General features: G+C 64.6%; 55 protein-coding genes and 1 tRNA gene. 33 read left to right on the top strand and 23 right to left on the bottom strand.

All coding sequences use genetic code 11. The features are described from left to right. Nucleotides 1-310: 310 nt before the first annotated feature. The 3 genes from RFN28_RS12210 to hrcA all read right to left on the bottom strand — a co-directional run bounded on the left by RFN28_RS12210 (nt 311) and on the right by hrcA (nt 3,065). A complete protein-coding gene (locus tag RFN28_RS12210; RefSeq protein ID WP_320287590.1) occupies nt 311-1,651 on the bottom strand; it encodes a PQQ-dependent sugar dehydrogenase in 1,341 nt (446 codons plus the stop codon). 105 nt (nt 1,652-1,756) lie between these two features. Then, the gene (locus RFN28_RS12205) at nt 1,757-1,951 is read right to left on the bottom strand and encodes a hypothetical protein (RefSeq protein WP_320287589.1); all 195 of its coding nucleotides are present in this window, start codon (nt 1,949-1,951) and stop codon (nt 1,757-1,759) included. Nucleotides 1,952-1,982: 31 nt separating this feature from the next. Then, the gene (gene hrcA / locus RFN28_RS12200; protein ID WP_320287588.1) at nt 1,983-3,065 is read right to left on the bottom strand and encodes a heat-inducible transcriptional repressor HrcA; all 1,083 of its coding nucleotides are present in this window, start codon (nt 3,063-3,065) and stop codon (nt 1,983-1,985) included. A 133-nt stretch (nt 3,066-3,198) separates the two neighbouring features. Here hrcA and rph point away from each other — a divergent pair, with 133 nt between their 5' ends. From rph to hemW, 4 genes are all read left to right on the top strand, one after another. Beyond that, nucleotides 3,199-3,915, top strand: coding sequence for a ribonuclease PH (gene rph, locus RFN28_RS12195; protein WP_320287587.1), 717 nt, complete (start codon nt 3,199-3,201; stop codon nt 3,913-3,915). Between the two features lie 184 nt (nt 3,916-4,099). Next, nucleotides 4,100-4,510 (top strand): VOC family protein, encoded by a 411-nt coding sequence (locus RFN28_RS12190; RefSeq protein ID WP_320287586.1) that lies wholly within the window; start codon nt 4,100-4,102, stop codon nt 4,508-4,510. Further along, nucleotides 4,510-5,172, top strand: a complete 663-nt coding sequence (gene rdgB, locus RFN28_RS12185; protein WP_320287585.1) for an RdgB/HAM1 family non-canonical purine NTP pyrophosphatase — start codon at nt 4,510-4,512, stop codon at nt 5,170-5,172. The genes RFN28_RS12190 and rdgB overlap by 1 nt, the downstream gene beginning before the upstream one ends. Then, complete coding sequence (hemW, locus tag RFN28_RS12180) at nt 5,169-6,347, top strand: radical SAM family heme chaperone HemW (RefSeq protein WP_320287584.1); 1,179 nt, start codon at nt 5,169-5,171, stop codon at nt 6,345-6,347. Before rdgB ends, hemW begins: the two co-directional genes overlap by 4 nt. A gap of 207 nt (nt 6,348-6,554) precedes the next feature. On the opposite strand, the gene RFN28_RS12175 is transcribed toward hemW, so the two are convergent. After that, nucleotides 6,555-6,743, bottom strand: a complete 189-nt coding sequence (locus RFN28_RS12175) for a hypothetical protein (RefSeq protein WP_320287583.1) — start codon at nt 6,741-6,743, stop codon at nt 6,555-6,557. A gap of 158 nt (nt 6,744-6,901) precedes the next feature. Between RFN28_RS12175 and rsmI the strand changes: the two genes are divergently transcribed. Both rsmI and RFN28_RS12165 read left to right on the top strand, forming a co-directional pair. Continuing rightward, a complete protein-coding gene (gene rsmI, locus RFN28_RS12170; RefSeq protein WP_320287582.1) occupies nt 6,902-7,798 on the top strand; it encodes a 16S rRNA (cytidine(1402)-2'-O)-methyltransferase in 897 nt (298 codons plus the stop codon). Continuing rightward, nucleotides 7,791-8,168: a YraN family protein gene (locus RFN28_RS12165; RefSeq protein ID WP_320287581.1), complete on the top strand. Its 378-nt coding sequence runs from the start codon at nt 7,791-7,793 to the stop codon at nt 8,166-8,168. Before rsmI ends, RFN28_RS12165 begins: the two co-directional genes overlap by 8 nt. 5 nt (nt 8,169-8,173) lie before the next feature. Here the strand turns inward: RFN28_RS12165 and RFN28_RS12160 are convergent, their stop codons facing one another. Then, on the bottom strand, nt 8,174-8,980 hold the full coding sequence (locus tag RFN28_RS12160; RefSeq protein WP_320287580.1) for an undecaprenyl-diphosphate phosphatase: 807 nt from the start codon (nt 8,978-8,980) through the stop codon (nt 8,174-8,176). Nucleotides 8,981-9,351: 371 nt separating this feature from the next. On the opposite strand from RFN28_RS12160, the gene RFN28_RS12155 reads away from it, so the two are divergent. The 11 genes from RFN28_RS12155 to RFN28_RS12105 all read left to right on the top strand — a co-directional run bounded on the left by RFN28_RS12155 (nt 9,352) and on the right by RFN28_RS12105 (nt 20,684). Beyond that, the gene (locus RFN28_RS12155; protein WP_040970268.1) at nt 9,352-10,044 is read left to right on the top strand and encodes a glutathione S-transferase family protein; all 693 of its coding nucleotides are present in this window, start codon (nt 9,352-9,354) and stop codon (nt 10,042-10,044) included. Continuing rightward, on the top strand, nt 10,025-11,182 hold the full coding sequence (gene queG / locus RFN28_RS12150) for a tRNA epoxyqueuosine(34) reductase QueG (protein WP_320287579.1): 1,158 nt from the start codon (nt 10,025-10,027) through the stop codon (nt 11,180-11,182). The genes RFN28_RS12155 and queG overlap by 20 nt, the downstream gene beginning before the upstream one ends. Beyond that, nucleotides 11,182-12,087, top strand: coding sequence for an SDR family oxidoreductase (locus RFN28_RS12145; protein WP_320287578.1), 906 nt, complete (start codon nt 11,182-11,184; stop codon nt 12,085-12,087). Before queG ends, RFN28_RS12145 begins: the two co-directional genes overlap by 1 nt. Before the next feature lie 84 nt (nt 12,088-12,171). Beyond that, nucleotides 12,172-13,254 (top strand): penicillin-insensitive murein endopeptidase, encoded by a 1,083-nt coding sequence (mepA, locus tag RFN28_RS12140; protein WP_320287577.1) that lies wholly within the window; start codon nt 12,172-12,174, stop codon nt 13,252-13,254. Between the two features lie 299 nt (nt 13,255-13,553). Continuing rightward, on the top strand, nt 13,554-14,573 hold the full coding sequence (locus RFN28_RS12135; RefSeq protein WP_320287576.1) for a glucokinase: 1,020 nt from the start codon (nt 13,554-13,556) through the stop codon (nt 14,571-14,573). Nucleotides 14,574-14,801: 228 nt separating this feature from the next. Beyond that, a complete protein-coding gene (locus tag RFN28_RS12130; protein WP_320287575.1) occupies nt 14,802-16,661 on the top strand; it encodes an ABC transporter ATP-binding protein in 1,860 nt (619 codons plus the stop codon). Beyond that, nucleotides 16,658-17,479, top strand: coding sequence for a 4-hydroxy-tetrahydrodipicolinate reductase (gene dapB / locus RFN28_RS12125; RefSeq protein WP_320287574.1), 822 nt, complete (start codon nt 16,658-16,660; stop codon nt 17,477-17,479). Before RFN28_RS12130 ends, dapB begins: the two co-directional genes overlap by 4 nt. A 32-nt stretch (nt 17,480-17,511) precedes the next feature. Continuing rightward, complete coding sequence (locus tag RFN28_RS12120; RefSeq protein WP_320287573.1) at nt 17,512-18,132, top strand: 2,3-bisphosphoglycerate-dependent phosphoglycerate mutase; 621 nt, start codon at nt 17,512-17,514, stop codon at nt 18,130-18,132. A gap of 312 nt (nt 18,133-18,444) precedes the next feature. After that, a tRNA-Leu gene (locus RFN28_RS12115) sits at nt 18,445-18,529 on the top strand. A 158-nt stretch (nt 18,530-18,687) separates the two neighbouring features. After that, on the top strand, nt 18,688-20,379 hold the full coding sequence (locus RFN28_RS12110; RefSeq protein WP_320287572.1) for an FAD-dependent oxidoreductase: 1,692 nt from the start codon (nt 18,688-18,690) through the stop codon (nt 20,377-20,379). Further along, nucleotides 20,379-20,684: a UBP-type zinc finger domain-containing protein gene (locus tag RFN28_RS12105; protein ID WP_320287571.1), complete on the top strand. Its 306-nt coding sequence runs from the start codon at nt 20,379-20,381 to the stop codon at nt 20,682-20,684. The genes RFN28_RS12110 and RFN28_RS12105 overlap by 1 nt, the downstream gene beginning before the upstream one ends. 83 nt (nt 20,685-20,767) lie before the next feature. Here RFN28_RS12105 and RFN28_RS12100 read toward each other — a convergent pair whose 3' ends face one another. After that, nucleotides 20,768-20,959: a Flp family type IVb pilin gene (locus tag RFN28_RS12100; protein WP_320287570.1), complete on the bottom strand. Its 192-nt coding sequence runs from the start codon at nt 20,957-20,959 to the stop codon at nt 20,768-20,770. A gap of 410 nt (nt 20,960-21,369) precedes the next feature. Here RFN28_RS12100 and RFN28_RS12095 point away from each other — a divergent pair, with 410 nt between their 5' ends. Together RFN28_RS12095 and RFN28_RS12090 are read left to right on the top strand one after the other, a co-directional pair. After that, on the top strand, nt 21,370-21,615 hold the full coding sequence (locus tag RFN28_RS12095) for a type II toxin-antitoxin system TacA family antitoxin (RefSeq protein WP_245464839.1): 246 nt from the start codon (nt 21,370-21,372) through the stop codon (nt 21,613-21,615). Continuing rightward, nucleotides 21,612-22,136 (top strand): GNAT family N-acetyltransferase, encoded by a 525-nt coding sequence (locus RFN28_RS12090; protein ID WP_320287569.1) that lies wholly within the window; start codon nt 21,612-21,614, stop codon nt 22,134-22,136. Before RFN28_RS12095 ends, RFN28_RS12090 begins: the two co-directional genes overlap by 4 nt. Nucleotides 22,137-22,163: 27 nt before the next feature. Here the strand turns inward: RFN28_RS12090 and RFN28_RS12085 are convergent, their stop codons facing one another. The 5 genes from RFN28_RS12085 to RFN28_RS12065 form a co-directional block, all read right to left on the bottom strand. Continuing rightward, on the bottom strand, nt 22,164-22,337 hold the full coding sequence (locus tag RFN28_RS12085) for a hypothetical protein (protein WP_320287568.1): 174 nt from the start codon (nt 22,335-22,337) through the stop codon (nt 22,164-22,166). A gap of 105 nt (nt 22,338-22,442) precedes the next feature. Then, a complete protein-coding gene (locus RFN28_RS12080; RefSeq protein ID WP_320287567.1) occupies nt 22,443-23,264 on the bottom strand; it encodes a maleate cis-trans isomerase family protein in 822 nt (273 codons plus the stop codon). Between the two features lie 43 nt (nt 23,265-23,307). Further along, on the bottom strand, nt 23,308-24,549 hold the full coding sequence (locus RFN28_RS12075) for a D-amino acid dehydrogenase (protein WP_320287566.1): 1,242 nt from the start codon (nt 24,547-24,549) through the stop codon (nt 23,308-23,310). Between the two features lie 75 nt (nt 24,550-24,624). After that, on the bottom strand, nt 24,625-25,794 hold the full coding sequence (locus RFN28_RS12070) for a cystathionine gamma-synthase (RefSeq protein WP_320287565.1): 1,170 nt from the start codon (nt 25,792-25,794) through the stop codon (nt 24,625-24,627). Further along, nucleotides 25,791-27,227 carry a pyridoxal-phosphate dependent enzyme gene (locus RFN28_RS12065; protein ID WP_320287564.1) on the bottom strand — a complete coding sequence of 479 codons (1,437 nt, stop codon included), beginning with the start codon at nt 27,225-27,227 and terminating at the stop codon, nt 25,791-25,793. The genes RFN28_RS12070 and RFN28_RS12065 overlap by 4 nt, the downstream gene beginning before the upstream one ends. A gap of 448 nt (nt 27,228-27,675) precedes the next feature. Between RFN28_RS12065 and RFN28_RS12060 the strand changes: the two genes are divergently transcribed. Beyond that, the gene (locus RFN28_RS12060; RefSeq protein ID WP_126097001.1) at nt 27,676-28,005 is read left to right on the top strand and encodes a hypothetical protein; all 330 of its coding nucleotides are present in this window, start codon (nt 27,676-27,678) and stop codon (nt 28,003-28,005) included. Next, nucleotides 28,002-28,649 carry a cysteine hydrolase family protein gene (locus RFN28_RS12055; protein ID WP_320287563.1) on the top strand — a complete coding sequence of 216 codons (648 nt, stop codon included), beginning with the start codon at nt 28,002-28,004 and terminating at the stop codon, nt 28,647-28,649. Before RFN28_RS12060 ends, RFN28_RS12055 begins: the two co-directional genes overlap by 4 nt. 110 nt (nt 28,650-28,759) lie before the next feature. Here RFN28_RS12055 and RFN28_RS12050 read toward each other — a convergent pair whose 3' ends face one another. Next, a complete protein-coding gene (locus RFN28_RS12050; protein ID WP_320287562.1) occupies nt 28,760-29,113 on the bottom strand; it encodes a winged helix-turn-helix transcriptional regulator in 354 nt (117 codons plus the stop codon). A 111-nt stretch (nt 29,114-29,224) separates the two neighbouring features. Here RFN28_RS12050 and RFN28_RS12045 point away from each other — a divergent pair, with 111 nt between their 5' ends. Further along, entirely contained in the window at nt 29,225-29,995 is a 771-nt protein-coding gene (locus RFN28_RS12045) for a type 1 glutamine amidotransferase domain-containing protein (protein ID WP_320287561.1), read from the top strand. A 119-nt stretch (nt 29,996-30,114) separates the two neighbouring features. Here RFN28_RS12045 and RFN28_RS12040 read toward each other — a convergent pair whose 3' ends face one another. Further along, nucleotides 30,115-31,455, bottom strand: a complete 1,341-nt coding sequence (locus RFN28_RS12040; RefSeq protein ID WP_320287560.1) for an FAD/NAD(P)-binding protein — start codon at nt 31,453-31,455, stop codon at nt 30,115-30,117. Between the two features lie 754 nt (nt 31,456-32,209). Between RFN28_RS12040 and tauA the strand changes: the two genes are divergently transcribed. The 5 genes from tauA to RFN28_RS12015 all read left to right on the top strand — a co-directional run bounded on the left by tauA (nt 32,210) and on the right by RFN28_RS12015 (nt 36,241). Then, nucleotides 32,210-33,223, top strand: a complete 1,014-nt coding sequence (gene tauA, locus RFN28_RS12035) for a taurine ABC transporter substrate-binding protein (RefSeq protein ID WP_320287559.1) — start codon at nt 32,210-32,212, stop codon at nt 33,221-33,223. Between the two features lie 197 nt (nt 33,224-33,420). Then, on the top strand, nt 33,421-34,194 hold the full coding sequence (locus RFN28_RS12030) for a taurine ABC transporter ATP-binding protein (protein ID WP_320287558.1): 774 nt from the start codon (nt 33,421-33,423) through the stop codon (nt 34,192-34,194). After that, a complete protein-coding gene (locus RFN28_RS12025) occupies nt 34,191-35,051 on the top strand; it encodes an ABC transporter permease subunit (RefSeq protein WP_320287557.1) in 861 nt (286 codons plus the stop codon). Before RFN28_RS12030 ends, RFN28_RS12025 begins: the two co-directional genes overlap by 4 nt. Before the next feature lie 21 nt (nt 35,052-35,072). Continuing rightward, nucleotides 35,073-35,261, top strand: coding sequence for a hypothetical protein (locus RFN28_RS12020; RefSeq protein WP_320287556.1), 189 nt, complete (start codon nt 35,073-35,075; stop codon nt 35,259-35,261). A 50-nt stretch (nt 35,262-35,311) separates the two neighbouring features. After that, nucleotides 35,312-36,241 carry a TauD/TfdA dioxygenase family protein gene (locus RFN28_RS12015; RefSeq protein WP_320287595.1) on the top strand — a complete coding sequence of 310 codons (930 nt, stop codon included), beginning with the start codon at nt 35,312-35,314 and terminating at the stop codon, nt 36,239-36,241. 55 nt (nt 36,242-36,296) lie between these two features. Here the strand turns inward: RFN28_RS12015 and RFN28_RS12010 are convergent, their stop codons facing one another. Then, nucleotides 36,297-36,482: a hypothetical protein gene (locus RFN28_RS12010; RefSeq protein ID WP_320287555.1), complete on the bottom strand. Its 186-nt coding sequence runs from the start codon at nt 36,480-36,482 to the stop codon at nt 36,297-36,299. 307 nt (nt 36,483-36,789) lie between these two features. Here RFN28_RS12010 and RFN28_RS12005 point away from each other — a divergent pair, with 307 nt between their 5' ends. From RFN28_RS12005 to RFN28_RS11995, 3 genes are all read left to right on the top strand, one after another. Further along, entirely contained in the window at nt 36,790-37,152 is a 363-nt protein-coding gene (locus RFN28_RS12005) for a septal ring lytic transglycosylase RlpA family protein (RefSeq protein WP_320287554.1), read from the top strand. 246 nt (nt 37,153-37,398) lie between these two features. Then, nucleotides 37,399-38,676, top strand: coding sequence for a polyhydroxyalkanoate depolymerase (locus RFN28_RS12000; protein WP_320287553.1), 1,278 nt, complete (start codon nt 37,399-37,401; stop codon nt 38,674-38,676). Between the two features lie 231 nt (nt 38,677-38,907). Then, nucleotides 38,908-39,525 (top strand): transglutaminase-like cysteine peptidase, encoded by a 618-nt coding sequence (locus tag RFN28_RS11995; RefSeq protein ID WP_320287552.1) that lies wholly within the window; start codon nt 38,908-38,910, stop codon nt 39,523-39,525. Between the two features lie 237 nt (nt 39,526-39,762). Here the strand turns inward: RFN28_RS11995 and RFN28_RS11990 are convergent, their stop codons facing one another. From RFN28_RS11990 to RFN28_RS11975, 4 genes are read right to left on the bottom strand one after another with little or no spacing between them, the layout of a single operon-like run. Continuing rightward, on the bottom strand, nt 39,763-40,125 hold the full coding sequence (locus RFN28_RS11990) for a helix-turn-helix domain-containing protein (RefSeq protein ID WP_320287551.1): 363 nt from the start codon (nt 40,123-40,125) through the stop codon (nt 39,763-39,765). 13 nt (nt 40,126-40,138) lie between these two features. Then, nucleotides 40,139-40,660, bottom strand: coding sequence for a Smr/MutS family protein (locus RFN28_RS11985; RefSeq protein ID WP_320287550.1), 522 nt, complete (start codon nt 40,658-40,660; stop codon nt 40,139-40,141). Next, nucleotides 40,657-41,763, bottom strand: coding sequence for a murein transglycosylase A (gene mltA, locus RFN28_RS11980; RefSeq protein WP_320287549.1), 1,107 nt, complete (start codon nt 41,761-41,763; stop codon nt 40,657-40,659). Before mltA ends, RFN28_RS11985 begins: the two co-directional genes overlap by 4 nt. A gap of 18 nt (nt 41,764-41,781) precedes the next feature. Beyond that, nucleotides 41,782-42,483 carry a Tim44/TimA family putative adaptor protein gene (locus RFN28_RS11975; RefSeq protein ID WP_320287548.1) on the bottom strand — a complete coding sequence of 234 codons (702 nt, stop codon included), beginning with the start codon at nt 42,481-42,483 and terminating at the stop codon, nt 41,782-41,784. A 202-nt stretch (nt 42,484-42,685) separates the two neighbouring features. Between RFN28_RS11975 and RFN28_RS11970 the strand changes: the two genes are divergently transcribed. From RFN28_RS11970 to secB, 3 genes are all read left to right on the top strand, one after another. After that, entirely contained in the window at nt 42,686-43,183 is a 498-nt protein-coding gene (locus RFN28_RS11970; protein ID WP_320287547.1) for an FxsA family protein, read from the top strand. Nucleotides 43,184-43,310: 127 nt separating this feature from the next. Then, nucleotides 43,311-43,760 (top strand): RidA family protein, encoded by a 450-nt coding sequence (locus tag RFN28_RS11965; protein ID WP_320287546.1) that lies wholly within the window; start codon nt 43,311-43,313, stop codon nt 43,758-43,760. Between the two features lie 95 nt (nt 43,761-43,855). Beyond that, nucleotides 43,856-44,356 (top strand): protein-export chaperone SecB, encoded by a 501-nt coding sequence (secB, locus tag RFN28_RS11960; RefSeq protein ID WP_320287545.1) that lies wholly within the window; start codon nt 43,856-43,858, stop codon nt 44,354-44,356. Between the two features lie 298 nt (nt 44,357-44,654). Here secB and dnaQ read toward each other — a convergent pair whose 3' ends face one another. From dnaQ to RFN28_RS11935, 5 genes are all read right to left on the bottom strand, one after another. Continuing rightward, a complete protein-coding gene (dnaQ, locus tag RFN28_RS11955) occupies nt 44,655-45,359 on the bottom strand; it encodes a DNA polymerase III subunit epsilon (protein ID WP_320287544.1) in 705 nt (234 codons plus the stop codon). A 74-nt stretch (nt 45,360-45,433) separates the two neighbouring features. Next, entirely contained in the window at nt 45,434-46,039 is a 606-nt protein-coding gene (gene coaE / locus RFN28_RS11950; protein ID WP_320287543.1) for a dephospho-CoA kinase, read from the bottom strand. A gap of 14 nt (nt 46,040-46,053) precedes the next feature. Further along, the gene (locus RFN28_RS11945) at nt 46,054-46,887 is read right to left on the bottom strand and encodes a shikimate dehydrogenase (protein WP_320287542.1); all 834 of its coding nucleotides are present in this window, start codon (nt 46,885-46,887) and stop codon (nt 46,054-46,056) included. After that, nucleotides 46,880-47,479 (bottom strand): Maf-like protein, encoded by a 600-nt coding sequence (locus RFN28_RS11940; protein WP_320287541.1) that lies wholly within the window; start codon nt 47,477-47,479, stop codon nt 46,880-46,882. The genes RFN28_RS11945 and RFN28_RS11940 overlap by 8 nt, the downstream gene beginning before the upstream one ends. Nucleotides 47,480-47,725: 246 nt before the next feature. Further along, nucleotides 47,726-48,547 (bottom strand): pyruvate, water dikinase regulatory protein, encoded by an 822-nt coding sequence (locus RFN28_RS11935; protein WP_320287540.1) that lies wholly within the window; start codon nt 48,545-48,547, stop codon nt 47,726-47,728. Nucleotides 48,548-48,746: the final 199 nt, after the last annotated feature.

The following is a 48,746-nucleotide window of genomic DNA, read 5'->3' as shown; positions in this document are numbered from 1 at the left end:
CCACCACCTGCCCGCTCGCATCCACGCCGTGCACCTGGAACACATTCTTGGCCAGATCGATTCCAAATCTGATAGCTTGCATGACGGACGGTCTCCTCCGCTGGGGTTTCATCACGACCAGCTTGGCACATTCGATGCCGCAAGGGGCCGTCCACCCATCATTCTAGGGCGGAGCAAGGAGCGGAGCGACGCGCACAGACCCTAGAATGACGAGGATGAGGGGCTTCCGCCAACCCCAGCGTTTGCGCCGATTTCGCAGAATGGACGTTTGCCCGCAACAAGCGGCAGCTTTCAGATTCCTGTCGAGCAGCTACCCACCATAACTGATGCGCCAGATGGTGCCGTTGCCGTCCTCGGTGAAAATCAGCGCGCCGTCCTTTGCCACCGCCACGCCCACCGGCCGGCCCCAGACCTCGTCGTCCGAGATGACGAAGCCGGTGGCGAAATCCTCATACTCGCCGGTCGGCTTGCCGTCCTTGAACTTCAGCCGCACCACCTTGTAGCCGCTGCGGACGTTGCGGTTCCATGAGCCGTGCAGGGCGACGAAGGCGTCGCCCTTGTACTCGGCCGGGAAGTTGCTTCCCTCGTAAAAAGCGATGTTGAGCGGCGCCGAATGCGCCTGCATCAGCACGTCGGGCACCGTGACCTTGCCGGCGAGATCGGGACGGGCGCCTTCGTGGCGCGGATCCTCGTTGGAGCCGATATAGTACCAGGGCCAGCCATAGAAGGCGCCGTCCTTGACGACCGTCGCATAATCGAAGGGCAGATTCTCGCCAAGCTCGTCGCGTTCGTTGACGACACACCAGAGCGCGCCCGTCGCCGGCTGCACGGTCATGCCCGAGCAGTTGCGCAGGCCCGTGGCGACAGTGCGCCCGTTCCTGCCGTCGGGGTCGAAGGCCAGCACGTCGGCGCGACCCGCCTCCGAGCCCCAAGCAGCGCCTAGCGGTTTCGACTTCATCCATTCCTCGAGACCGCCTTTGGGCCTGGGTCCTATATCCTCGGCGGTGTTCGAGCCCGAGCCGACCGACAGATAGAGCGTCCTGCCGTCGGGCGAGAAGGCGATGTCGCGGGTCCAATGATAACCGGCCGGGATTCCGGCGACGATGGTTTCCGGCTCGCCGGAAGCCTTGAGGTCGCCGTCGCGATAGGCAAAGCGCACGACGCTGTCGGTGTTGGCGACATAGACCCATTGCGGCTTGTCGCCCGGAGGGTAGAAGGCGATGCCGTAGGGCTGGCTGAGGCCGTCGGCGAAGATGGATTTTTCCGCGGGTTTCGCGCTGCCTGCGGCCAGGCGGTAGACGCGGATCCGGTTGGCCTGGCTGTCGGCGACGAAGAGGTCGCCATTCGGGGCGACGCGCACGACACGCGGGTTTTCTATGCCGGAGGCAACCAGTTCCGCGGAAAAGCCGGGCGGCAATGTCGGCTTCGCGCCCTGGGGGCGATCGGCCAGGCCAGGAGCATTCGATGCCAGCCTGCCGGTGCGCGGTGCCGGCAGGTCGTCCGGCTTGATCAGGCGGCGAACGCCCGGACGATCGGCCTTCCAGTCGCCGAAGGCCTTTTCGCCGGTCAGCAGCGGCTGATCGGCCTGCTGCGCGGAGGCGCTGGCGGCCAGGAGCAAGCCGAGGGCCGCAAGGCTGGTGATGCGGATCATGCTGTTCTCCATGGTTTGCCGCGCGTCATGCGCAGAAACAGCCAGGATCAACAGGCGTTCCATGAAGAACGGCTGGCGCATGTAGAATTGAGAAAGCCGAGCTTCTTAACCCTCGACGTCCAGATCCTCGTCGAGCTGCTTTTCCAGCGCGACCAGATCGGCCGGCAGCGGCAGGCCCATGGCGCGCATCTCCCTGAGCTTCTCGCGCAGCTGCTCCTGCACTTCGTGCTCGTCCTTGGGCTGGTTCACCATCTCCTCGAGCAGCAGGCTGATCTGGGCCTTGAACGATTCCAGCGCCATTTCCACCCTCCTTGCGGCGATTCCTACTCGCCTACCTCAGCATGCGTGAAATCAACTGGGCAGTATAGTCGACCATCGGCACGATACGGGCATAGTTCAATCGCGTCGGGCCGATGACGCCGAGCGCGCCGACGACGCGCGCGTCCTTGTCGCGATAGGGCGCGACCACGAGCGAAGAGCCGGACAGCGAGAACAACTTGTTCTCCGAGCCGATGAAGATGCGCACGCCGGGGCCTTCCTCGGCGAGGTCGAGCAACTGCAGCAGCCCGTCCTGCGTCTCCAGGTCCTCGAAAAGATGGCGCAGCAGCTCGAGGTCCGCCTGGGCGGTGACATTCTCCAAGAGGTTGGCGCGGCCGCGCACGATGAGACGCGCCGGCAGGCCGCTTTCGGCGCCGGCCCAGACCGCGAGGCCCTTCTCGACCAACTCCTGCGACAGCGTGTCGAGGGCAGCCCTCGTCTCGTCCTTGATGCGGGCGACCTCGATCCGCGCTTCGGCCAGCGTGCGGCCGCGGATGTGGGCGTTGAGGAAGTTTGAGGCCTCGTGCAGCTGCGAGACGGTTATGCCGGCCGGCAGGTCGATGACGCGGTTCTCGACGTCGCCGCTCTGCGACACCAGCACGGCGAGCGCCTTGGTGGGCTCGAGCTGGATGAACTCGATGTGCTTCAGCGCCACCTCGTTCTTGGCGGCAAGCACAAGTCCGGCGCCGCGGGACATGCCCGAAAGCATCTGGCTGGCCTCGGTCAGCATATGCTCCAGCGTGGCGCCCGAGCCCGAGGCGCGTACCTGCGCCTCGATGACACGGCGCTCCTCGTCCGAGAGGTCGCCGAGTTCCATGAAGGCGTCGACGAAGAAACGCAGGCCTATCTGGGTCGGCAGGCGGCCGGCCGAGACATGCGGCGCGTAGATCAGGCCAAGATGCTCGAGGTCGCTCATCACGTTGCGGATGGTGGCCGGGGAAAGGGATGAGGGCAGGATGCGCGACAGGCTGCGCGAGCCGACCGGCTCGCCGTCGCGCAGATAGGAATCGACGATCCGCCTGAAGATGTCGCGCGAGCGCATGTCGAGCGACTGAAGGACGGGCGGCTGCGAAGCGGGATCGACTGCCTTGTTCATTCCGGGCAAAACCTCCAACCGAAAAATATAAACCTGGCCGCTCCAGGTGCAACGGCCCATTTTCCTTTGCGCCATGCGCCGCATGCGTCTACAAGCCGCCGACGAATCCAAAAGAAGAACAGAAAGAGCCTCGATGCGCCCCTCCAAACGCCAAGCCGACGAAATGCGCGCCATCTCCTTCGAGCGCGGCGTCTCCAAGCATGCCGAAGGCTCGTGCCTGGTGAAGTTCGGCGACACGCATGTCCTGTGCACGGCGAGCCTGGAGGAAAAGGTGCCAGCCTGGATGCGCAATTCCGGCAAGGGGTGGGTGACGGCCGAATACGGCATGCTGCCGCGCTCGACCGGCGAGCGCATGCGACGCGAGGCCTCGGCCGGCAAGCAGGGCGGCCGCACGCTGGAGATCCAGCGGCTGATCGGCCGCAGCTTGCGCGCCGTGGTCGACCTGCAGGCGCTGGGCGAACAGCAGATTACCGTCGACTGCGATGTCATCCAGGCCGACGGCGGCACCCGCACGGCTTCGATCACCGGCGGCTGGGTGGCGCTCTATGACTGCCTGCGCTGGATGGAAGCCCGCCAGATGGTCAGCGTCTCCAAAGTGCTCAAGGACCATGTTGCGGCGATTTCCTGCGGCATCCATGACGGCCAGCCGGTCATCGATCTCGACTATTTGGAGGATTCGTCGGCCGGCACCGACGCCAATTTCGTCATGACCGGGAAGGGCGGCATCGTCGAAATCCAGGGCACCGCCGAAGGCGAGCCCTTCTCCGAGGAGCAGTTTTCCGCGCTGATGGCGCTCGCCAAGAAGGGTATTTCGCGGCTGGTGAGTTTGCAGCAAATGGCGGTGGCGTAGGGTTATTGATGAGGTTGGCGATCCTTCGCACCCCCCTCTGGCCTGCCGGCCATCTCCCCCGCAAGGGGGGAGATCGGGCGGCACTTCGGGTTTCGCCAACCACCAACGTTGAGACGATGTCGGCGGAGCTGCCAATCTCCCGCCTTGCGGGGGAGATGGCCGGCAGGCCAGAGGGGGGTGCCTCGTGACCCCCTCGGCGATTTTGGAATCAGCTCTCTATGTGACTGATCTGGCCGAGGCCGAAGCCTTCTACCGCGATGTGATCGGCCTCGAGACGGTTGGCAAAGTCGAAGGCCGCCACGTCTTCTTCCGATGCGGCGACGGCGTATTGCTTCTCTTCAATGCCGAGGCGACCAAAATACCGCCGGCGCCTGATGCCAGGGTGAAGGTGCCGCCGCACGGCACGGTCGGCGAGGGCCATCTTTGCTTCACCGCGACTGCGGCCGAGATCGCCGAATGGCGCAAACGCCTGGCGTCTAAGAACGTCACCATCGAAAGCGATTTCGAATGGCCGCAGGGCGGACATTCGATCTATATCCGCGACCCTTCGGGCAATTCGATCGAGTTCGCCGAGCCAAGGATCTGGGGCCTCTGATGCATTCTTTGAACGGACAGAAGATCGTCGTCGCCAGCCACAATGCAGGCAAGCTGCGCGAATTCGCCGACCTGATGGCGCCGTTCGGCTTCGAGGCGAAATCGGCCAAGGAGTACGGCCTGCCGGAACCTGACGAGACGGGCACGAGTTTCGAGGAGAACGCCTATATCAAGGCATATGCCGCGGCCAAGGCCACCGGCCTGCCGGCGCTATCGGATGATTCCGGGCTCTGCGTCGACGCGCTCGACGGTGCGCCGGGCATCTACACCGCCAACTGGGCCGAGACGGCGGACGGCACACGCGATTTCGGCATGGCCATGCAGCGCACTGAACTAGCCCTGCAGGAGGTCGGCGCGACCGAGCCGGCGCAACGCACCGGCCGCTTCGTCGCCGTCATCTGCCTCGCCTTTCCCGACGGCGATGCCGAATATTACCGGGGCGAGGCCGAAGGCACGCTGGTCTGGCCGCCGCGCGGCACGCTCGGTTTCGGCTACGACCCGGTGTTCCTGCCCAACGGCTTCGACAAAACTTTTGGCGAGATGAGCGCCGAGCAAAAGCATGGCTGGAAGCCCGGCCAGGCCACAGCGCTGTCGCATCGCGCCCACGCCTTCCAGAAGTTTGCGCAAGCCCGATTGGATTTGGCCAGGCTAGGTTCGGAATGATCGGCACCGGCCAAACCATGGCGCTCGACCGCAGCCCCGGTTTCGGGGTCTATATCCATTGGCCGTTTTGCGCGGCCAAATGCCCTTACTGCGACTTCAACAGCCACGTCCGCCACCAGCCGGTCGACCAGGAGCGTTTCGCGCGTGCCTTCGAGAAGGAGTTGGCGACGATGCGAGACCGCACCGGTCCGCGCGAGGTGACCAGCATCTTCCTCGGCGGCGGCACGCCGTCGCTGATGAAGCCGGAAACTGTCGGGGCGGTGCTGGAGGCCGTGGCGAAGAACTGGACTGTGCCCGCCGGCATCGAGGTGACGCTCGAGGCCAACCCCTCCTCGGTCGAGGCCGAGCGCTTCCGCGGCTATCGCGCTGCCGGCGTCAATCGCGTCTCGCTCGGCGTCCAGGCGCTGAACGACAAGGACCTGCGCTTCCTCGGCCGGCTGCACAATGTCGAGGAGGCGCTGCACGCGATTGGACTCGCCCGGGAAATCTTTCCGCGGCTTTCCTTTGACCTGATCTATGCGCGGCCGGGCCAGACGCCGGAGGCGTGGGGGGCGGAGTTGGAGCAAGCGATCGGCCATGCTGCCGACCACCTCTCGCTCTATCAGCTCACCATCGAGGAAGGGACGCCCTTCCACACGCTGCACGCGGCACGAAAATTCGTCCTGCCCGACAACGACCATGCCGCCGATCTCTACGCGCTGACCCAGGAAGTGACCGCGGTGCATGGCCTGCCGGCCTATGAGATCTCTAACCACGCGCGGCCGGGCGCGGAAAGCCGGCACAACCTGACCTACTGGCGATATGGCGAATATGTCGGCGTCGGACCGGGCGCGCATGGCCGCTTCGTCGAGAACGGCCGCCGCACCGTGACGGTCGCGGAAAAAATGCCGGAGACCTGGCTCAATCTGGTCGAGGCCAGGGGCCATGGCGTCACCGGCGGCGAGGTGCTGACGCGCGCCGAGGAGGCCGACGAATTCCTGCTGATGGGGCTGAGGCTCGCCGAAGGCATCGACCTCGCGCGCTACGAGACCTTTGCCGGGCGCAGCCTGTCGACCGCAAGGCTTTCTGTGCTGCAGGAAGAAGGACTGGTGGCGCCGGTCGGCAATGCCCGCCTCCGCGCGACGACCGCCGGCATGATCGTGCTGGATGCGGTGGTGGCGGATTTGGCTAGGTGACCTCGCGCCTTCGTCATCCTCGGGCTTGACCGGCTTGACCCGAGGATCCATGCCGTGGCCTACGCGAAGGGCGCGGCGGAGCAGAATTCTGCACCGTTGGCGACGCTTCGATGTAACGGCATGGATCCCAGGGTCTGCGCCGCGTCGCTTCGCTCCTTGCTTCGCCCTGGGACGAGGCGAGAGCGGTCAGCGCTCGCATGCGACGCTTCAAGCGTCGTGCTTCTGGCGCTGCTTGCCGCGGGTCTTTTCGCCGTGCGGCTCGCCGTTGCGGACCGGCTTCACGTCGGCCTTGTCGCGGCGAGTGCCGTGCTGATCATTTATCGGATGTGCGGGGATGCCCTCGCGGGCGGTCTTGCTTTCAAGTCGGCTGATGAAGATGTCGAAGCGATTGGGCATCGTCCGGTCCTGCCTCCTCCGGGGAATCAGGGGATTAAATCCGCCGACGGCGGGTGTCGTTCCTCACTGTGGCGAAGGCATGGCGATTTGCTTACCCCGCCTTCACGTTTTGCAACCAAGCGTAGGCCATGCCAAACAGGGTGAATGGAGGGTTATTCTTGACCGGCGACAAACGCAGCTATCTGATCGCGCAGACCGAGATCGCGGCACGGCCGCTGGAGCCGGCGCTCTATCTTGTGGCGACGCCGATCGGCAATCTGGCCGACATCACGCTGCGGGCGTTGGAGACGCTGGCCAGCGCCGACATCGTTGCCTGCGAGGACACCCGCGTCTCGCGTGTGCTGCTCGAGCGCTACGGCATTCGCCGCCGCACCACGGCCTATCACGAGCACAATGCCGGCGAGGCCGGGCCGAAGCTGATCGAAGCCTTGCAGGCCGGGCAGAGCGTAGCATTGATTTCCGACGCCGGCACGCCGCTGGTTTCCGATCCGGGCTACCGGCTTGTCGGCGAGGCGCTGGAGCGCGGTATCCGCGTTGTCCCGATACCCGGACCCTCGGCGGCGCTTGCCGCGCTGACCGCCTCCGGCCTGCCGTCCGACGCCTTCCTGTTCGCCGGTTTCTTGCCCACCAAGGCAGGCCAGCGGCTGACAAAGCTCGAAACATTCAAGCAGGTGCCGGCGACATTGATCTTCTTCGAATCGCCGCGCCGGCTGGCTGAGACGCTTGCCGCAATGGTCGAGACGCTGGGCGGAACGCGCAAGGCGGCGATCGGCCGAGAGCTCACCAAGACCTTCGAGGAGATGCGGACGGGTACGCTTGCCGAGCTCGCCGACCACTATGCGGCGGCCGACACGCCGAAGGGCGAGATCGTCATCTGCGTCGGGCCGCCGGAAGCGGGCGAAGACCAGCCGGCCGATATCGACCGGCTGCTGTTGTCGCTGGCCGCCGAAATGCCGGCCTCCAAGGCGGCGGCGGAAGCGGCCAAGATGACCGGCGGCCAGAAGCAGGCGCTCTACCGCCGGCTGCTTGAACTGAGGGCGGACGGCAATGGTTGAGCGCACCGTCGGTCATCGGCGCAAGGCCTATCGGCGCGGCCATCGCGGCGAATGGCTGGCAGCGCTGGCGCTGATGTTGAAGGGCTACCGCATCCTTGCCCGCCGCCATCGCACCAAGCTCGGGGAGATCGACCTGATTGCCAGGCGCGGCGACCTTGTGCTGTTCGTCGAGGTCAAGGCGCGCCGCACACTGATGGAGGCGATGGAAGCGATCGCCCACGCGTCGGAACGGCGCATCGAAGGCGCCGCCGACCTCTGGCTATCGCGCCAGCCGGACTACGGCAGGCTCTCGGTACGCTTCGACATGGTGGCGGTGCTGCCCTGGCGCTGGCCGGTGCATGTCGAGAACGCGTTTTATGGGAGGAACTGAGGGGCTCACCCCCAGATCATCAGCGCCGCCAGCCCGAGCCCGCCAACCACCAGGCGCCACCAGCCGAACAGCGCGTAGCCATTGCGCGAGACGTAGTCGAGCAGGAAGCGCACGACGAACAGCGCAGTAACGAAGGCAGCGATGAAGCCAATGGCGATGATCGGCAGGTCGGCCGAGGTCAGCACGTTGCGGTTCTTGAACAGGTCGAAGGCGAAGGCACCGACCATGGTCGGCATGGCGAGGAAGAAGGAGAACTCGGCGGCGGCACGCTTCTCCACGCCGAGCAGCAGCGCGCCGACGATGGTGGAGCCGGAGCGCGAGGTGCCGGGAATCAGCGACAGGCACTGGAACAGTCCGATCTGCAGATAGAGCCTGGTCGGGAAGCGCTCGACGTCGCGATAGACGGGCTTGAGGTTCATGCGGTCGACGGCGAGCAGCACCACGCCGCCGATGATCAGCATGATGCAGATCAGCCGCGGCGATTCGAACAGGAAGGTCTTGATGAAATCATGCGCCAGCGCGCCGATGACCGCCGCCGGCAGGAAGGCAATCAGGATGCCGATGACAAAATGCCGGGTCAGCCGGTCGTGGGGCAGCTCGAGCAGCATTTTCCAGAGGCGGCGGAAATAGACGCTCAGAATCGCCAGGATCGCGCCGAGCTGGATCAGGATCTCGAAGGCCTTGCCGGTCGAATGGAAGCCAAGGAAGTGGCCGGCGAGCAGGATGTGGCCGGTCGAGGAGACCGGGATGAACTCCGTCAGGCCCTCCAGCAGCCCAAGCAGCAGCGCTTCGACGATGGTCTGGCTTTCCATGGCAACCTCTGCTTTCGAGTGATGGCTAGAGCATGATGCCGAAAAGTGTGAAGCGGTTTTCGGACGACATCATGCTCCAAGGGACGGCCTTGCTTGTCATGGCGCGGAAGTGCCCCTATAGGTCGCAACACATGACAGTCCCTGGAATCGGACGGCCGAGACTTACCGGCGCCGGTACCGATTCGCCAGTGTGGCAATCCGGAATTCGCCACACCTAGGAGCAACGCAGTGAGCGAACTCCGGATTCTAAGCCACACTGTCAACTTTGAGTTCTAGTGTGGTTTTGGATTTGAAGTTCCTGAACTCTGATGCCATTGAGGGTGCAGGAACTTCAAATCCACCACACTAGTGCGCCCTATCATCGCGGAACCATGCTGACGCTTTTCCATCACCCGATGTTCGCCACCTGCCGGTTCGTGCGCCTCGCCTTTGGCGAGTACGGCGAGGAACTGGCGCTGATCGAGGAGAAGCCCTGGACGCGGCGCAAGGAGTTCCTGGCGCTGAATCCCGCCGGCACGCTGCCGATCCTGCTTGCCGAAGGCGACGTGCCGATCGTCGGCGCCATGGTGATCGCCGAATATCTCGACGAGACGCGCGGCGTCTTGAAGCGCGACAAGCGGCTGTTCGCGGAAGACCCTATGCAGCGCGCAGAGATCCGCCGGCTGACCGACTGGTATCTCAGCAAGGCCGAAAGCGAGGTCACCCGCCATCTGGTGCGCGAGCGCGTGCTGAAGCCGGTGATGCCGGAAACGGCGGGCGGCGGCTCGCCCGATTCGGCGGCGATCCGCGCCGCGCGCGCCAATATCCGCCAGCACATGAAATACACCAACTGGCTGGCCGGCACCCGCCACTGGCTGGCCGGAAACAGGGTGACCTATGCCGACCTCGCCGCAGCGGCAACGCTTTCGGTGCTCGATTATCTCGGCGAGATCGACTGGCGCGAGCACACTGCCGCGCGCGAATGGTATACTAGGGTGAAATCCCGGCCCTCGTTCCGGCCGCTGCTCTCCGACCGGGTGCGCGGCCTGTCGCCGGTATCGCACTATGCGGACCTCGATTTCTGACAAGACCCGCCTGCGCGCGCTGATCAACGCGGAGGCGCGCCGGGCCGGCTTCGACGCCGTTGCCGTCACCAGGCCGGACGCGATCCCGCATGCGCCCGCGCGCCTGGCTGAGTTCGTCGCCGACGGGTTCCACGGCTCGATGGACTGGATCGCCGAGACCATCGAGCGCAGAGCTCAGCCCTCGACGCTATGGCCGGAGGTGCGTTCGATCATCGTCCTGGCGATGAATTACGGCCCGGACCGCGATCCGCGCGATGTCCTCGGCAAACGCGATCGCGGTGCGATCTCGGTCTATGCGCAAAACCGCGACTATCACGATGTGATGAAGGGCCGGCTGAAGGAGATCGCCGGCAAGATCGTCGCGCGCGCCGGCGGCGACGTGAAGGTGTTCGTCGATACCGCTCCGGTGATGGAAAAGCCGCTGGCCGAAGCCGCCGGCCTCGGCTGGCAGGGCAAGCACACCAATCTGGTGAGCCGCGAGCATGGCTCATGGCTGTTCCTCGGCACCATCTTCACGACGGCCGAGCTCGAACCGGACAAGGCAGAAATCGATCATTGCGGCTCCTGCCGCGCCTGCCTCGACGTCTGCCCGACCAATGCCTTCCCGGCACCCTACCGGCTCGATGCGCGGCGCTGCATCTCCTACCTCACCATCGAGCACAAGGGACCGATCCCACGCGAATTCCGCGAGAAGATCGGCAACCGCATCTATGGCTGCGATGACTGCCTCGCCGCCTGTCCGTGGAACAAGTTCGCCAGCGTCGCCTCCGAGGCCAAGCTTGCCGCACGCAACGACCTGCGCGAGCCGCCGCTGTCGGAGCTCCTGCTTCTCGACGACGCAGCGTTTCGATCCTTCTTCTCGGGCTCACCGATCAAGCGCATCGGCCGCGACCGTTTTGTCCGCAACGTGCTGATCGCCGCCGGCAATTCGGGCGATACCTCGCTAACGTCGAGCGTGCGCGGTTTGCTCGACGACGGCTCGCCGCTGGTGCGAGGTGCGGCAGTTTGGGCGCTATCGCAACTGATGCCGCGGCGCGATTTTGCCAGGCTCGCTGCATCGGCTTCGAAGACCGAAGGCGACGCAATGGTGCGCGAGGAATGGCTGTCGGCGCGGCGAAATTCTGCAGAGGTTCCTTGATGGGCGAAAGACGCTTCTTCATCTTCGGCGCCGGCTATTCCGGCAAGGCTTTTGCCCGGGCAAACTGGCAGGGCGCGCCGATCCTGGGCACAACGCGCTCGCTGGAAAAATTCGAAGCGTTGCGGCAGGCGGGCATCGGGCCGCTCCATTTCGACGGAGCGCTGACCCCCGAGATCGGCGATGCGCTTCGGCAAACTACGCACCTCGTCGTCTCGGTCGCGCCGGACGAAGCGGGTGATCCGGTGCTCAACGCCGCCGGCGAAACGATCCGGGCAAAAATGCCGGCGCTGGAATGGATCGGCTATCTCTCCACCGTCGGGGTTTATGGCGACCATGGCGGGGCCTGGGTTGACGAGACGGCCGAATGCAGGCCGGTGTCGAAGCGCTCGGTGATGCGGGTGGCGGCCGAACAGGAATGGCTGGCTCTTGGCCGCGAGATCGGCCGACCGGTCGCGATCCTGCGGCTGTCCGGCATTTATGGTCCGGGCCGCAACGCGCTCGCGAACATCGAGGACGGCACGGCGCGGCGGCTGGTCAAGCCCGGCCAGGTGTTCAACCGCATCCATTGCGACGATATTGCCGGCGCGCTTTGGCATCTGGCGGAGAAAAATCTTGGTGGCATCTTCAACGTCACCGACGACGAGCCGGCGCCGCCGCAGGATGTCGTCGCCTATGCCGCTGGACTGCTGGGGGTGGAGGCACCACCCGAAATTCCCTTCGAGACCGCCCAACTTTCGCCCATGGCGCGTTCTTTCTATGGCGAGAACAAGCGCGTCGCCAACAAGGCGATCAAGGCGGCCGGCTACCGCTTCCGCTTCCCGAATTACCGGGCGGCGCTGGAGCAGATGCGGACCGACGACAACTGGCGGGACGGAGAGCCGCGCAGCCCGATGAAACGCTCGTGATCGAAGCGAGGCGCATGCCGTGATATGATTCGGGCCTGGAGCATGTCGCCCGAGATTGCGTCGCTGGAGAGGGGACCCGGCCTGATGACATTGCGATCGCTGCCCGACAGGAAGCCGTTCCTGACCGCCGCGCTTGCGTTGGTGGCTTTGGCCGCGCTGGCAGCGGCTGCGATTTCGGCCGAACCGCGTGCAAAAGACCTGTTCAGCGCCAAGAAGCTGCCGGCGGTGGCGCCCGCGCAGTCCTTCGGCTTTTACTCCAAGGGCTGCTTCACCGGCGGCGTCGCCTTGCCGATGGAAGGCCCGGCCTGGGAAGTGATGCGTCCCTCGCGCAACCGCCGCTGGGGTCATCCGGCGCTGATCGCGCTGATCGAGAAGCTCGCGCGCGATGCCCAGGCGGATGGTTGGCCCGGGCTTCTGATAGGCGACGTCTCGCAGCCGCGCGGCGGCCCGATGATGACCGGCCATGCCTCGCACCAGATCGGCCTCGATGCCGACGTCTGGCTGACGCCGATGCCGAGACGGCCGCTGACGATGGCGCAGCGCGAGACCATGAGCGCCACGCTGATGGTCGACGAGAAGACGCATCTGGTGAAGGACGCGCTGTGGACGCCGGCGCATACACGGCTCTTAAAGCGCGCGGCGAGCTATCCGGAGGTCGAGCGCATCCTGGTCAATCCGGGCATCAAGAAGAAGCTTTGCGACACGGTCACCGGCGATCGTTCCTGGCTGCGCAAGATCCGCCCGTTCTGGGGTCACGACTATCATTTCCATATGCGCATCGGCTGCCAGCCGGGCTCGCCCGGCTGCAAGGCGCAGGAGGCGACGCCTGACGACGACGGCTGCGGCAAGCCACTTGCCTGGTGGTTCACCGAGGAGCCCTGGCGGCCGAACAAGAACCCGGATGCGCCGAAGGCCCGCGACCTGATGACCATGGCCAATTTGCCGCGAGAGTGCCAGGCGGTGCTTGCCGCGCCGGACGCGCCGTCGCTGGAGGCCGTGACCTATCAGGGCGGCGGCGCGACAGCGGTGGCGGCAGCTAGGCCGGAACCGACCGAGCCGGCGGAGACGATTTCCAGCAGCGCGGCGGCATTCCCGGCCCAGGCGAGCGCCTTCGCTCCCACGCCCTCGATCGGCATTCCGCTGCCGCGTCCGAGACCTGGGAACTGAGGCTCCTGCGTAATCTCCCCCTTGCCAATGTCCAGGGGGAGAGGAAACCCAGGCCTCTCAAGGCCGCGACCTCGTCGATTGGCGTTTCCTCTCCCCCACGAACGTAGGGAGAGGTGGCTCGGCGAAGCCGAGACGGAGTGGGGAGCGCCATATGCGATTTCCCTGCCCTCAAGGGGGAGAGGATGTCGCCAGGCCAGGAATCCAAGCCTGAAGCGAAGCCGCTTTCCCTTTGCTGGTCCATGCGCTAGTTCAACGAACAGACAGGCGGCAGATGGCCAACACGGGGACGAGCGAGCAAAATGGCAGGCGAAGAGGATACAGCGCTGCGGTTCCCGGTCCTGATCGGCGACATTGGCGGCACCAATGCGCGCTTCTCGATCGTGCTCGACGCCAATTCGGAAGCGACCGAGCCGCAGATCGTGCAGACGGCCAATTTCAAGACCATCGACGACGCGATCCAGTCGGCGGTGCTCGACCGCTCGTCGGTCCAGCCGCATTCGGCGGTGCTGGCGGTCGCCGGCCCGGTCGACGGCGACGAGATCCGGCTCACCAACTGCCCCTGGGTGGTCAAGCCGCACCAGATGTTTGCCAATCTGGGCTTGAGCGAGATCGTGGTGCTCAACGATTTCGAGGCGCAGGCGCTGGCGGTGGTGGCGCTCGGCGAAGAGCATATGGAAAAGATCGGCGGTGGCACGCCGGAGCCAAGCGCCGGCAGGGTCGTGCTTGGCCCCGGAACCGGGCTCGGCGTTGCCGGGCTGATCTACGCGCTGCGCCACTGGATACCGGTGCCGGGCGAGGGCGGGCATATGGATATAGGCCCGCGCACGCCGCGCGATTTCGAGGTGTTTCCGCATATCGAAAAGCTCGAGGGCCGTATCTCCGGCGAGCAGATCCTGTGCGGCCGCGGGCTGGTCAATCTCTATCGCGCCGTCGCCAAGGCCGACGCCAAGCCGACGCCGTTCACGACGCCTGCCGAGATCACCGCGGCCGGGCTCGCCAAATCCGACCCGGTGGCGGAAGAGGCGCTGTCGCTGTTCGTCACCTGCCTCGGCCGCACCGCCGGCGACCTGGCGCTGGTATTCATGAGCCGGGGCGGCGTGTTCCTGACCGGCGGCATCGCGCAAAAAATCGTGCCGGCGCTGAAAGCCGGCAATTTCCGCGCCGCTTTCGAGGACAAGGCGCCGCACAGCGCGCTGCTGCGCTCGATGCCGGTCTATGTCATCACCCACCCGCTGGCGGCGCTTCTCGGCCTCGCCGCCTATGCCAGGACCCCGTCGCTGTTCGGCGTCCAGACCGCGGGACGGCACTGGCGGACGTGAGGCTGGTTGCGGTCCAGCCCAGGGCGGAGTTTCGTCGCAGAGGCTCCGGGACCCTGTCTGAAAGGCCTGTGCCAAGCACCGGCCTCTGGAATTAAAAGACATCCTTCGCCGCTTCCGCGATGCCGCGACGAAGTTTCGCCATAGGCAAGCCGTAGCCGGGGCGCTAAGAGGGGTGCCGAAAAAGCAGCCTGGCTGCGAGCCAAACGAAATCACGGAACAGATCCCGATTTGAGCCAGTCGCTTCAACATCAAGCGAAGCCCTCGCCGGGCGAGACCTGGGCGATCCTGCGCCGCATCATCACCGAGAACGGCCGCGAATACCGCTGGTCCTATGTCGTCGCCATCGGTTGCTCGCTCCTCGTTTCGGGCACGACGGCCTTTGCCGCCTGGATCATGAGCCCGGTCGTCAACCAGATTTTCTATGATCGGCGCGGCGATCTGATCTTCCTGATCTGCGCGGGCATCATGGCTTCCTTCGTGCTGCGCGGGCTTGCCACCTATGGCCAGGCGGTGACGCTGGCCAAGATCGGCAACAATCTGGTGGCGCGCTACCAGCGCCGCATCTTCGGCCATCTGATGAAGCTCGGCGTCGGCTTCTTCACCGACACGCGTTCAGGGCAGCTTGCGGCGCGGGTCAACGAAAACATCAACGGCATCCGCGATCTCCTGTCGATGACGCTGACCTCGATCGCGCGCGATGCGGTGTCGCTGATCGGCCTGATCGGCGTCATGATCTATCAGGACCCGCTCCTGTCGCTTTCCTCGCTGCTGATCGGCCCGCCGCTGATCTGGGCAGTCGTCTATCTGCAGCGCCGCGTGCGCCGAATCTCGCGCGAATCGGTGCAGATCAACTCGCGGCTGATCGGCGCCATGCAGGAAGCGACGCAAGGCATTGCCATCGTCAAGGCCTTCACCATGGAGGAAGTGCTGTCGCGCCGCATCGGCCAGCTCTCCGAGAGCGCCGAGCAGCGGGGCAACAAGATCGCGCGCGTGTCGGAGCGGCTGACGCCGATTTCCGACATGCTGGCCGGCCTCGCCGTCACCGGCGTCATCGCCTATTCCGGCTATAAGGCGCTGGTTCTCGGCCAGGCGCCGGGAGCAGTCTTCTCCTTCATCACCGCGCTGATCCTCGCCTACGACCCGGCGAGGCGGCTGGCGCGCATGCAGGTCGGCATGGAGCGGTCGCTGGTCAATGCGCGCATGATCTACGAGCTGCTCGACCTCGAACCGCAGCAGGGCGACGCGCCCGGCGCGATCGAAGCGAAGATCACCAGCGGCGAGGTGCGCTTCGACAATGTCACCTTCGGCTACAGCGCCGACATGCCGGTGCTCAGGAACCTGAGCTTCACCGCCGCTGCCGGCAAGGTGACGGCGATCGTCGGCGCCTCCGGCGCCGGCAAGTCGACGCTGGTGGCGCTGCTGCAGCGCTTCTACGATGTCGACAGCGGCAGCATCGAGGTCGACGGCCAGGACATTTCCAAGGTGACCAAGCAGTCGCTGCGCGGTTCGATCGCCTATGTCTCGCAGGCGCCCTATCTGTTCGAAGGCACGATTCGCGACAACATCCGCTATGGCCGGCTTTCGGCCAGCGACGCCGAGATCGAGCTGGCGGCCAGGCAGGCGGCGGCCGACGAGTTCATCCGCCAGCAGCCGCAGGGCTACGACACGCCCGTCGGCGAGAACGGCGTGACGCTGTCGGGCGGCCAGCGCCAGCGCGTCTCGATCGCCCGCGCCATCGTGCGCCAGGCGCCGATCCTTCTGCTCGACGAGGCGACTTCGGCGCTCGACAACGAGGCGGAGGCGCGGGTCCAGGAAGCGCTGACCCATGTCATGGAGGGGCGCACCACCATCGTCATCGCGCACCGGCTGTCGACGGTGGTCAATGCCGACCACATCATCGTGCTGGAAGAGGGCCGGCTGGTCGAGGAAGGCACGCATGCCTCGCTGATGGCCGATCCGCACAGCGTCTATGCCCGCTTCCACCGGGTGCAGGGCAAGAAGGGGCTTGGGCTTGTGGATGACGCCAAGCCAATCCAAACTCCGCTCGCGCGCAGTCGCGCGAAGAAGACCGTCAGGAGAAGCGCATGAGCGATATGGGCGATATGGGCCTGGTGGTGGTCGGCGCCGCCGGCCGGATGGGTCAGACGCTGATCCGCGCCATCCACACGATTCCCGGCGCAAGAGTAGCCGGCGCCGTTGAAAGGCCGAGCTCGCCCTATCTCGGCAAGGACGCCGGCGAGCTCGCCGGCATCGGCACAATCAACGTGGCGATCGTCGACGATCCGCTGCCGGCCTTCGCCAAGGCCGACGGCGTGCTCGATTTCACCGCTCCCGCCGCAAGCGTCGAATTCGCCGGCTATGCCGCGCAGGCGCGCATCGTCCATGTCATCGGCACCACCGGCTGCTCGGCCGACGACGATGCCAAGATCGCCGCCGCGGCGCGCCATGCCACGATCGTCAAATCCGGCAATATGAGCCTCGGCGTCAACCTTTTGGCGGTGCTGGTGGAGCAGGCGGCGCGCGCGCTCGACCCGCAAGATTTCGACATCGAGATCCTGGAAATGCATCACAGGCACAAGGTCGACGCGCCGTCCGGCACGGCGCTGCTGCTCGGCGAAGCGGCAGCGAAGGGCCGGGAGATCGCGCTCAAGGACAACAGCGTGCGGGTGCGCGACGGCCACACCGGCGTGCGCAAGTCAGGCACGATCGGCTTCGCGACGCTGCGCGGCGGCTCGGTGGTCGGCGAGCACAGCGTGATCCTGGCCGGCACCGGCGAGCGCATCACGCTCTCGCACCAGGCCGAGGACCGGGCGATATTTGCCCGCGGCGCTGTAAAAGCAGCGCTTTGGGCCCGCGCGAAGAAGCCCGGGCTCTATTCCATGCGGGACGTGCTCGGCCTGAGCTGAGATACCCTTTCCACAAATTCGAAGGAGCAAACATGTCGGGAACTCTCGTGCTCGTGCGCCACGGCCAAAGCGAATGGAACCTGAAGAACCTGTTCACCGGCTGGCGCGACGTCGGCCTGACCGAGCAGGGCAATGCGGAAGCCCTTGCCGCCGGCGAGAAGCTCAAGGCACGCGGCCTGAAATTCGACATCGCCTACACCTCGGCGCTGAAGCGGGCGCAGAAGACCTGCCAGATCATCCTCGACGTGGTCGGCCAGAGCAACCTCGAGACCATCCGCGACCAGGCGCTCAACGAGCGCGACTATGGCGACCTCTCCGGCCTCAACAAGGATGACGCGCGCAAGAAATGGGGCGAGGAGCAGGTGCATATCTGGCGCCGCTCCTACGACGTGGCGCCGCCCGGCGGCGAAAGCCTGAAAGACACCGGCGCGCGCGTGTGGCCCTATTACCTGCACGACGTGCAGCCGCATGTGCTGCGCGGCGAAACGGTGCTGGTGGCCGCCCACGGCAACTCGCTGCGCGCGCTGATCATGGCGCTGGACGGTAAGAGCGGCGAGGAGATCGTCAAGCTCGAGCTCGGCACCGGCGTGCCGGTGATCTACAAGCTCAACGCCGATTCGACGGTGGCGAAGAAGGAAGTGCTTGAGGGTTGAAGCCGGCGGTTTGGCTACGGATCGCTTCAACCGGAAAACGGCCAATTTCCAAAGTTGGCGCCGCCCTCATTGACCTGCCGGGCATTTCTCCCCGTGAACGGGGAGAAAGAGGCTGGCCGCGACCCTGGCGCCATTCCTGCAACGCCGACGGTTGGCGAAGCCGGCGATGAAAGCGTCCCTCGCCCCGTTTACGGGGAGAGGATGCCGGCAGGCAGGTGAGGGGCAGCGCGACGCTGGGAACGGAGAGAGCCGACGCCGACAAAAAAAGCGCGTTGACAGGCATCGTTCGCCCGCTTACATGAGCCCGCACCAGCCCAGATGGCGGAATTGGTAGACGCGCACGGTTCAGGTCCGTGTTCCGCAAGGAGTGGAGGTTCGAGTCCTCTTCTGGGCACCATTTATCCCGACTGCCAACGGGACCAGCCTTATCCGGCAGCAATCACACCGTTCGAGATCAGCCTTCAGCCCCCCGAAGGCCGTCAGCCGACCTCCCCTTCCGGCCAGTCGCCGAACAAACCGCTTCAAACCCAGCGACCATAACGCTACGGTCCGCCCATGGCCCCTTCCGTCAGCCCGACCATCGCCGCCCGTCGCGACCAGATGTTCCCCGTCCTGACCGATGCGGACATCGAGCGCATGCGCCGCTTCGGTGACGCGCGCGCCTATGCCGCCGGCGAGCATATCGTCACGGCCGGCACGATCTCGCCAGGGCTGATCGTTATCCTGTCGGGCAAGGTCGACATCACGCAGGCCAGCGGGCTTGGCCCGCGCGAGGCGATCATCACCCATGGTCCTGGCAACTTCATCGGCGAGCTGGCGCAGCTTTCGAACCGGCCGTCGCTGGTCAATGCCGAGGCGACCGGGTCGGTCGAAGCCATTGTCATCCCCTCGCAACGCCTGCGCGACCTGATCGTGCAAGAGGCGAACCTTGGCGAGCGGATCATGCGGGCATTGATCCTGCGTCGCGTCGGCCTGCTCGAGAGCGGCATCAGCGGGCCGATCGTCATCGGCCCTCCCGGCAATGGCGACGTGCTGCGGCTGCAGGGTTTTCTTACCCGCAGCGGCCTGCCGCACCGCGCGCTCGATTCCGACACCGACCCTTGCGCCAAGACACTGATCGAGCGTTTTCATGTCGATCCGCACCATCTGCCGATCGTGCTCTGTCCCGACGGCAAGCTGCTGCACAATCCGGGCGAAAACGACCTCGCCCGCTGCGTCGGCCTACTGCGGCCGGTCGATACCAGCAAAGTCTACGACGTGGCCATTGTCGGCGCCGGACCCGCGGGGCTGGCCGCCGCGGTCTATGCCGGTTCGGAGGGGTTGTCCACGATCGTGCTCGACTGCCGCGCCTTCGGCGGCCAGGCGGGCGCGTCCTCACGAATAGAGAACTATCTCGGCTTCCCGACCGGCATCACAGGCATGGCGCTGATGGCGCGCGCCTACAACCAGGCGCAAAAGTTCGGAGTCGAGATGGTGATTCCGGACGAGGCGAAGCTTCTGGGCGCCGCCGGCGACATGTCCGGCTACCGGCTCGACGTCGGCGACGGCGAGACCGTACGCGCCCGCACGGTGGTGATCGCCAGTGGCGCGCGCTACCGCCGCCTCGACATTGCCAATCTCGCTCAATTCGAGGGAACCTCCGTGCATTACTGGGCCTCGCCGATCGAGGCGCGGCTTTGCCGGAACCAGGAGGTGGCGCTGGTCGGCGCCGGCAATTCGGCCGGCCAGGCGGCAGTCTATCTGGCGAGCCAGGTACGCAAGGTCACGCTTCTGGCGCGGCGCGACAGCCTCGACACCACCATGTCGCGCTATCTGGTCGAGCGCATCGAGGCGCAGCCCAACATCGAGGTGCTGACTGAGACCGAGATCGAGGCGCTCGACGGCCACGAAGGCAGTCTCGACCAGGTGCGCTGGCGCAACCGCGCGAGCGGCGTGGCGACGACGCGCCCCATCCGCCATCTCTTTCTGTTCATCGGCGCCGACCCGAACACCGACTGGCTGGCTAATTGCGAGGTGGCGCTCGACGCCAAGGGCTTTGTGCGCACCGGACCGGACGTGGCGCCGGGACACGGCTTGATGGAAACCAGCCGCAGCGGCGTGTTCGCCATCGGCGACGTTCGTTGCGGCTCGACCAAGCGCGTCGCCGCCGCTGTCGGCGAAGGCGCCCAGGTCGTGGCGGCGTTGCATGCTTATCTTGCGCAGAATGGCAGCCGTGCCGGTCACGCCGAATTGGCGAGGAGATCGTAATGGACGAATGCAGGCATACGGACGACATCCAAGACGTGACGCCGAGCGCGCTCGGCTGCGAGGAATGCCTGAAGAGCGGATCCTGGTGGGTGCATCTCAGGCTCTGCCGCACCTGCGGCCATGTCGGCTGCTGCGACGACTCGCCCAATCGCCACGCCACGAAGCATTTCCACGCCACCCAGCATCCAATCATCGAGGGCTACGATCCGCCCGAAGGCTGGGGCTGGTGCTATGTCGATGAGGTGTTCATCGACCTTGGCGAGCGGACAACGCCGCAGAATGGCCCGATCCCAAGATTTGTTTGAGACGCCCTGGGTTCCCGGCGCGGCGTAAAAAAAGGCCGCCCGAAGGCGGCCCCAAAGCCCGTGCTGTAACACGTGGGCAGAACTTATTGTGGACATCCAGCCGATTTCGGGTCCTTAACGCAGTCGGCTATCAGCGAGAACTTGGTGTTCAACGCCCCGCCGAGCGAGCTTGCTCCGACCATGATTGCCAGTGCGATCAGCGCCGCGATCAAGCCATACTCGATAGCCGTCGCGCCGGATTCGTCGTTCTTGAAGCGCTTGATTAGTTTGAGCATTGGACGATTCTCTCGTTGCCGTTAGTGACTTGCTCAAACTATGAAGAAACAATTTTGAAGACCTTAATCGAAACAGTTAAAATTCCGTTATTGTAGTTATATCTGAAATAGTGTTTTGATGATCGGCGGCACCACGATAGCACGCCGTAATGAAGCGATACCTAATATATAACGCTAGCGATGACCGAGCAGGATGATAGATGAGCAAATTAGGGCGGATGACCGACTTTTGCGGTTTGCTCTGCACTCGACTCTTGTCTATATCGCTCCACAAAGCCTTTTATGGCGTCTGCATTCATCCCGACGTAAACAAAACCTACTCTCACTATAATGACAACGTCATTACAAGCTACTACTCTTGAACAATGAAGCACGAATCTCCAGACGCTTCGAAGAGAAGCACGCTGAACATGCGCATCAAGCCCGAGGAGCGCGGCTTGATCGACGAAGCCGCGCGGACGCTCGGCAAGACCCGAACGGATTTCATCCTCGACGCTGCCCGGCGTATGGCTGAGGACACGCTGCTCGAGCGCACGCTTATCAAGGTTTCGCCGGAAGCCTATGCCGAATTCCTTGCTCTGCTCGATGTGCCGGCCAAGTCGAACGAGCGACTGTCCAAGCTGATGAACGCGCCACTGCCATGGGAAACCAAGTGACGCTCCAGGCGCCGGTACCGCTGGATCGTGGCCACGACCTTTCGTCTTTTTCATCCGGCGTTCCGGCGTCGGATGACTGGGTCAAACGCCGAGCACTCCCCAACCAGGACAGTGGCGCGACACGCACCTTCGTCACTTGCAAGGACGACAAGGTTGTCGCCTACTACGCGCTCGCTTCGGGCGGCGTCATTGCCAGCCATGTGCCGGGGCGGTTTCGGCGCAATATGCCCGATCCGGCTCCGGGAGCAATTCTTGCTCGTCTCGCAATCGACACTTCCTGTCAGCGACAAGGAATCGGCAGGGCGCTCGTCCAGGATGCAGCACGCAGGGTGATGAATGCTGCAGGCTCGCTCGGCATCCGCGGCATCCTGGTCCACGCCATCTCGGATGAAGCGCGAAGCTACTACACGGCGCTTGGGTTCGACCCCTCGCCCCTCGATCCCATGACGCTGGTGATCTCTCTCGCCGATCTGCGTGAGGCAATCAGACCAAAGGAACAATCCACCGGCAAAAGTGGATGAAGCGGGCAGAGGCCAACGGCCAGCCTTCTATTTCACCGAGCTGGTGACGGTCCGGTCGATGGCGCCGGGATCGCGGTCGTTGCCGGCGAGGAAGCCTATGATGAGAAGGCTGAGAAGGATCGGCACAAACAGCACGGCAACACGGGCCTGGACGTAGAGTATGGCGCGCCATTCGTTGCGCTTTTCGGGGCTGTCGCTCATCGTGCTCACTTCTGTCATGCCCCCGAGGCGGGACATAGTAGCGAACGGTTAAACAACTCCTTCCGATTCCGTTAATGCGCGGAATTCGGGGCTGCATGCGGGCGGTCAGCCGGCTTTCAGGGCAAACAGCCTGCCGCCGGCCGGCACGACATCATCGATGCCGGCAAGCCGCAGGCAGTGCCAGGCCATGGCGTGGTTCGAGGAGGTGACGGGAATGCCGATGCGCCGTTCCAGCTCAGCCACCGCCTCGGCGACGCGCAGGCTGGTGCAGGAGATGAAGATCGCGTCCACGCCCGGCGCCGCCGCCATGCGCTCGGCTGCAGCCTCGATCGAGGCAAGCGAGATGCGGGCCGCTTCGCGGTCGTCGCGCCGGTCGAAAGTGGCGACGGCGGCGATGTCGAGCCCGCGTCCGGTGAAGTAGCGGACCAGGCCCTGGTTGATCTCGGGCGCGTAAGGCGTGAGCAGCCCGATGCCCTTGGCGCCGAGCGCCTTGAAGGCGGCAAGCGCGCCCGTCACCGGCGTGGTGCAGGCGACGCCCGGCCGTGCCTTCCTGATCTCGGCGAACACGGCCTCCTCGCCGAGCGTCATGGTCGCCGAGGTGCAACCGAAGCCGACGACGTCGAGCGGAATGCTGGGCAGGATGAGGTCGACGGTCGGCGCGATCCGCGGGCCGATGGCGCGCAGCGTTTCCGGCGTGATGTCGTTGTCGTTGAAGAGGCGGGCCTCGTAGAAGGCGACGCCCGGAATTCGGATCAGCGCGCGGAATTCGTGCTCCAGCGTCTGGTCGGTAGCGAGAATCGCAAGCCCGATCGCCGCGCGCGCGGCAAGGCCGCCGTCGAGCTCGGACGGCAAGATGCCCAGATCGACTGGCCTGGGATCGACCGGTCCCGAAGATTGAAGGCGGGTAGCAGCTGCGCTGACAGACATGGCATTCCCTTTCTCGGTCGGATCCGGTCCGGGACCCGCGCGTTCAGTTCAAAAGTCCATCCATGGAAATTGCCGGCCGGCAGCCGGCGATGAGGTCGGCGGTGATGCGGGCCGAGCCATGCGACATGGTCCAGCCGATATGGCCATGCCCGGTGTTGAGATAGAGGTTGCCAAGGCGGCGCCGTCCGAATTCGGGCAGATTGTTCGGGGTCATCGGCCTCAAGCCCGCCCACATCTCGGCGCGGTCATAGTCGGCGCCTTCCGGATAAAGCTCTTGCGTCACGCCCTTCATGAAGGCGAAATCGGCCGGCTTGTGGCTGGTGTCGTAGCCGGCGAATTCCGCCGTGGCGGTGACGCGGATGCGGTCGCCGAAACGCGAGATGGCAACCAGATTGTGCTCGTCCACCGAAGCGATGGTCGGCGGATGCGGCCGGTTGCCGACGGGAATGGTCAGCGAATAGCCCTTGATCGGGTAAATCGGCAGGCTGATGCCGATCGTTTTTGCCATCAGCGGGCTGTAGGAGCCGAGCGCCAGAACATAGGCATCGCCCTTCACGCTCCCCTTGTCGGTCCGCACCTGGGTCACGCCGTCGCCCGAGGTCTCGATGCCGGTGATGGTCGTACCGGTGCGGATTTCGCCGCCGCGTTCGGCGACCTTGGCCGCGAGCGCCCGGGTGAATTTCGCCGGATCGCCGGTCTCGTCGGTCGGGCAATAGATGCCGCCGGCGATCTTGTCCCTGGCGGAGGCCAGCGAAGGATCGAGCGCGATGACGCCGTCGCGGTCGAGCACCCTGATCTCCTGCCCGTCGGATTCGAGCAGCTTCATGTGCTCGACGCCTTTGTCGAGCGCCTGCTGGCTGCGGTGGAAATAGAGGATGCCGCGATCGTTGCGGTCGTAGTCTATCTGCTCGTCGGCGATGACCTCATGCAGGACCGATTGCGAATAGGCGGCAAGGCGGTGCTTGAGCAGCGTGTTGCGCCTGGCCTTGTCAGCCGTGCATTCCATCAGGAACAGCCAGGACCAGCTGTAGAGCCTGGGATCGGCCGACAGCCTGAAGCGCAGCGCCTGGTCCTTCAGCACCAACGACTTCAGCAGGATCATCGGCGCCTTGGGCGACGACCAGACGAAGGAATGGCCTGGCGCGATCATGCCGGCATTGCCCCAGCTGGTCTCGGCGGCGACTTGCGGCTGGCGCTCGAGGATGACGACCTCGTGCCCGTCCTTCTGCAGCTGATAGGCAGTGGTGACGCCGACAACGCCGCCACCCAACACGATCACGCGCATGACGCCTCCGGAGATCGCAAGCCGGCACACTGTAAAGTGTAATCGGAAATTGCAAAGCCCGGACTTATGGGCCAGTCAGCCCTGTAAAGCCTGCTCCAGATCGGCGATCAGGTCATCGCCGTCCTCGATACCGGCCGACAGCCGCACCAGCGAATCGGAGATGCCGATAGCCCCGCGCTTTTCGAACGGGATTGAGCCATGCGTCATCAGCGCCGGATGCTCGATCAGGCTTTCGACGCCGCCGAGGCTTTCGGCCAGCGTGAAGAGCTGCGTGCGTTCGAGGAAGCGCTTGGTGCCGGCAAGATCGCGGTCGAGATCGACCGAGATCATGCCGCCAAAGGCATGCATCTGGCGTTTTGCGATCTCGTGCTGCGGGTGGCTGGCAAGCCCGGGGTAGATCACGCGGCGGACGTCCTTCCTGCCTTCGAGCCACTGGGCGATCTTCAGGCCATTGGCGGAATGGCGCTCCATCCTCAGCGCCAGGGTCTTGATGCCGCGCAACGCCAAGAAACTGTCGAATGGGCCGGAAATGCCGCCGATGGCGTTCTGCAGGAATTTCAGCCGGTCGGCGAGATCCTTGTCGTCGCCGACCACCGCCACGCCGCCCACCATATCGGAATGGCCGTTCAAGTATTTCGTCGTCGAATGCACGACGATATCGATGCCGAGCTCCAGCGGCCGCTGGATGTAGGGGCTGGCGAAAGTGTTGTCGGCGACCGTGATCAGGCCCTTGCGCTTGGCCAGCGAAGCGACCGCTTCAAGATCGACGATGCGCAGCAGCGGATTGGTCGGCGTTTCGACCCAAAGCAGTTTTGTTTCCGGCCGGATCGCGGCTTCGACGGCGGCGAGGTCCGTGAAGTCGGCGAAGCTCACCTGCAGGCCGGCCGAGCGCTTGCGCACCCGCTCCATCAGCCGGAAGGTGCCGCCGTAAATGTCGTCGGTGGCCACCACATGGGCGCCGGCATCGAGCAGCTCCAGCACGGTCGAGATCGAGGCAAGGCCCGAGGCGAAAGCGAAGGCCTTCGTGCCGCTTTCGAGATCGGCGACGGCGCGCTCGAAGGCAAAGCGCGTCGGGTTCTGGCTGCGGGCATATTCAAAACCCTTGTGCACGCCGGGCGACTGCTGGCCATAGGTCGAGGTGGCGTAGATCGGCACCATCACCGCGCCGGTGGTCGGATCGTGGCTCTGGCCGCCATGGATGGTGCGGGTGGAGAAGGCCAGGCGGTTCCTGCCGGATGTGGTCATTTTGCGCGGCGCCTCAGATGGTTGATCAGGTCGATACGGGTTATCAGGCCGATGAACTCGTCGCCGTCGAAGACGATGGCGACCTCGTTGCGGTCGAAGACGGGAAGCAGCGCGTCGAGCGTCTGGCTGGCCTGCAGCGTGTGCAAGGTCGAAGTCATGGCCGTGAGCACCGGGGCATTGAAGCGGTCCCAGCGGCCGTCATAGGGGCCGTCGACCTTGGCCAGGATATCGCTCTCGTCGACGATGCCGACCAGCCTGCCGTTATCCAGCACCGGGAGCTGCGAGACATCGGAGCGGCGCATGCGACCATAGGCATTGAGCAGACTTTCGTCAGGGCCGACCCAGACCGTGTCGCCGGTGCGGTAGGTGCGCATAACGAGATCGCGCAGGTCGCCATGCTGCTCGCGCTCGGCAAGGCCCTGCTCGGCCAGCCAGAAATCGTCGAACACCTTCGACAGGTATTTGTTACCGCTGTCGCAGACGAGGGTGACAACGCGCTTGGGTGAGGTCTGCTCGCGGCAGTAGCGCAGCGCCGCCGACAAAAGCGTGCCGGAGGATGAGCCGGCGAGGATGCCTTCCTTGGACAGCAGATCGCGCACCGCCAGCATGCTTTGCTTGTCGGTGATGGAATAGGCCTTTTTGACCAGCGAGAGATCGGCATTGGGCGGGACGAAATCCTCGCCGATGCCTTCGACGGTCCAGCTGCCGGCCTCTTCCATCTTGCCGGTCTTGATCAGCGGCGCCAGCACCGAGCCGACCGGATCGGCAAGCACCATCTCGGTCTTTGGCGAGGCTTTCGCGAAGAAGCGGCCGACACCTGTAAGGGTGCCGCCGGAACCGACGCCGACCACCACCGCATCGACGTCGCCATTGAGCTGGGTGAAAATTTCCGGGCCTGTGGTGGTTTCATGCGCCAGCGGGTTAGCCGGGTTGGCGAACTGGTTGGCATAGAAAGCGCCGGGCAGCTCGGCGGCGATCTTTTCCGCCATGTCCTGATAATATTCGGGATGGCCCTTGCCGACGTCGGAGCGGGTCATGCGCACCTCGGCGCCTAAAGCGCGCAGATGCTGGATCTTTTCGCGCGACATCTTGTCGGGCACGACGAGGATGATGCGATAGCCCTTGGGAATGCCGACTTGGGCGAGGCCGAGGCCGGTGTTGCCAGCGGTGGCCTCGACGATGGTGCCGCCGGGCTTCAGCTGGCCCGCCTTCTCGGCCGCCGCGATCATCGACAGCGCGATGCGGTCCTTGATCGAGCCGCCGGGGTTCTGGCTTTCGAGCTTGATGAACAGCCGGCACTTGCCGGTGTCGAATTTGGTGAGCTCAACGATCGGCGTCTGGCCGATCAGGTCGAGCACCGAGGCGTAAGGCGGCCGTAGCCGTGACAAATTGCTTTCCGCGCCGTCCGGCGCCGCTTTCCTGTGCACGCTCATCTCGGGGCCCTCCATGGAAGCAAGCTCGACGCGGGTGACCAGTTACAATCTCGCGCATGATGCCGGCCGGAATCCATTCCGGCTTCACGCATCACACAGGAGCGTCTTTTCCAGCCCTTTTGGCTTGGAAAGAAGATAGATCGTGCCAATCCGGCGGCGAGTGGGGGAATGGAATTTCGCGAAGGGCCTGACGAGAAGGGTGGTTGGGGATCGACTATCTATGTCGCGTTCCTTCACACCCCCCTGTCCCGCCGAACCTCAGAAATTTCGGTGCCCAAGTCCGGCCCTCACTCAACCGCCGCCTGGTCTTCTCGTTCCTCCCTGGGAGCCGACCCACCAGCACAGAGGCCAACCGCCGCGATGATTCAACGAACCATGTCGTTCGTTGCCGCGGCCGATTCCCACATGCTAGCCGAACGCTGCGCGGGGCCAATGCAAGGAGTAGCCGATGAAGATTCTTGCCTATGACAATTTCAAGCCCGGCGTCACGCTCGACGACCTCAGGCCCTATCTGCGCGACGAGGTCTCGAATGTCTGGCGGCTTTGGAAGGCAGGCATCGTGCGCGAGAATTATGCGCGCGCCGACGTCGGCGGCGTCATCATCGTCTTCGAGCTCGACAGCGTCGAGGAGGCCAGGCGCTACACTGACGATTTCCCGCTGTCCAAGGCCGGGCTGCTGGAATGGCATTTCATCGCCTTCGACGCGCCGCTGCCGCTCGAATTCCTGTTCGACCCGACCGTCGACATCGCCAAGCCCTGGGATCGGACGGCGGCATGATCCACTCAAATGAAGGCATCGAGATCCCGACCAGCCTGGCCGAATGGTGCGATCCGCGCCGCATGGCGCTGGTCGTCTACGACATGCAGGTCGGCATCTGCCGCCAGGTCGCAGGCGCGGCGACGATCATCGAACGCACAGTCACCGTGCTCGAAGCAGCCCGCTCGGCCGGCATGCGGGTGGCGTTCACGCGCCATCTGTCGCTGCCGAAGAAATGGATGGGCGCCACGCAGTTGCGCACCGCCATGGCGTGGCAGCGGCAGGGCGACCCTGCTGCGGTAGAGCCCTGGTTTCTGCGCGACGCCGAAGCGACGCGGATCGTAGCCGAGCTCGCACCGCGCCCGGACGAGGCTGTGTTCGACAAGCTGACCATGTCGGCCTTCGATTCCACTTCGCTCGGCCTTGCGTTGCGCGATTGCGGCGTGCGGGCTGTGGCGCTTGCCGGCATCGCCATGGAGATAGGCATCGAGCCGACGGTGCGGCAGGCGACCGATAACGGCTTTGCGGCCGTAGTGATCGAGGACGCCTGCGGCTTCGGCAACCAGGAAGCGCGCGACCGCTCGATGGCGACGCTTCGCTTCCTCGGCGAAGCGGTCGTCACCGATGTCGCGGGCTTTTGCGGCGCGCTCGCCGATGCGGCTTGATGCTCGGCTAGAGCATGTCTCCCGAAAGTGGGAACCGGTTTCGGGACAAAGACATGCGTAAAATCAAAGACCTAAAACGCACGAGCGAATCTGAAAGATCGCGACGCGCTTTAGGCAGCTGCGTCGATATCGGTGCGGAAGCGCACGCCTTCGGCGCGGCCATGCACGCTGCCCCAATCGTAGAGCGCCTGGAGCGCCGTGGCGAGATCGCGTCCGCGCCCGGTCAGGGCGTAGCGCCCCTTGCCGTCGGGCGATGTCTCGAGCGTCACGAAGCCGATCTCGACGAGATCGGCGAGGCGCTGCGTCAGCATCTTGTCGGAGAGCGAGGGGATCAGCCGGCGCAGTTCCGAATAGCGCATCGGCTTTTCCTTTATGCGCGCCAGGATCACGGTCTTCCACTTGCCGCCGAGTGCGTCGAGAGCGAACTCGACCGGACAGCCATACAGTCTACCGCGTTGTGTCATGCGCCAAATCCTAGGCAAGGGCCGAGCGTGGCGAAAGCAGAAATTACCCGGCCATGTGGCGAGGCGACGGCATGCTTTGCCCGGCATAGACTTCACAGAGGAGGAGCCATCATGAGTTTGCGGGACCCGAACCCAGTCAATGCGCGCAAGCCGAAACGCGTGGCGATCGTCATCGCCAATCCGGCCGTCTCGACCACGACCGGATGGCCGGTCGGCTTCTGGTGGAGCGAGCTTACCCATCCCTGGTTCGCCTTCACCGAACGCGGCTATCAAGTCGAGATCTTTTCGCCCGACGGCGGCAAGTGCGAGGCCGATGCGCTGAGCGACCCGCGCGATCCGTCAGGCTATTCCGAAACCGACCTCATCTCGCTCGGCTTCATTTCGAGCCCGAAACTCTCGGTCCTGATCGACAACACGCGGCCGGTTTCGGAGATCGACGTCGAGCGCTTCGACGCGATCGTCGTCGCCGGCGGCCAGTCGCCGATGTTCACCTATGAGCGCGCGACCGGTCTGCAGCAGACATTCGTCGCTTTCCATGAGGCCGGCAAGGTGGCGGCTGCGCTCTGTCATGGCACCGCCATCCTGCGCTATGCCAGGCGCGCCGACGGAACGCTGCTTGCGGCCGGCAAGACCGTCACGGGTTTTGCCAACATCGAGGAGGACTTTGCCGACAACGCCACCTGGGAAATGGGCGCGCTCGAACGCGGCAAGCATCTGATGCCGTGGCGGATCGAAGACGAGCTCAAGGCGATCGGCGCCAACTATGTCCAGGCAGGCCTATGGCGCGGCTTTGCCGTGCGAGACGGCAATCTCATCACCGGCCAGCAGAACTTTTCCGGAGCCGAAACCGCGCGGGCCGTCTGCGAGGCGCTTGGCGGCTGAAGGTCAACCTGGAGCCTAAAGCGCGTCGCGATCTTTCAGATTCGCTCCATGCGCTTTAGGTCTTTGATTTTACGCATGTCTTTATCCCGAAACCGGTTCCCACTTCGGGAGACATGCTTTTAGCCCAGCAACTGCTTGCTGAGCCTGGCGCATTGGACCCGGATATCGGGAATGGCGTCGATCTCGAAGAAGGTGCCGCGCGTCAGCGGGCCGACGGCGAGGAGCTTTGACGACACCGTGCCGTCGGCCGCGATCAGCTCGCATCTGGCGGTGACATCGAGACCGAGGCGAAGCGGGTCGGGACGCGCCAGGCCGCGCTCGACAAGCGAGCGCACGAGCCCGTTCGACGTCTTCGAGATGTCGCGGGCAATGCCCATGCAGTCATAGATGCGGGCGACTTCGAGCGCCTCCAGCGCCTGCGTGCCGCGCTGCTGGATTTTTACGGCAAAACCATCGTTCTCCTCGATGTCCACAACCCGGCCGGCGACGAGGCGGATGCGGCCTGAGTCGACCGCTTCGGTGACGCGCTCATAGACCTCCGGCGCCATGCGGTGGCGATGGATGTCCCACCAGGCCTTGGTGTGCTCGACAAAGCGGCGCTTGGCCGAGGACGGCCAGTTCTGCCAGATCTTCTGGTTGAAGGGCCGCAGACCGTCGACGACATCGCGCCAGTCGCCGCCGGCCTTCTGGTTCTCGCGGATCAGGTTGCGAAACCAGCCAACGAAATAGGAGAGCTGGGTGCCGAGCGGAATGTCGGCGACGTCGAGCTTGATCGGGTTGCCCTTGCGGTGCGGCGAGGGCAGCAGGCCGCGCCGCGACACGGCAACGATCTCGCCGCGATGGCCGCGTTGCTGCAGCGACAGGAAAGCGTCGACCATGCTGAGGCCCGTGCCGAGCACCAGCACCGAAGCTTGCGGCTCGAGCGCGGTGTCGGCATCCGAGCCCATGCGGATGGCGCGACCCTGGAAGGCGCCCGGCTGCTCGTCATGGCCGGTGGCCAAAACGGCAAGATGGCCGACGACGCTGGTGCCGTTGGCCAAGGCCACCTCGACGCCTGCCGAGGTCGGCGAGATCGACAGGCTCTCCTCGCGAATCAGGCGCAGCCTTCCGGTGTCGCGCTCCCGTTCCTCGAGATCGTCGAGCAATTCCTTCAGATAGCGGGCATAGAGGCTGCGCGGCGCGTAGAACGGTCCCTGGTCCGGTTTGGCGAGACCGCGCTCCAGCACCCAGCGCGCGAAATTGCTTGGGTCGTCGGCATAGGCGCTCATGCCGGAGGCGTTGACATTGAGCACATGGGCGGAAAGCAGCGTCGAATAGGCCATGCCCTGGCCGAAATGCGGCCGCTTCTCGATCAGCGTGACGCGCAGATCCGGATTGGACGATTTGAGCAGATGCGCGGCCATCACGACGCCGCTGGCGCCGCCGCCGACAATGATGATCGAGTTGCCGCGTCCAATCATGGTGAGATTCAGGAGCTGTCGAGGAGCCGCGATCGGGCCTAGGCGGCCAACGCCGGCCGCGACGAAGCAGCCGATGGCGTGGCCGTCAGGCCGGCGCCACGAACGACTGGCGGTATGCAATTCAGATGGTCGCGCATCGTTCTCTCTCCCTAATGTCGATAAGGTTACTATACTTAACCAGTCGCACACGGAATCCCGTTTCAATTCCGCCGCTATCTGGGGCACAGATTTATCCGGGAAAGGTGACACGCGGATTTTCGTTCGCAGCGGCCTCTCCGTCCCTGACCCCCAGCGCATCGATCGGCTTCGTCATCCCAGGGCGAAGCGACGCGAAGCGGAGCGCAGACCCTGGGATCCATGCCGTTACTTTGGCCGAGGAATGCGGCGGAGCAGTATCTGTCGCGTGCAGCATATTAAGTCCTGCGCCGTGGCGGCGCCCGCATGTCACGGCATGATCCTGGGGTCTGCGCGCGTTCGCTCCTTGCTCCGCCCTAGAATGATGGGTGGACGGCCCCTTGCGGCATCGAATGTGCCAAGCTGGTCGTGATGACGACAGAAGGGACGGCTCAGCCAATCTCCGAGAGGCTCCGGCCACCAAGCACCCGCGACCATCCTTTTGCGCCCGTTCCGTCGATATCTGGCGACACTTTTCCAACAAAACCTGCGTTGTTGGAAGGATTTAACTCTACAAACCCGATAGAATTAACAGACGATAGAAAGGCAATCCGGTTTTCTCCTTTGAACGGAGCCTTTCATGTCGACCATTTCGCGACGCATTCTGCTTCTGTCGTCGGCGGCCCTTGGGGGTGCTGCCCTGCTCGGCCCGGCCGCGGCTGAAGACCTCAAGATCACCATCGGCTACCAGACGGTGGTCGAGCCTTCGAAAGTGCCGCAGGCCGACGGCGCCTATGAAAAAGCGACCAAAGCCGCGATCGACTGGCGCAAGTTCGATTCCGGCGCCGATGTGATCGCGGCGGTCGCCTCCGGCTCGGTTGATATCGGCTATGTCGGCTCGAGCCCGCTGGCCGCGGCCGCCAGCCGCGAGCTGCCGATCCAGACCATCTTCGTGGTCGGGCTAATCGGTCCGTCCGAGGCGCTGGTCGCCCGCAACGGCGCCGGCATCGAGAAAATCGCCGATCTCGCCGGCAAGAAGGTGGCCGTGCCGTTCGTATCGACCACGCATTACAGCCTGCTTGCGGCGCTGAAGCATGAAGGCGTCGATCCGAAGTCGGTCGAGATCCTCAACCTCAGGCCGCCGGAAATCGCCGCCGCCTTCGCGCGCGGCGACATCGACGCAGCCTATGTCTGGGATCCGGCGCTCGGCCAGATCAAGACCTCCGGCAAGGTGGTGCTCGATTCCGCGCAAGTGGCAGCCTGGGGTGCACCGACATTCGACGCCTGGATCGTCCGCACCGACTTCGCCGACAAGCACCCGGAAGCCGTGCGCGACTTCGTCAAGGTGACCGGCGAGGCCTATGCCCAATACCTGGCCAAGCCCGAGACCTGGTCGGTGTCCTCGCCGGAGGCCGGCAAGATCGCCAAGCTCACCGGCGCCAAGCTGGAAGAGGTGCCGGAGCTGCTCAAGGGCTATGTCTTCCCGACGCTGGACCAGCAGGCCTCGGACAAGTTCCTCGGCGGCGCCACGGTCAAGGCGATCGCGGCAACGTCCGCCTTCCTCAAGGAGCAAGGCAAGATCGACGCGGTGCTGCCCGATTACTCGAAATACGTGACATCGAAATATGCCAGCGAGGCGCTCGCCTCGAACTGATGCACTCAGCGTTCGCGCGGCCCTTCTTCCCTGGCCGCGCGCTTGCCTGTCCCGGACCGCTTACGAGGAGCGGCATCGGGGCAGGCACCCGATCTTTGGTTTGGCGCAATTCCGGACGGAAGGCTGCGGCGAAGTCGCCGAGCCCAACCGCTTCACACTTTTCCTGGAATTGCTTTGGCAGCGGAGGCTTGAGCCCAATGCCGCATCTGACGCTCGACAAGATCACCGTCCACTATGACGGCCAGCCAGCGCCAGCGGTCGAACATGTGTCGCTCGATATCGGTAAGGGTGACTTCGTCGTGCTTGTCGGCCGCTCCGGCTGCGGCAAGACCTCGCTGCTCAACGTCGCCGCCGGACTGGTCGAGCCCGCGCGCGGCCAGGCCACGGTCGGCGACCGGCCGATCACCGCGCCCGGACCAGACCGCGCCGTCGTCTTCCAGAACGATGCTCTGTTTCCCTGGCTGACCGCGCGGGAAAACGTCGCTTTCGCGCTCAGGCTGCGTGGCGTGAGCGCCGACAAGCGAGCGCGGCGCGCCGACGAATTGCTGTCGCTGGTCAAGCTCGACGGCGCCGGCGACAAGCGCATCTGGGAGCTCTCCGGCGGCATGCGGCAACGCGTCGGCCTGGCGCGGGCGCTTGCCGCGGAGCCGAACTTCCTGCTGCTCGACGAGCCGCTTGGCGCGCTCGACGCGCTGACGCGCGAGCGCATGCAGACGACCCTGCTCGACCTCTGGGCCGCAAGCCGCGCCGGCGTGCTGATGGTGACGCATGGCATTGAGGAGGCGCTGGTGCTTGCCACCAGGATCGTGGTGCTGGCGCCTGGACCAGGGCATGTGGTGCGGACCTTCGAGACGCATTTCGGCCGGCGCTATGCCACCGGCGAGCCGATCCGCGCGATCAAGGGGGATCCGGCTTTTGCCGCAGCCCGCGCAGACCTGACCGAGGCGATCTTTGAAGGAGAGGCGGCATGAGCGTCGGCGCCTATACCGAGCGTCCGGGGGCAAAAGCCGGCGAGACCGACGGGTTCTCCGTGCCGTGGTCGCGGCCGCGGCGCAAGCGTTCCGGCATTTCGGCGCGGCTGATCAGCGCCCTCACCATCCTCATCCTGTTGACCGCCTGGACGGTGTCGGCCCAGTTGCAGCTGGTGTCGCCGGTCTTCCTTCCCTCGCCCGCCGCCGTCTGGGCAAAGTTCGTCGTGGTCGCCCGCGACGGTTTCGTCGATGCGACGCTGCTCCAGCACATTGCCGCGAGTCTTTGGCGCGTGTTTGCGGCGCTGGTCGTGGCGATCGTCATCGGCGTTCCGGTCGGGCTCGCCATCGGCATCAGCAGGATCGGGCGCGGCGTGTTCGATCCGCTGCTCGAATTCCTGCGCCCCATCCCGCCGCTCGCCTACCTGCCGCTGATCGTCATCTGGTTCGGTATCGGCGAGCCGTCGAAGATCCTGGTGATCGCGATCGCCATGCTGGCGCCGGTGGCGCTGTCGACCGCCGCCGGCGTGCGCGGCGTCTCGCGCGAGCGCATCGACGCGGCGCGTTCGCTGGGTGCTGCGCGCGGGCAGGTCGTGCGCCATGTCGTGCTGCCCAGCGCGCTGCCCTCGATCCTCACCGGCCTGCGCATCGCGCTCGGCGCCGGCTGGTCGACGCTTGTCGCGGCCGAGCTGGTGGCGGCGACGCGCGGGCTTGGCTTCATGATCCAGTCGGCGGCGCAGTTCCTGGTCACCGATGTCGTGGTGATGGGCATCCTGGTGATCGCGACGATCGCGTTTGCGCTGGAATTCGTCATCCGCAGGGTCGAACGCGCGCTGGTGCCCTGGGCGGGGCGGGAATGATCTGAGCCAAGGAGAATGACGATGACCCATTCCACCGCAGTGCTTTTCGCCCATCTCGGCCACTGGCTTCTGCGCCTTCCTGATGAGGACAGACAAACACGGGAAGACGCGCCCAGATCGCCGGCGCCGGTCCAGCTCAACGCAGAGCGCGGCCGCCTGCCGCCACGCGACGAGAGTTTCTACTGGGCCTGGCAGTACTGGTCGCAGTGATCGGCCTCGATACACCTGTCCTTTCCCCAACCAATAACGAGGAGATACCTATGAGCAATTTGGCCGCCGCCGATCAGGTCATTCCGCCTGCCGATGTCATTCCGCTGACCGCCCGTGTGGGCGCCGAAATCAGGGGCATCCGCCTTGGCGGAAGCCTGTCGGACGCCACTATCGCGGCGATCAATCAGCTTCTTTTGAAGCACAAGGTAGTCTTCTTCCGTGGCCAGGACCATCTCGACGATTCTGAGCACGAACTGTTTGCGCGGCGCCTGGGCAATCTCGTGCCCCATCCGACGCAAGGGCCGGCGGCAGGCACCGCTTCGATCCTCAATCTGGATTCCAGCCGCGGCGGCGGCCGCGCGGACCAGTGGCATACGGACGTGACCTTCGTGGACGCCTATCCGAAATTCTCCGTGCTTCGCGGCGTCGTCATCCCTGCGGCCGGAGGCGATACCATCTGGTCCAACACCCATGCCGCCTATGAAAGCCTGCCGGCACCGCTCAAGTTGTTGGCGGACAATCTCTGGGCCATTCACAGCAATGCCTACGACTACGCCGCCGTCCGGCCCCGCGCCACCGCCGAGGAAAGAAAGCATTTCGAGGAGGTTTTTACCTCGACCGTCTACGAAACCGAGCATCCTGTCGTGCGCGTGCATCCGGAAACCGGGGAGCGTTCGCTGCTGCTCGGCAACTTCGTCCAGCGCTTTGTCGGCCTGTCAAAGAGCGACTCCGCAAAGCTCTACGAGCTGTTCCAGAGCTACGTGACCACGCCCGAGAACACCGTGCGGTGGCGGTGGCAGGCCGGCGACGTCGCGATCTGGGACAATCGGGCCACCCAGCATTATGCGGTGAACGACTATGGCGACCAGCACCGGATCGTTCGTCGCGCCACTGTCGACGGCGATGTGCCGGTCAGTGTCGACGGACGCCGCAGCGTGACCCACGTCAAGACGGCCAAGCCGGCGGCAAAGGCTGCCTGAAGGCAGGCGGAGCAGCACCCCCCTTCTCCCCCGTGGCAGAAGGGGCTTCCCTCCCTCAGATGCGCGAGCGGTTTGCCCAGCGGAGGCCGATCAGGCCGACCAGAATGGTGATGAGCCCGATATAGAGCCACTCCCTCTGGCCGGTCATGAAGCTGCCCGGGACCAGCCCGAGGCCCTGCAGCGACCACAGCACGCCGATCGCCAGCACGATCAGCGCCAGCAAAATCCTGATCAATCGCATCAGCGAAATCCCCCCGGAAAGTCGATCTTCAACCGGAACGCACGCGCAATAAAAGATCAAAAGGACGCGAAGCAATCGCTCCCTCTTCTACTTGCATAGTGACGGCCGATCCTACTCAACACTTCCCGCAAATCGGCTCAGTCTTCACAAAGAATACGCCGGTGCATGCCGGAAATGTCATGACAAACTGTTTCGCGGCGACTCCAAACGTGTGCCACTGCCATGGAACCGCCAGACGGTCGCCGCATTTCCCGCCTCATTCAGCACCTACGGCGGGTTGTCTATAAACGGAGCCCACCCCTAAAAGATGAAGAAAACCAACCGCGCCGCGCTTGTCGCGGCAACGATCGCGGCTGGCCTGATGGCTGGCGCCTCTTCCGCCTCCTCAGCCGCCGCGCAATGCGGTCGCGCTTCCTGGTACGCGCTACATTCGCGAACCGCTTCCGGCGAGCGCATGAACCCCGCCGCACTGACCGCCGCCCACCGCAGCTTGCCATTCGGCACCAAGCTCAGGGTCACCAACAAGGACAACGGCCGCAGCGTCGTCGTGCGCATCAACGATCGCGGACCGTTCGTCAGGGGCCGTCTGCTCGACCTTTCCCGCGGCGCCGCTACCCAGCTCGGCTTCATCGGCTCGGGCCACACCGCGGTCTGCATGGCGCGCGTCTAGGTTCGGGATCATGGTCTGAGTGTCCGGCAAGAGGGAGCCGGACACATTTCCTACATATTGCGGCGGCGCACATTGAGCCGGCTCCGCCGCGGGGCGCCGGTTATCAACAGTTTGGACCAAAGCAGCATTCGTCACGCCAGTTGACCTATTGCGTCGCAACAATATCTTGTTAACCTCACTGCGAGACATTCAAGGCTCGGCGCTGCTCGTCGTCCCTTCGGTCGTCAGGCAGCAGCGAGGTTCTTGATGTTCTACCAGCTCTACGAATTGAACCATGCGGCGCTACAGCCCGCCCGTCTCTATGCCGACGCGGTGCGGTTCTTCTATTCAAACCCGCTCAATCCGGTTTCGCACACACCGCTCGGCCGCTCGGTCGCGGCAGCCGCTGAACTGTTCGAGCGCACGACGCGCCGCTACGGCAAGCCGCAATTCGGCCTGACCAAGACGGTGGTCGACTGGAAGAGCGTCGACGTTACCGAACGAACCGTCTGGTCGAAGCCGTTCTGCAACCTCATCCGCTTCGAGCGTTCACTGCCTTCTGATCGCAAGCCCGATCCGAAGCTTCTGATCGTGGCACCGATGTCGGGCCACTATGCGACGCTGCTGCGCGGCACGGTCGAGGCGATGCTTCCCCACGCCGACGTGCATATCACCGACTGGGTCGATGCCCGCATGGTGTCGCTGGCGCAGGGCAGCTTCGATCTCGACGACTATATCGACTATGTCATCGACATGTTCCATGCGCTGGGTCCCGATACCCATGTCATGGCGGTCTGCCAGCCTTCGGTGCCGGTGCTGGCGGCGGTGGCGCTGATGGAAAAGCGCGGCGACCCCTTCGTGCCGTCGACCATGACGCTGATGGGCGGCCCGATCGACACGCGCCGCAACCCGACCGCGGTCAATCTTCTGGCCGAGGAAAAGGGCATCGGCTGGTTCCGCGACAACGTCATCATGCAGGCGCCCTGGCCGGTGCCCGGCTTCGGCCGTGAGGTCTATCCGGGCTTCCTGCAGCTTTCGGGCTTCATGAGCATGAACCTCGACCGCCACATCATCGCCCACAAGGACTTCTTCATGCACCTTGTGAAAAATGACGGCGACAGCGCCGAGAAGCACCGCGACTTCTACGACGAATATCTGGCGGTAATGGACCTGACGGCCGAGTTCTACCTGCAGACCGTCGACACCGTGTTCGTGCGGCACGCCTTGCCGAAGGGCGAGATGACCCATCGCGGCGAGGCCATCGATCCAGGCGTCATCCGCAATGTCGCCCTGCTCACCGTCGAGGGCGAGAACGACGACATTTCCGGCCTTGGCCAGACCCAGGCCGCGCACGACCTTTGCGTCAATATCCCGGCCGACAGGCAGGTCCACTACGTGCAGCCGGCCGTCGGCCATTACGGCGTCTTCAACGGCTCGCGCTTCCGGTCGGAGATCGTGCCGCGCATCGTCGACTTCATCGCCAGCTATGGCCGTTCGACTCGGGTAACCGCGAAGCCGAAGCTGGTCCGCTCCGCCAAGGGCTGAGCGAAGAGCGGGCGCATGCTTGCCCGGCACGTACCCCGCGGCTGGGATTCATGCCCTTGCCATCAAAAGCTGAGCCGTTCCGGGCGGCTTTAAGCGCCCCTGTTGCGCGAGTGCCGCTGTCAGGATCGCGCGGGTAACCATCCCGTCAAACTAGTCCTTGTCTCTAATTGACACGCACTGTGAATCCCCTTTAACGTTTCGTTAAGAAACGAGGGTGGACCCCGGGGGACAATGACTTCCTCATCGATGGCGCGGACGCTGCGTTTGTGTGCAGTCGCAGGGCTGGCGATTTCGGCTCATTGGGCGGTGCCGGCATGGGCGGCGGGCGCCATGGTCACGGGCGGCCTCACGTCGCAACCGATCGGGCACTATGATTTCTGCAAGACGCATCCCGGCGAATGCAACATCCGCCCGACTGATCTCGCGCCGGCCAGTATGACCGATGGGCTCTGGCGCAGGCTGGTCAGCGTCACCGCCAAGGTTAATGCCGCCGTCAAGCCGATGAGCGACCTCGACAATTACGGCAAGGACGAGGTCTGGACCTATCCCGACAACGGCTTTGGCGATTGCGAGGACTATGTGCTGGAGAAGCGGCGCGAGCTCTACCGCATGGGCATGTCGCTTGCCGATCTCCTGATCACCGTGGTGCGCAAGCCCGACGGCGAAGGCCATTCGGTGCTGACGGTGCGCACCGACAAGGGTGACTACATCCTCGACAATTTGACCGACAGGGTCAAAGCCTGGGACACGACCGGCTATCGCTATTTGAAGCGGCAGGCGACCGACAACACCGGCCGCTGGGTCTCGATCCGCGACGACCAGGCGGTGCTGGTCGGCTCGGTGCAGTAGGCGCGACGTCTCGGCTCACACTGCTTCGTCATCCCAGGGCGAAGCAAGGAGCGCAGCGACGCGGCGCAGACCCTGGGATCCATGCCGTAACTTTCGAGCGTCTCGACGGCGCAGAATTTGCTCCGTTACACCCTTCGGCGAAGGTCACGGCATGGATCCTCGGGTCAAAGCCCGAGGATGACGAAAAGAGGCTTCGCCTTCTCGAAACCTTCAACGTTGGTTGCCTCATCCGGGCAACTATCCGCGCAGCGCAGCCCGAACCGAAGCGGTAATCTTTCTCAGTTGCGCCTCGTCGAGCTTCTCGATGCTCTCGGCCAGAAGATTGGCCAGCTCGGTCGCGGCGGGCGACAGGCCCGATGTGTCGATCCTGACCCTGGGATGCGAGGCTTCGGCGAGGCGGGCGAGGTCCTCGGCGTCGTCCCAGATGATGTTGAAATAGCCGATGATCTTCTGGATCAGCGTCCAGGTCGGCGCGCCGCGGCGGCCATGCTCGAGCGCCGAGAGATAGGCGGCGCTGACGCCGATGGCCTGCGCCATCGCCTTCTGGCTGACGCCGCGCTCGGCCCGCAGCGCCCTGAGCTTCTCGCCGAACGGGGTCATGCCGGCTTGCTCATCAACGCGTGCGCCTCAGCCGGACATAGAGCGCGCCCGAGCCGCCATGGTTGCGGGCGGCATGGTCGTGGCTGGAGACCAGGTGCCGGAAGGCCGGCGTCGACAGCCAGTGCGGCACGGAGCGCCGCAGGATGCCGTCGCCACCCGAGGACGAGCCCTTGCCGGTGATGACCAGCACATAGCGGATGCCGCCGGCATGCGCGCGATGCAGAAAAGTGAGCAGCAGCGAATAGGCCTCGTCCTGCGTCATGCCGTGCAGGTCGACGCGACCCTCGATCGGCAGGCGGCCCTTGGCGAGCTTGTGCAGCGTTTGGTCGTCCAGCGCGTGCGAGACATGCTGCGGCTTCGGCTTGGCGGCGGCGGTAGGAACGCCGTTGGCCGGCGCGGGCGCCGGTGCCGGCTTCGGCTCGACGATGTCGGGTATCTCGATCGCCGTCTTGCCTTTCAGCGGCCGCGTCGTGCGCGCCACCAGGTTCCAGAGGATGCGGTCGTCCTCGCTGAGCTCGTCGGCGCGTCGCGTCATCGGCGCACCCCATTGACCAGCCCGAGCGGGACCAGCGCGTAGAAGTGGGCGGCGTTGCGCACCACACCGGCGATTTCGCCCGCGGCATCCCCAGAGCCGGCGAAAAGGTCGCCGCGCGCCGGGCCGTTGATGGCCGAGCCGGTGTCCTGCGCGATCATCAGCCGCCGGAACGGTTTTTGGTCGAAGGCGGTCAGCGTCGGCGCATCGATGTAAAAGGGCGTGCCGAACGTATGCAGCAGCCGGTCGACGGCGACGGAGCGACCGGGCGTCAGCGGCACCTTGGCGGCGGCGATCGGGCCGAGCGCGGCATCCTCGACCGGCGCCTCGCGGAAGAAGATGTAGGAGCGGTTCCGCCACAGGATCTCGTCGACGCGGTCGGGATGCGCCTTGAACCAGGCGCGGATCGACTGCATCGTCACTTTCGCAAGCGGGATTTCGCCGAGCTCGCTCAAGATCTTGCCCGGACCGGTAAAGCGCTGGCCGGATTTGGCGGCATAAGTGACGCGGCAGAGCCTGCCGTCCGTCATCGTCAGCCGCGCCGCGCCCTGCACATGGATGAAGAAGGCATCGACCTTGTCGGCGAGCCAGGCGATTTCGAGGTTTTGGTCGGAGAGCGCGCCGCGCTCGATCTCTGCGCGATCGAAGTATTCGACGGGACCTGCCGGCGTCTCGCGCGCGAAGGCAAGATAGGGGTCCATGCCGGCTGGACGGCTATTGTCATCGATGTCGATTAGGTCGGCCGGACGGGAAAGCAGCGGTACCGTGAACCGCTCGGTCCTGACCGGGGAGGCCTCGACCTCCGGTTCATAGAAGCCGGTGACGAGACCGGCGCCGCCACTGTCCGCCGCCACCAGCATAGGCACGAAATGGCGCTCGAAGAAGGATCGCGCCTCGGACCTGTCCGCCGGCGAAGCCGACCGCGCCTCGGCATAGGCCTCGGCAAAGGCATCGAACGCGACGCCGAGCGAACCGGTGCGATAGGGCTTGGCCGGCACGTGGAAGGCGGAGCGGCGGAACGCCGCAAAGGCGGCCAGATGGTCGTCCTCGCCCCAGCCGGGCAGGCCGTCAAAGGATGTTTGGCTGAATGCGGAAGATAGCGACATGACAGCCGCCACCCAGGCTCAATCTTCTTCTTCCGTGGCGACGAGCTTCCAGTTCGGATCCCGCGAGCGGGTGTCGCGGAAGAAAGTCCAGACGTCCTTGACCTCGGCGACTTTCTCGGGATCGCCATCGATGACGGCGCCGACCTTGTCGCGGGTCGCCGAAATCAGCTCGCTGACGATACGCAGTGTGATATGCGCCTCGGTGCCCTTCATCTCGGCGGCGACGATGTCGACCTTGTCGATGCCGACGAAGGAGGATTGGATCTTTTCCGATTTCGCCTCACGCTCGCCGATCGCGGCGGCGAAGCTGTCAAAGACCTCGCGAGACAACAGGTTCTTCAGCGTTTTGCGGTCGCCGTCGGCAAAGGCCATGACGATCATCTCATAGGCCATCTTGGCGCCGTCGATGAAGGTCTTCGGATCGAAGGACGGGTCGTTGTCCTTGATCGTGCGCAGACCCTTGTTGAGATCGCTGTCGGGCTTGGCGAAGGCGTCGATCGCGGCATAGGTCTCGGCCGCCGTCTCACCCGGCATGCGCTTGCGCGGCAGCGACACCACATTTTCGGGCTTCTTGGTCGCGTCCGGCGTGCGGCTTGCCGAATAGGGATCGAAAGGCGGGCGCTCGTTTCCGGTGCGACGGCCCAGCACGTTGCGGAGCTGGAAGAAGATCACAACCGCCGCAATCAAGAAGAAAATCGTGCCGAAGTCGAAGAAACCCATATCTTCCGCCAATTCGATCCCTGTCCTGGCCGGACCGCCGGGCCCTGACAGAGGCGGCGGCCGCATAGCGTTCAACACCCAAAGCATATAGAACGGCGGGCGCAATCATTCAAATCAAAGGCAGCCATACCTATCTAAGAGCGCCAGGGCCAGCGGCGATTGCCCGAAGGCCCGCAAAAGAAGAAAGCGATCGGCCAAAGACTTGCGCGTTTCACTCTTCCCGCTGTTCCTACTCCTGCTGCCGCTCCTGGAGATCGCCGGCTTCGTCATCGTCGGCCGCGAAATAGGCGCTTTGGCAACGGTCGGGCTGGTCATCCTTTCCAGCGTCGCCGGCAGCCTGCTGCTCAGGCATCAGGGTTTCGGCGTCATGGCGCGGGTGCGGGCGGAAATGGATGCCGGGCGCGATCCCAGCCGCCAGCTGGCGCATGGCGCGATGATCGTGCTGGCGGCGATCCTGCTCATCATCCCCGGCTTCATCACCGATATTTTCGCCATCCTGCTCCTGCTGCCGCCGGTGCGGGATCTTGCCTGGCGCCTGCTCAAGAACCGCATCGTGATGGCGACGAGCTTCAGCAGCGGCTTTCGCGCCCGCGGCCGCGACAAGATCATCGATCTCGACGACAGCGACTATTCGCGCGCCGACGATTACACGCGCGGCCCCGACCACAATTCCCCCTGGCGGCGGCTGAAAGACGACTAGTGCCGTTTCGCGGCGATTGTGACGCTTCGAGCGTTTGCGGATAGGCGTGACCCGCTCAGCCATCGTCCTGTGCGCCAGCGACGCCGGTGATCACCAATTTCAGTCGAACGAAGGAGGAGATTGTGCAATGCCGCTCGAACTCATCAACCCGGACGATCTGCCAGTCCCAGAGATGTACACACAGGTTGTCGTCGCGACGGGGTCTAAGCTGGTGTTCGTCTCCGGTCAGCAGCCCGAAGACATATGCGGCAAGCTCGTTGGGCATGGTGATTTCGCGGCGAAGGCGCGCCTGGCATTCGGCAATCTCGGCCGAGCGCTCAGCGCGGCAGGTGCACGGCCTGACCAAGTTTGCAAGATCACAATCTACATTGTCGATTACAAGCGCGATGAACACGTTCCGATCATCGAAGAAGCGCAGATTTCCCTGTTTGGGGATCACAAACCGGCGAATGTGGTGGTCGCCTGCGTCCATGCCAGGTCCGGAGTTGCGGTCGGTATGCACTTTTTGGGCGACATGCGATTGCCCGATGCATGTCGGTATCCAAAACCGCTACGCACTTTTGGGCGACAGGCATAAAGGCGGCAAAACTTGTTTTGTCCTGCCGACCATGGTAGCGAACCCCCGATTTCAATCCGGTCAGCAATGCTGCCCAGGCAAAAGGACAAAGGCTCATGGCCAGCAATGATGACGGCGCGGCGGGCGCCGCAAACGGCAACGGCAACCAGGCACAGCCTTCGCTCAACGTGCTTGCCCAGTATGTGAAGGACCTGTCCTTCGAAAGCCCCGGCGCGCCGAATTCGCTGCGCGGCCGCGACAAGGCTCCGGGCATCGCCATCAATGTCAACGTCAACGCCAATCCGCTTTCGGACAAGCAGTTCGACGTCAACCTGACCTTGAACGCCAAAGCCTCCTTCGACCAGGAAGTGCTGTTCAATGTCGAGCTGGTCTATGGCGGCGTCTTCGCCATCAGCGGCTTCCCGCAGGAACATATGCTGCCGATCCTGTTCATCGAATGCCCGCGGCTGCTGTTCCCCTTCGCCCGCCAGATCATCGCCGACGCCACCCGCAACGGCGGCTTCCCGCCGCTGATGCTCGACCCGATCGATTTCGCGCAGATGTTCCAGCAGCGCATTGCCGAGGACCAGGCGGCGAGCAAGGTGAAGGTGAGCTGAGAGGCGATACCGCAAACCTATCCGAAGCCCGGCCTCGCGCCGGGCTTTTTTGTCTTCGACTTTTGCGATTTGCCGCTATGACATCTCAGTCGTCATCCTAGGGCGGAGCAAGGAGCGAAGCGACGCGCGCAGACCCTAGGATCCATGCCGTTACACTAAAGCGTTGCAACGGTTACAGAATTCTGCACCGTTGCAATCTACGGCAGAGGTCACGGCATGGATACTCGGGTCAAGCCCGAGTATGACGAAGGGATGGGCGATTCGGCTAACCGCGGCGGTCGGCGCCAGAAGCGGCCGCTCAACCCGCGGCCGCCACCTTCAGCCACAGCGCCTTTTCACCCAGCGCCGATACCAACCCGGCATGCGCGGCGCGGTCGGCCTCGGTCAGTCGCGGCGGTAGGGCGATGGGCCTTGCGCCGATCGTGATGTCGATGTCGGCCACCTCAGTGCCGTTCGCCTGCGCCGCCACGGCGTCCAGGATCAGCGCTGCCTGCTTGCCGCCGATGAGCTCGATATAGACCTCGGCCAGCAATTCGGAGTCGAGCAGCGCGCCGTGCTTGGTGCGGCGGGTGTTGTCGATGCCGTAGCGCCGGCAGAGCGCATCCAGCGAATTCGGACCCATCGGATGCTTGCGGCGCGCCAGCGCCAGGGTGTCGACTATTGAGCCGGGATCGATGGCCGGATGGCCGAGCCGGCTGTATTCGAGGTTAAGGAAGCCGATGTCGAAGGTGGCGTTGTGGGCGATCAGCTTGGCGCCGTCGGTGAAAGCCAGCCACTCCTCGACAACTTCGGCGAAGGTCGGCTTGCCGGCCAGGTCGGCCGCGCTGATGCCGTGCACGGCCTGCGCCTCGACATGGATCGCGCGCCCCTGCGGATTGATGAATTTGTGGAAGGTGCGGCCGGTCGGGAAACGATTGACCAGCTCGACTCCGCCGAGTTCGATGATGCGGTCGTCGCGCAAATCGAGGCCGGTGGTTTCGGTATCGAAGATGATCTCACGCATTCGAATCAGTCCGCTGCAAAGAGCAGAATCACAAACCGGAACAAAATGGCAATATGCACTGCTGACAGGTGGCGTCAGGAGGCGTCCTTGCCGGACTTATCCCCCGTCAATTCGCTAACGATGGCTGCGACCGCGGCGCGCGCGGCGTCAAAACCCTGGCCGGTGTCGACGATGAAATCGGCCTGACGACGCTTTTCGGCGTCCGGCACCTGCTTGGCGAGGATGGCGGCGAATTTTTCCTCGCTCATGCCGGGCCGCTCCAGCACACGGGCGCGCTGGATCTCGGAAGGCGCGGTGACGACCACGACCTTGTCGACCCGGTTGCGGCCGCCGGTCTCGAACAGCAGCGGAATGTCGAGCACGGCGATCGGTGCGCCGGCGGCGCGGTGGCGGGCAAGGAACGCATCGGCATCGGCGCGCACGAGCGGATGGATGATCGCTTCCAGCTTTTTCAGCGCGGCGGCATCGCCCAGCACCTTTTCGGCCAGCCTGGCGCGATCGACGACGCCGGCTTTTGTCGTGCCGGGAAAGGCCGCTTCGACCAGAGGGGCTGCCTTGCCGGAATAGAGGCGATGCACGGTCTCGTCGGAATCATGCACCGGCACGCCGGCTTCGGCGAACATCTTCGCCGTGGTCGACTTGCCCATGCCGATCGTTCCGGTGAGGCCGAGCACGATCATGTCCTTGTCCGCCGTCAATGCGCTTCGATGTCGGCGACGATCATGCGCCGCAATTCCGGCGTGACCTCAGGCCGCTTGCCGAACCAGCGCTCGAAGCCCGGAACCGCCTGGTGCAGCAGCATGCCGAGACCATCGACCGTCTTCAGGCCGCGCGCCCTGGCAGCGGCCAGAAGCGGCGTTTCCAGCGGCACATAGACGATGTCGGTGACGATGGCATGGCCGGGCAGACCGGCCGGATCGGCAGCAAGGGTCTCGTCGCCATGCATGCCAAGCGCAGTCGTGTTGATGAGCAGTCCGGCATCGGAAAGCAATTCGCCGACCGCGCCGGCGCCATGCGCGGAAACTCCGGCGCCGAATCGGTCGGCGAGTTCCTGCGCTCTTTGCAGCGTGCGGTTGACGATGCGGATGTCGTTCACGCGGCGCTGCTTCAGCGCGTGGATGACCGCGCGGGACGCACCACCCGCGCCTAGCACCACGGCCGGGCCATTCGCCGCCCAGCCCGGCGCGTAGTCATCGAGATTGCCGGCAAAGCCGAGGCCGTCGGTATTGCCGCCCCACAAGACGCCGTCCTCGAACCAGAGCGTGTTGACCGCGCCGATCGCTTCCGCCGCCGTGTCGCGGCGCTCGACCAGAGCGAATGCGGCTTCCTTGTGTGGGATGGTGACATTGCCGCCGCGATAGCCGTTGGCGCCAAGCGATTTCAGGAACGCAGCGAAATTTTCCGGCGCGACGTCGATCGCCTCATAGCTGCCGTCGATGCCGTATTTCGCCAGCCAGTGGCCGTGGATCTTCGGCGAGCGCGAATGCGCGATCGGATGGCCGGTGACGAAAGCCTTTTTCTCAGCCATCGATGGCTCCCAATGCACGCAATTCCTTCAGCACCGGCAGGAGCGGCAGGCCGACGATGGTGAAATAGTCGCCTTCGATCTTCTCGAAGAGCTGAATGCCCTCGCCCTCGATCTGGTAGGCGCCGACGCTTGCCAAGGCCTTGGCGCCGACCCGCGCCAGGTGCCGGCCGATGAAGGCGGGATCGAGCTTGCGCATGGTGAGATTGGCGATGCCGACATGGCGCCACAGCACCTCGCCGTTGCGGCAGAGCACGGCGGCGCTGTTCAACTGATGCGTCTTACCCGATAAGGCTAGGAGATGCCTCCGCGCGCCTTCCATATCGGCCGGCTTGTGGAAGATCTCATCGCCGAGCGACAGGGTCTGGTCACAGCCGAGCACCAGCGCGCCCGGCCTGCGCTCGCTGACTTCGGTGGCCTTGGCCTCGGCGAGGATCAAGCCGACATCCTCGGGAGACACGCCGCTGTCCTGCAAGGGCGCCTCGAGCGCGCGCTCGTCGACGTCCGCCGGCACTGCCTCGACGTCGAGCCCGGCATTGACGAGCATTGCCTTGCGGAACGGGCTGCCCGAAGCGAGGATGATTTTCTCGGCCATGCTGGTTCACCCACGGTTGCGACCCGTCCAGCACCCCTCATCCGTCTCGGCGCTGTGCGCCGAGCCACCTTCTCCCACAAGGGGAGAAGGAAAGTGCTGCGCTAACGCCGCTGCAAATCGCCACCTGGTGGTATCTACGGGACGCTGGCGCTACGTTCTTCCTTCTCCCCTTGTGGGAGAAGGTGGCCGAGCGAAGCTCGGTCGGATGAGGGGTGTTGGACGGAGTGCTCACTTATATCGCCTGCCCTAGCGCGTCTTCCCGCGCAGGGCAACGATGGCCGCGGCCGTTTCCTCGATCGAGCGCCGGCTGACATCGATCATCGGCCAACCATGCCTGGTGCAGAGTTGGCGCGCATAAGCGAGCTCCTCATTGATGGCGGCACGGTCGATATAATCGGTCGACACATAGGGGCCGGTGTTGCCGAGGATGCGGTTCTGGCGCACATGCGAGATGCGCTCGGCGGTGGCGACCAGTCCGACGATCAGCGGCGTCTTGGCATTGATCAGGCTCTCCGGCAGCGGCACACCGAGCACGATCGGAATGTTGGCGGTCTTGATGCCACGGTTGGCGAGATAGATGCTGGTCGGCGTCTTCGAGGTGCGCGAGATGCCGATCAGCACGATATCGGCATCCTCCATGTTGGCCGGCAGCTGGCCGTCGTCATGCTCCATGGTGAAGTTCAGCGCATCGATGCGGCGGAAATATTCGGCGTCGAGTACATGCTGGGCGCCGACGCGCCGGCCGGCGGGCGTGCCGAGATAGGACTGGAAGACGCTGAGCACGGGTTCGAGCACGGAAACGCAAGGGAGGCCCATCCCGGCGCTGCGCTCGTCGATGCTGCGCGCGAGCTTCTGGTCGACCACGGTGTAGAGAATGATGCCCGGCTCTTCCTCGATGTCCTCGAACACCTTGGCCACCTGCTTTTCCGTGCGGATCAGCGGATAGATATGCTCGATGGCGCGCGCATCCTTGTATTGGGCGGACGCCGCGCGACCGGCCGCCAGCAGCGTTTCGCCGGTGGCGTCGGAAATCAGATGCAGATGGAAGAAGCTTTGGGGTTTGTTCACAGGCGCGGTTCCAGGCTGTGGGCAGATGTGGACAAGGCTGAATGAAAAAGCCGATCCGGAAAGCGCGACTGTATCAGATGGCACCTTGTCCACAATTCGCCCCGCTGTAGGCTTTATCGCGGCGCTGGGGACAAAACCGGGGATCAACTTTTCTTGGCCGATATCATCCACAGAGCGGAGCCCGGAACCGGCAAGCCAA

The organism is Mesorhizobium album, assembly GCF_033977205.1.
Lineage (GTDB): Bacteria > Pseudomonadota > Alphaproteobacteria > Rhizobiales > Rhizobiaceae > Mesorhizobium > Mesorhizobium album.
The sequence above is the reverse complement of the archived record's forward strand: the minus strand, read 5'-3'. Positions and strand labels throughout refer to the sequence as shown.

Bases quoted from the DNA above. Each gene is read 5' to 3' on its own strand.
- rdgB (WP_320287585.1), top strand. From the start codon at position 4,510: ATGCATTCTTTGAACGGACAGAAGATCGTCGTCGCCAGCCACAATGCA.
- tauA (WP_320287559.1), top strand. From the start codon at position 32,210: ATGTCGACCATTTCGCGACGCATTCTGCTTCTGTCGTCGGCGGCCCTT.
- RFN28_RS12060 (WP_126097001.1), top strand. From the start codon at position 27,676: ATGAAGATTCTTGCCTATGACAATTTCAAGCCCGGCGTCACGCTCGAC.
- RFN28_RS12175 (WP_320287583.1), bottom strand. From the start codon at position 6,743: ATGCCCAATCGCTTCGACATCTTCATCAGCCGACTTGAAAGCAAGACC.
- RFN28_RS11990 (WP_320287551.1), bottom strand. From the start codon at position 40,125: ATGACCCCGTTCGGCGAGAAGCTCAGGGCGCTGCGGGCCGAGCGCGGC.
- RFN28_RS11940 (WP_320287541.1), bottom strand. From the start codon at position 47,479: ATGGCCGAGAAAATCATCCTCGCTTCGGGCAGCCCGTTCCGCAAGGCA.
- RFN28_RS12165 (WP_320287581.1), top strand. From the start codon at position 7,791: ATGGTTGAGCGCACCGTCGGTCATCGGCGCAAGGCCTATCGGCGCGGC.
- RFN28_RS12105 (WP_320287571.1), top strand. From the start codon at position 20,379: ATGGACGAATGCAGGCATACGGACGACATCCAAGACGTGACGCCGAGC.
- RFN28_RS12015 (WP_320287595.1), top strand. From the start codon at position 35,312: ATGAGCAATTTGGCCGCCGCCGATCAGGTCATTCCGCCTGCCGATGTC.
- RFN28_RS12080 (WP_320287567.1), bottom strand. From the start codon at position 23,264: ATGTCTGTCAGCGCAGCTGCTACCCGCCTTCAATCTTCGGGACCGGTC.
- mltA (WP_320287549.1), bottom strand. From the start codon at position 41,763: ATGTCGCTATCTTCCGCATTCAGCCAAACATCCTTTGACGGCCTGCCC.
- RFN28_RS11995 (WP_320287552.1), top strand. From the start codon at position 38,908: ATGACTTCCTCATCGATGGCGCGGACGCTGCGTTTGTGTGCAGTCGCA.
- RFN28_RS11975 (WP_320287548.1), bottom strand. From the start codon at position 42,483: ATGGGTTTCTTCGACTTCGGCACGATTTTCTTCTTGATTGCGGCGGTT.
- RFN28_RS12135 (WP_320287576.1), top strand. From the start codon at position 13,554: ATGGCAGGCGAAGAGGATACAGCGCTGCGGTTCCCGGTCCTGATCGGC.
- RFN28_RS12145 (WP_320287578.1), top strand. From the start codon at position 11,182: ATGGGCGAAAGACGCTTCTTCATCTTCGGCGCCGGCTATTCCGGCAAG.
- coaE (WP_320287543.1), bottom strand. From the start codon at position 46,039: ATGATCGTGCTCGGCCTCACCGGAACGATCGGCATGGGCAAGTCGACC.
- RFN28_RS12095 (WP_245464839.1), top strand. From the start codon at position 21,370: ATGCGCATCAAGCCCGAGGAGCGCGGCTTGATCGACGAAGCCGCGCGG.
- hemW (WP_320287584.1), top strand. From the start codon at position 5,169: ATGATCGGCACCGGCCAAACCATGGCGCTCGACCGCAGCCCCGGTTTC.
- dnaQ (WP_320287544.1), bottom strand. From the start codon at position 45,359: ATGCGTGAGATCATCTTCGATACCGAAACCACCGGCCTCGATTTGCGC.
- RFN28_RS12050 (WP_320287562.1), bottom strand. From the start codon at position 29,113: ATGACACAACGCGGTAGACTGTATGGCTGTCCGGTCGAGTTCGCTCTC.
- RFN28_RS12155 (WP_040970268.1), top strand. From the start codon at position 9,352: ATGCTGACGCTTTTCCATCACCCGATGTTCGCCACCTGCCGGTTCGTG.
- RFN28_RS12030 (WP_320287558.1), top strand. From the start codon at position 33,421: ATGCCGCATCTGACGCTCGACAAGATCACCGTCCACTATGACGGCCAG.
- RFN28_RS12085 (WP_320287568.1), bottom strand. From the start codon at position 22,337: ATGAGCGACAGCCCCGAAAAGCGCAACGAATGGCGCGCCATACTCTAC.
- RFN28_RS12005 (WP_320287554.1), top strand. From the start codon at position 36,790: ATGAAGAAAACCAACCGCGCCGCGCTTGTCGCGGCAACGATCGCGGCT.
- RFN28_RS12040 (WP_320287560.1), bottom strand. From the start codon at position 31,455: ATGATTGGACGCGGCAACTCGATCATCATTGTCGGCGGCGGCGCCAGC.
- RFN28_RS12160 (WP_320287580.1), bottom strand. From the start codon at position 8,980: ATGGAAAGCCAGACCATCGTCGAAGCGCTGCTGCTTGGGCTGCTGGAG.
- RFN28_RS12065 (WP_320287564.1), bottom strand. From the start codon at position 27,227: ATGAGCGTGCACAGGAAAGCGGCGCCGGACGGCGCGGAAAGCAATTTG.
- RFN28_RS12205 (WP_320287589.1), bottom strand. From the start codon at position 1,951: ATGGCGCTGGAATCGTTCAAGGCCCAGATCAGCCTGCTGCTCGAGGAG.
- RFN28_RS12020 (WP_320287556.1), top strand. From the start codon at position 35,073: ATGACCCATTCCACCGCAGTGCTTTTCGCCCATCTCGGCCACTGGCTT.
- hrcA (WP_320287588.1), bottom strand. From the start codon at position 3,065: ATGAACAAGGCAGTCGATCCCGCTTCGCAGCCGCCCGTCCTTCAGTCG.
- RFN28_RS11945 (WP_320287542.1), bottom strand. From the start codon at position 46,887: ATGGCTGAGAAAAAGGCTTTCGTCACCGGCCATCCGATCGCGCATTCG.
- RFN28_RS12010 (WP_320287555.1), bottom strand. From the start codon at position 36,482: ATGCGATTGATCAGGATTTTGCTGGCGCTGATCGTGCTGGCGATCGGC.
- RFN28_RS12045 (WP_320287561.1), top strand. From the start codon at position 29,225: ATGAGTTTGCGGGACCCGAACCCAGTCAATGCGCGCAAGCCGAAACGC.
- dapB (WP_320287574.1), top strand. From the start codon at position 16,658: ATGAGCGATATGGGCGATATGGGCCTGGTGGTGGTCGGCGCCGCCGGC.
- RFN28_RS12000 (WP_320287553.1), top strand. From the start codon at position 37,399: ATGTTCTACCAGCTCTACGAATTGAACCATGCGGCGCTACAGCCCGCC.
- RFN28_RS11985 (WP_320287550.1), bottom strand. From the start codon at position 40,660: ATGACGCGACGCGCCGACGAGCTCAGCGAGGACGACCGCATCCTCTGG.
- RFN28_RS12075 (WP_320287566.1), bottom strand. From the start codon at position 24,549: ATGCGCGTGATCGTGTTGGGTGGCGGCGTTGTCGGCGTCACCACTGCC.
- rph (WP_320287587.1), top strand. From the start codon at position 3,199: ATGCGCCCCTCCAAACGCCAAGCCGACGAAATGCGCGCCATCTCCTTC.
- RFN28_RS12210 (WP_320287590.1), bottom strand. From the start codon at position 1,651: ATGATCCGCATCACCAGCCTTGCGGCCCTCGGCTTGCTCCTGGCCGCC.
- RFN28_RS12055 (WP_320287563.1), top strand. From the start codon at position 28,002: ATGATCCACTCAAATGAAGGCATCGAGATCCCGACCAGCCTGGCCGAA.
- RFN28_RS12070 (WP_320287565.1), bottom strand. From the start codon at position 25,794: ATGACCACATCCGGCAGGAACCGCCTGGCCTTCTCCACCCGCACCATC.
- RFN28_RS11965 (WP_320287546.1), top strand. From the start codon at position 43,311: ATGCCGCTCGAACTCATCAACCCGGACGATCTGCCAGTCCCAGAGATG.
- RFN28_RS12120 (WP_320287573.1), top strand. From the start codon at position 17,512: ATGTCGGGAACTCTCGTGCTCGTGCGCCACGGCCAAAGCGAATGGAAC.
- queG (WP_320287579.1), top strand. From the start codon at position 10,025: ATGCGGACCTCGATTTCTGACAAGACCCGCCTGCGCGCGCTGATCAAC.
- secB (WP_320287545.1), top strand. From the start codon at position 43,856: ATGGCCAGCAATGATGACGGCGCGGCGGGCGCCGCAAACGGCAACGGC.
- mepA (WP_320287577.1), top strand. From the start codon at position 12,172: ATGACATTGCGATCGCTGCCCGACAGGAAGCCGTTCCTGACCGCCGCG.
- RFN28_RS12110 (WP_320287572.1), top strand. From the start codon at position 18,688: ATGGCCCCTTCCGTCAGCCCGACCATCGCCGCCCGTCGCGACCAGATG.
- RFN28_RS12100 (WP_320287570.1), bottom strand. From the start codon at position 20,959: ATGCTCAAACTAATCAAGCGCTTCAAGAACGACGAATCCGGCGCGACG.
- RFN28_RS12025 (WP_320287557.1), top strand. From the start codon at position 34,191: ATGAGCGTCGGCGCCTATACCGAGCGTCCGGGGGCAAAAGCCGGCGAG.